Origin of the sequence: Streptomyces sparsogenes subsp. cuspidosporus (assembly GCF_039532705.1) — a bacterium.
GTDB classification, from domain to species: Bacteria; Actinomycetota; Actinomycetes; order Streptomycetales; family Streptomycetaceae; genus Streptomyces; species Streptomyces sparsogenes.
Map to the genome: position 1 here is coordinate 230,686 of NZ_BAAASD010000007.1, position 55,859 is coordinate 286,544.

A 55,859-nucleotide genomic window follows, 5' to 3' on the forward strand; every position below is an offset into this window, starting at 1 on the left:
AGAGCGTCTGGCGGTAGTGGGAGATCCGGCCGGCGGGGGTGGCGGTGGAGTACGTCTCGGCGCCGGGCCCGCCGGTCGCCACGTCCAGGGCCGTCCAGGTCGGGAGGGCTGCCGCGATCTGCCTGCCCTCGGTCGTCTTCGCGTTGTGCGCGTACAGGCCCGCGACGAAGGAGCCGTCGTAGCGGGGGGTGAACAGCGGCCAGCCGGTCTTGGCCCCGGTGGCGGCGTAGCCGGTGCCGTGGGGGGCCACGCGCTGGCCCAGGTAGCCGTTGCCGACGTAGGCGTCGAAGCCGCTGTCGGGGTCGAGCCGGGTGGCGGACAGCGCCCAGCCGTCGCCTCGCGGGCAGGGGGTGGGGTGTTCGGCGGCGTTGTGCTGGGCGGCGGACGCCGAAGGGGTCGTCGGGGGAATCGCGGCGATCAGCGCGCCCGCGAGCAGCGGGGCGACCAGCCGGACGGGGCGGAACGACCTGGCGGCGCGGAGCGGCCTGGCGGGGCGGGGCAGCCGGGGGGAGTACGTCATTGTTCTCCGTCGTGGTTCGCCGGTGAGGGTGCAGCGACCATAAAGAGATGAACGCATTGGGTCAATGAATCACCCAAATGGTTCAATTACTGAACACAGGTCCGGCCGTTTGCCCCTTCGGACTGCCATTCATCCCGGCTGCCCACCCGACGTGCTTTCAATCCCTCGCGGCTACTTCCCCGAGACGAGCCCGCCCGACGGGGTCGGTTAGGATCCCCGGGTGAACGTCTACTGGCACGCCGTAACCCCGCCGCCGTGCGCCTGATCGGGCGCACGCGCTGAAGGCCTGACCTCTCAGCACCCCGGCCGCCGCCCCCGCTGATCTCGCGGGGCCGCCGTGGGTCGCTGTCGTGCGCCCGTTCGCGAATCCAGTCCTCATTGGTTTCGACGACGGAAGTTCACGACTGTGGCTCAGCACGCCTCTTCTTCACCCGGCACATCCTCTTCCCCCGGCACGTCCACCTCGCCCGGTGCGCCCTCGACCCCCGGCGCGCCCGGCGCCTCGCCGCGCCGCCGCCGGGCCCGCCTCGCCGACGGCCCGCTGCCCATCCTCGCGGCGGCGGTGCTCTGGGGCACCACCGGAACCGCCGGCTCCATGGCCCCCTCCGGCGCCCCCGCTCCGGCCATCGGCGCCGCGAGCCTGACCCTGGGCGGCCTGCTGCTGCTCCTCACCACGCGCGGCGCCTGGCGGCTCTTCACCGCCGCCACCGGCGCCGAGCAGCGGCTCCTCGCCGTCGGCGCGCTCGCGGTGGCCGGGTATCCGCTCACCTTCTACCCGGCCGTGGCGCGTACGGGTGCGGCCGTGGCCGCCGTGATAGCGCTGGGCAGCGCGCCGGTCTTCACCGGCCTGCTGGCCTGGGCCACGGGGCAGGCCCGGCCCACCGCGCGCTGGACGGTGGCCACCCTGGCCGCGGTGACCGGCTGCGCCGTCCTGGTCCTCGGCCCCCAACTCACCGGCGGCCCGGCGCACATGGACGCCGTGGGCATCGCGCTCGCCGCGCTGGCGGGGCTGTCGTACGCCGTGTACTCGCTCCTCGGCGGGCGCCTGATCGGCCGGGGACACCCCTCCGCCGCGGTCATGGGCGCGATGTTCGGCGCGGCGGGGCTGCTGGTGCTCCCCGTCCTGCTCGCCACCGGTACGGCCTGGCTGGCCACCGCGCGCGGCGCCGCGGTGGCCCTCCACCTCGCGGTGCTCCCCACCTTCCTCGCCTACCGCCTCTTCGGCCACGGCCTGCGCCACACCCCGGCGTCGGTCGCCACCACCCTCACCCTGGCCGAGGCCGCGGTGGCGGCGCTGCTGGGCATCACGGTCCTGGGCGAGCGGCTGCCGGTGGTGTCCTGGTGCGGCCTGGCGGTCCTCTTCCTGGGTCTGGCGCTGCTGACCGTGCCGGGCCGGCCGGGGCGCCGCGGGTCCCGCTGACCGCCGGTCCCCCCGTGTGGCGGCGTGGCCGTCGGCCGCGCCGCCACACGGGGTGGGGTTAACCCCCATCCCCACGTGGTGGCCCGCCGGATGGGCGGCGACACCTGATCGCGGCGAGGGTGTGTCCATCGGGAAACGCCCCGGAAGACGACCGGGGAAACGCCCGGAAGACGACCCGTAAGACCACGTCGGATCAGATAGGGAAGACAGTGACTCGTCCCAGGAAAAACGCCCTCGCACGCCGCACCCTGCTCGCCGGCCTCGCCACGGCGGCCGCCGGCGGGATCGGATGGGGAGCCGCGGGAACGGCCGTCGCCGGCGGCCGGGGCCGGGCAGTGACAGACGGGCGGGTACCGCAAGGGGCGGTGGACGCCGAGGTGGCGCGCCTGGAGTCCCGGTTGATCGCGCTGCGCCGGGACCTCCACGCACACCCCGAGGCGCCGGGGCAGGAGCGGAGGACCGCCGACGTGGTGGCCCGCGAACTGCGGGCGGCCGGGCTGGCCGTCACCACCGGGGTGGGCGGCCACGGCGTGATCGGCGTCCTGCGGGGCTCGCGGCCCGGCCGCACCGTCGCGTACCGGGCGGACATGGACGCGGTGCCGCCCGGGGGCATCGTCGGGGGCGGCCCGGCGGCCGCCCACCTCTGCGGACACGACATCCACACCACGGTGGCCATCGGCGTCGCCCAGGTGCTGGCCCGGTTCCGGCGGCGCCTCAGCGGAACGGCGGTGTTCCTCTTCCAGCCCGCCGAGGAGGCCCTGGCCGGGGCCCGCGCGATGATCGACACGGGCGTGCTGGAGCGCACCGGCGTCGAGGAGATCCACGCGCTGCACTGCGGTCCTTTCCCGGTGGGCCGGTTCGCCGTGACCCCGGGCTACGGGCTGCCGGGTCAGGACCACGCCGAGGTGACCCTCTCGGGTCCCGACGCGCCCGACGCCGCACGGCGCCTGGCCGCCGAGATCGGCGGCCTCGCCACGGTGGCACCGCCGCAGACACCCGCGGACCTGGAGCGGATGGTCGCCGACGTCCAGACGCCCGACGGGCCGCTGGCCCGGTTCGTGGCCGTCCGGGCCAGGGCGCAGGAGGCCAAGGTGGCGGTGTCCTACCGCTGCTGGCCGCAGGAGCGGTACGCGGAGGTCCGCGAGGACATCCGCCGGCTGGCCGGGGCGTACGCCGGGGCCGCGGTGAGCTTCCCCGCCGAGCCGTTCCCCGCCCTGGTCTGCCCGGAGCCGGACGCCCGCGCGCTCGCCCGCCACCTGCGCCACAACCTCGGCGGGGACCCGGTCACCGAGCTCCACGCCGCCTTCCCCTTCAACGGCGAGGACTTCGCCCTCTACCTGGACCGCGTCCCGGGCACCTACACCTTCCTCGGCGTCCGCGCCCCCGGCGCGCCCATCACCGCCTGCTATCCGCACTACCCCGACTTCGCGCCGGACGAGCGCGCGATCGGCGTCGGCGTACGGGCGATGACCGGCTGGGTCGCGGAGCGGACCCTTGGGGGCTGAAGGGGAGCGCCGCTCATACGGGTTCGGCGTCGAGGACGCGCCCGGCGGAGCTGCGGGTGTGGGCCCACGCGGGCAGGGCGGTCAGCGCCCCGACCGCCAGCAGGATGACGAGTGCGGCGGTGAGCAGCCACGAGCCCGGGGGTGTGACCTGCGTGCCGAAGAGCCAGTACAGGCCGACTCCGGCCGGGATCCCCGCCGCCACCCCGGGCACGGCGGCCAGGAGCTGCGCGGCGCAGAGCGCCGTGACGACCTGGCCGGGGGTGGCGCCGAGGGTACGGCTGATGGTGAGGGTGCGCCGGGCCTGCACAGCGGTGCTCCAGCCGAGCAGCACGGTGTTGAGCGTGGACAGTGCCACCAGCGCGAGCGTGACGGCGAGCAGCACCTGGCCGGTCTGGTCGGTCCGCACTTCGATGGGGCCGAACCGCTTGTAGGCGGGGGCCGCGTCGAGTTCGGCGTGGAAGGTGAGCACCGCGGTGACCATGAGCGTGGTGGCAGCCGCGCCGGCGGAGGCCAGGACGGCGCGGCCGGGCCGTCGGGCGACCAGCCGGGCGCCGAGCAGCAGCGAGGTGGGCAGATACGCCGTCACCGCGTTCAGGCGCGGGTGGTGCGTGAGCAGGTGAGCGGGGTTCGCCAGGGCGTGGACGGTGCCGGCGCGGACGGTGCGCAGGGCGGGGCCGAGCGTACTGGTCAGGGTGACCACGACAGCGAGGAAGAGCGCGGCGGTGACGGTCCCGGAGGACGGCGGGCTCACCGTGTTGAGCAGCCCGGCGCTGGGGTCGGCCAGTTCGGGTGCGGTCAGAGTCCCGGCGGCCAGTCCGAGCGCGGTGGCCAGGACGGTCAGCAGCAGGTACTGCGCCAGCAGCACCGCGGCGACGGTGCCGGGGCCGGCGCCGATGGCCTTGAGCAGCCCGGCACGCCGGTTGTCACGAGTGGCGCGTACGGCGGCGAGCGCGGCGAGGGTGACCATCGCGGCGACGGCGAGCAGCCAGCCGCCGATGACCAGAGTGGGCCGGGTGAACCTGATCATGTTCGCGTCCGTGCGGAGGATGTCCTGCCAGGTGAGGTAGTTGACCCAGGCGTCGCCCGTAACGTCCGTGGTGGACACGGAGTCGGTGAACCGGCCGCTCGCGGCGGGGTCGGCCAGCTTCAGTTGGATCAGGTGGACGCCGGGCGTGTCGCCCGCCGCGGCGCGGGCGTCGGCGGTGGTGAGCCAGACCATGCCGCCGAAGTCGGACGGCCCGGGCCCCTGCGCCGGATCACCCCACGGATACACCGAGGTGGCCGCGCTGATCGCGATCCCGACGACCGGGACGCTGCGCCCGCCGATGGTGACGCGCTCGCCGACGCGCACGCCGATCGCCTGCGCGAAGCCGCGCTCGACCACCGCGCCGCCGGGACGTACCCAGGTACCGGAGGTCACCAGCGGCTGGTCCACGGCGGACGGCGCCCTGTCGCGCCCCTCGACCGCGGAGTGCGCTGTACGCCCGTGCGCCCGGATGGTGGTGTCGAACGCGAAGTACGGACCGGCGTGCGCGACCACGCCGGGCGCCTGCGTGAGGCGTTCGGCCAGGCCGGACGGGTCGGGGTCCGTCGTCGTCGCCGTGACGTCGGGGCCCGCCGTGGCCTCTCGCGTCTTCGCGTACGCGGTGTCCACGGCGCTGGTGGTCGCGAGTCCGAGAGCCAGGGCGGTGGTGGCGGCGGTGACGGCGACCACGAACATCACCACCTGGCCCGGATGGCGGCGCAAGTCGCGCAGGACCAGGCGGCAGATCAGCAGCAGACGTCCCACGGTCACCCCTCCCAGTTCAGCAGCGCGCCGAGACGTCCCCGGTCGCCACCGCTCAGGCGGGTGTCGTCGGCCAACGTCCCGTCGCGCATGGAGATGACACGGTCCGCCATGGCGGCGACACGCTCGTCATGGGTGACCATGACCAGGGTCTGGCCGGCGGCGCGCAGCTCCTCGAAGAGCCGCAGGATCTCGCGGGTCGCGGCGCTGTCGAGGTTTCCGGTGGGCTCGTCCGCGAGGACGACCAGCGGCTTGTTGACCAGGGCGCGGGCGATGGCGACCCGCTGCCGCTGCCCGCCGGAGAGCTCGGAGGGCAGGTGCCGGGCCCGGTCGGCGAGCCCGACCCGGGCGAGGAGTCGGGTGGCGCGGACGCGGGCGGCGCGTGGTGAGGCGCCGGCGAGCAGCGCGGGCAACTGGACGTTCTCCGCCGCGGTCAACTCGTCCATCAGGTGATAGGCCTGGAAGACGAAGCCGACGGCCCGGCGCCGCAGCCTGGCCAGCGCCCGCTCGCCGAGGTGGTCGATGCGCCGCCCGCCGAGCCACACCTCGCCGTCGGTGGGTCGGTCCAGACCGCCGAGAAGCTGCAGCAGCGTGGACTTGCCGCAGCCGCTGGGCCCGGTCACGGCGAGCGTCTGCCCCGCCGGAACGTCGAGGCAGACCTCCTCGACGGCCCGCACCAGGCTCTCGTCCTCTCCGTACGCCCGCGACAACCCCATGGCCCGCAGCACCGGCGCGTCGCCGGGTTCCTCCATCGGACCCGCGCCCGCACGCGCGTCCGCACCGTTCCGCCGCGACAGGTTCATGATCCGCGGCACGTCCCTCGTCATCCCTCCGCCTTCCCCTCGCGGGCGGACCAGGTCCGCTCGCATGCCTCCAACCAGCGCAGATCGGCCTGCATCCGTAGGGCGATGCCCTCCAGAAGCAGCCCGGCCTCCGAGTCCGTCCCGTGAGCGAGGGCAGCGTGCTGAGCCTCGGCGAGGCCACGGATCAGCTCCCGCCGCTGCGCGTCCACGAGCGCCCGAGGGTCGGCCAGGCCCGACACGGCGGCGGCCACCAGCTTCAGGTGGAACTCCGTCACATCGGTTCCGGGTCCCGGCGTCTCGGCCATCCACGCGGCCACCCGCTCCCGCCCGGCCGCGGTCAGTGCGTACACCTTGCGCTGCGGGCCCCGCGCCGGGGCGTCCATGCGCTCGTGGACGACCAGCCCCACCTTCTCGAGCCGGGTCAGCGTCACGTAGATCTGTCCCGCGTTCAGCGTCTCCCCCAACGGCCCGAGCGCCGCACGCAACCGCCTGCGCAGGTCGTACCCGTGCGAGGGCTCCTTGACCAGCAGCGCCAGCACCACGTCCTGCACGGACCGCCCCTCTCTGCGAACGGTCAATAGATAGCGGTTATCTATAAGAGGGTCAACTCGTCCCGCGCTCCCGGCCCCGCCCTGGGGAAGTGGTTCGCGGTGAGTTCAGGACAACGACACGCCGTGGCGACGGCGTGTCGTTGTCCCATATCCACCACAAATCCATGGCACCCGCGAGCGGGCCGCGCTGTCAGTCCTGGTAGACCTTGTTGGTCCCCGGGCCGCCCGAGAGCGTGTCCTCGCCCTGGCCGCCGTAGAGCGTGTCGTTCCCGCTGTTGCCGTAGATGGTGTCGTCGCCCTCCTCGCCGTAGAGGATGTCGTCACCCCGGCCGCCGTAGATGAAGTCGGCGTCCGACAGGCCGTGGATCACATCGTTGCCGTCCTCGCCGTACATGTGGTTGTCGGTGGGGTCGGCGCCCCCGGTCATGGAGTCGTTGCCGGGGCCCCCGTAGCAGTCCATCGCGCAGTTGGTGATGGTGTCGTCACCGGCGTCGCCGTAGGGGCCCACGCTCCAGACACCGCCGCCGCCGTCGAGGCGATCGTCGCCGTCGCCGCCGTGCAGCACGTCCCACGCGGAGCCCTTGATCACGTCGTCGCCGGGGCCGCCGTAGATCGAGGAGTACGCGTGGCTGTCGGCGTCGACCGTCGCGGTGTCGTCGCCGTCACCGAGGTTGACGTCGAAGTTGTCCGAGTCGTCGGAGCCCAGGGGGGCCATGGTCGCGCACCGGACGACCGTGTGGTCGGCCTCCGAGGGGTAGGCGCACTCGTCAGCGGTCGCCGCACTCGGGTCGATGGCGATGTCACCCCGATCGCGGAAGGTGATGATGTAGTAGTACTCGAACTCGCCCCGCTGCTCGACCGCTTCGGAGACGGTGAGGTTGTTCGTCTGCCCGGCGGCGCCCTTGTACCAGAGTTCACCGTCCTCGTGGACGACCGAGGCCACCGGGGTGGCCGCCTGGGCGGCGGGCGCCGCGAACAGAGCCCCGCCCAGGGCGAGGGCGACGGTGGAGGCGGCGATTATTCCGTGCTTACGCATACAGAAGTGACCCTTCGCGGAACGCGGTTGGACGACCGGTCGGTGTCGCCGATCACCCGCGTAGACACCGCGCCGGAGACGGGGGTTGTGCCTGCCACGCCGCTTCAGTTGCCTGGGGCGAACATGTCATCCGGGGGCTTCCTGGTGTTCTTTCCGAGGGCACCGAAAGGCAACCCGAGAGGCGCGGGCCGCGTCGGCCGGCCGTCGGCGCCGCCTGGCTCGTCACTCCTCCGTCGGCGCCGCGCAGGCGGTGGCGATGGCGGCGGTGTCCCAGTAGAAGGGGTGGACCTCGGCGATCCGCCCGTCCTTGAACGAGATGGTCTGGAGGATGGGGAAGGTGAGTTCCCGACCGGTGGCACGTGCGCGAGCACGGACCTGGGTGCGTATCACCGCGGTCTCCCCGGTGGCGAGGAACTCCTGCTCCACCATGTCGAACTCCTCCCACGTCCGGCTCATCTCCATGAAGAACCGCTCCATGCCCGCGTGCCCGCGCCAGGTGCCGCCGTAGGGCAGGGCCTCGGCCTGGTGCAGTACGACATCGGGCGCGAAGAAGGGGGCGAGCGTGTCGAACGGGGCCTCTCCCGGGCCCCCGGCCGCCAGGTACTCGGCCTCCGCGGCGTACATGCCGGTGAGGATGGCCATCGAGTCGGTCGTCAACGGTTGAGTCATGCCATCAGCATGATCGCGCCCGCCGCCGCGCGCTGGCGGCAATCGGACCTCGATGTGCCACCCCGCCCAACGGCCTCTACGACGGCCTTTACGCGGCCACCGGCGCCCGCTCGTCGAGCAGCCCCTCGCCGCGCAGGTCGGACCACACCCCGTCCGGGATCTCCACTCCGAAGGAGTCGAGATTGCTCCGCACCTCCTCGGCGGTGCGCATGCCCACCACGATGCCCGCCACGACCGGGTGCCGCAGCGGGAACGCCATCGCCACCTGCGGCAGCGTCACGCCGTGCGCCTCGCAGACGTCCGCGATGCGATGCGTACGCCGCAGCAGCTCCCGCGAGGCGGGCGCGTACTCGAAGTGCGCGCCCTCGGCGGGGCGCGGGGTGGCGAGCAGGCCCGAGTTGAAGATCGACGCCGCGAGCACGGAGACACCGCGCTCGGCGCACGCGGGCAGCAGATCGTCGAGGGCGCTGTGCTGCAGCAGGGTGTAGTAGCCGGACAGCATCACCGCGTCCACGTCGGCCTCCCGGACCAGCCTGGTGAGCATGCCGGTGTGGTACATCCCCGCCCCGATGGCCCCCACCACCCCCTCGGAGCGCAGCTCGGCGAGAGCGGGGTAGCCGGTGCGCAGGGCGTCCTCGAAGTGCTTCTCCGCGTCGTGGAGGAACAGCATGTCGATCCGGTCGACGCCCATCCGGGTGAGGGAGTCCTCGACGCTGCGCCGGACGCCGTCGCGGGAGAAGTCCCACACGCGGCGGTGCGTCGCGGGCACCTGGAACGCCTCGTCCATGCGCCCCGCCGGGTCCTGCGGGACGAGCAGCCGGCCGACCTTCGTCGACAGCGTGAACTCGTCCCGTGGCTTGGTGCGGAGGAGTTCGCCGATGCGGCGCTCGGAGTGCCCGATGCCGTAGTGCGGCGAGGTGTCGAAGTACCGCACGCCCCGCTCCCACGCGGCGGCCAGCGCCCCCGCGGCGGTCCCGTCGTCCAGCGCCGCGAACAGCCCACCCAGCGGCCCGCCCCCGAATCCCAGCTCCGTGACCTCCACAGCGCTGCGGCCGAGCCGGTTCGTCCTCATCCCGTGGGTCCTCCTCGTGTCACGGTGGCAACGGGCGGCAAGTGTGCCGTGGGCGGGGCGGGGCGCCAACTGGTTTTCGGGGCGGGGTGGTTCCGGGCTCAGGTCCCGCTGGCCGCCCGCACCGCTCTCAGGGCCCGGCCGGGGCGGGATGGACGGCCGGGGCGGCGTTCGGGGAGGAGGGCCTTGCCGGAAGGGGCCGCGCTGGAGGTGGCGGTCTCGGTGGCGGTGAGGTCTTCGATGCGGTCGGCGAACTCCGGTTCCGGCAGGGGCAGGTCCAGGTCGTCGATGAAGTCCACCGCCTGGGCGACGTACTCGATGACCGCCGTGGTGGCCGCGGGGGCGACGGTGCCCTTCTTGAGACCGCGCAGGACGCGCAGGGCGATGGCCATTTCGTGGTCGGTGGTGGCCGACTCCTTCTCCGGGTCGATCACGGGTGGCACGCCTCCGCCCGCCTGCTCGTGCCACCAGGCCAGCCACCAGTGGGCCTGGGCCTCCTCTCCGAGGGCCATGTGGTGGAGGTAGAGGCAATAGGCGGCGGCGGGGTCGCCGGCGCCGCCGGCGAACTGCCACCAGAACTGCGCGCTGTCCTCGTGGCCGGCCAGTTGCAGGACGCAGCCCAGGACGCGCGCGCCGGTCGGTTCGAGGATGCGGTGGGTGATGACCTCCTGGAGCTGCGCCAGAGCACCGTCCCGCCCGATGATCGCTTCGCACAGGGTTCGCAGGTCCCGGGCCATCCGCTCGTCCGTGTCCGGCGCGTGGTCGGCGGTCTCCTCCCGGCCGCCGGCCGGGGCCGTGCGGTCCGGGGAGCCGTCGGCGAGGCGGGTGGCGAGACGGGCCTCGGCGGCCGCGAGGTCGCAGGGAGGGGTGGGGGTGAGCAGGGCCCGCGCCAGGACGTGGTCAATGTGCGAGGTCATCGGCATTGTTTCCTTCGGTGGTCTCGAGGAGTTGCTGAAGACGGCGACGGGCGTAGCGCGCGGTGGAGCGCACTCCGGCCTCGGTGATGCCGAGGTGGGTGGCGGTCTGGGCGACGGTGTAGCCGCGGCAGTGGAGCAGGATGACCACGTCCTGCTGGCGTTCCGGAAGCTTCTTGATCGCCTGGTAGAGGTTCAGGCTCTCCTCCAGCATCGCGATGGGGTCGATCGCGTCGCGCAGGGCGGCGGTTTCGAAGGTCGCGTTGTCCACGAGGCAGGGGCCGCGCTTCCGGGCGCGCGCCACGTCGATGGCGCGGTGCTTCATCACCTTCCAGGCGTAGGCGGCGGGGTTCTCCATGGCCAGGACGCGAGTCCAGGAACGGGCGAGCTGTACGAACGCCTCGTCGACGGCTTCCTCGGCGTCGGAGCGGTTTCCGAGGTAGACCTCGGCCCGGTGGAGGTAGGCGGCGCGGTGAAGCTGGTGGAAGGCGCGGAAATCCGGCGGGAGTTCGTCGGGCAGTCCGGTCATCGAGGTCACACCCCGCGGGCGGAGGTGGTCCCGCGTCACCGTTTCCCCTCCGTGTGCCCCTGGTGCAGTTCCGAGATGCCCACGCGGACCCCGGCCGCGGCGGCGCGGCGCAGCAGGGCCAGGACGTCACTGCCGAAGACGCGCACGACGAGCGCGGCGGTGACAAGATCCCCTACGAGTTGAAGATTCACGGACTTTCGCTGTCCTTCTGTCGGTCGTACGAGGCTGCCCCGTCCCCGCCCCGCGAGTGCGCCGTATTGCGCCCTCTGTTACCTCTAGCGTTCGCGAGAGCCCGAATGTGCATCGGACAATACGAAATTCTTACGGACCGCACCGATCCGGTTACAGACAGCGGGTCGGGCGCCGGCTCCCCGGGGAAGCCGGCGCCGTCGCCGGGGCGCCCCACCCGCCTCAGGCGCCGCCGGAGGCCCGTCCCGCCGCGATCTGGCGGGCCATGATGGTCGTGAGCTCGTACGCCGTGTGGGAGGCCGCCACGGAGGTGATCTCGGCGTGGTCGTACGCCGGGGCGACCTCGACGACATCGGCGGAGACCAGGTGGCAGGAGGCGAGGCCGCGCAGGATCTCCAGGAGTTCGCGGGAGGTCAGGCCGCCCGCCTCGGGGGTGCCGGTGCCGGGGGCGTGGGCGGGGTCGAGGACGTCGATGTCGACGGAGATGTAGAGCGGGCGGTCGCCGATGCGCTCGCGGAGCTGCTGGGCGACCTCGTCCACGCCGCGCCGCATGACGTCGGCGGAGGTGACGATGCCGAAGCCCATCTTGGCGTCGTCGTCGAGGTCCTGCTTGCCGTAGAGCGGGCCGCGCGTGCCGACGTGGGAGAGGGCGGAGGTGTCGAGGATGCCCTCCTCGACGGCGCGGCGGAAGGGCGTGCCGTGGGTGTACTCGGCGCCGAAGTAGGTGTCCCAGGTGTCGAGGTGGGCGTCGAAGTGCAGCAGGGCGACGGGGCCGTGCTTGCGGGCGACGGCGCGCAGGAGGGGGAGGGCGATGGTGTGGTCGCCGCCGAGGGTCATCAGGCGGGCGCCGGTGGCGAGCAGGTCGTCGGCGGCGGCCTGGACGGTCTCGACGGCCTCGTTGATGTTGAAGGGGTTGGCGGCGATGTCACCGGCGTCGGCGACCTGGGCGAGGGCGAAGGGGGAGGCGTCCTGCGCCGGGTTGTAGGGGCGCAGCAGCCGGGACGCCTCGCGGATGGCGTTGCCGCCGAAGCGGGCGCCGGGCCGGTAGGAGACTCCGCTGTCGAAGGGCACGCCGACCACGGCGACGTCCGCCGTGCCGCCGACCTCGTCGACGCGCGGCAGCCGGGCGAAGGTGGCGGGGCCCGCGTAGCGGGGGGTGCGGGAGGAGTCGACGGGGCCGAGGGGGCGGCGGTCTGCTGTGGTCATGGCTTCGAGGGTAGGCAGCGCCACCGGTCGGGCACATGTACGTTCCCGAGGGGCACGGCCGTCGTTTTCGACACCATGTCCAGGTCAGCCCGGGCGCGGAAGGCCACCCCCGGGCCGCCCCGCACGGCAGCGCACGGCGGTCAGCCGTTCGTGGGGCTTCCCAGCGCCGCAGCGGCGGCCGCGACGGGGTCGAGGACGGCGGCCTCGGTGGGCGCGGCGGCGGGCGCCGGGGCGCAGACGAAGCCGAGGCGCTTCATGGCGCGGACCACCTCGCCCGCGGTGAAGTCGCGGCGGTCCTGGCGGGTGATCACCGCTCCGACCTGCTTGACGGGGTAGTCGCGGCGGCCGATCCGGACCGAGGGGCCGGTGATCGGTTCGGGCTTGACGCCGCTCATCGCTTCCTTCACCTCGTTCGCGGTCAGATCGAAGGCGTAGTTGGCGATGACGCAGCGCATAGGACCTCAAGGGGAGCGGAGGAATGGAGCAGGTGGTCTCAGCGTCCCACATCGGGCGCCGGTGGGGAACGTAGATTCACCCGGCGTGGATCCCCCATCCCGAGGCGATCCGTGCTAGCGTCGTAGGCAGTTGCAGTTTTGGTACCCATGGACGTTATGCGCGCCTGACAGGACATGTAGCCTCAGGCGCGTTTTGTTTTTACCGGTCATTCCGGATGGGGTCATTGCGGCGACGCGGAATCCGAGAGGTTCGGATTCCGGCTCTGCACCCGATCAAGGGAGAATGACATGGCTACTGGCACCGTGAAGTGGTTCAACGCGGAAAAGGGCTTCGGCTTCATCGAGCAGGACGGCGGCGGCGCCGACGTCTTCGCCCACTACTCGAACATCGCCACCCAGGGCTTCCGCGAGCTCCACGAGGGCCAGAAGGTCTCGTTCGACGTCACTCAGGGCCAGAAGGGCCCCCAGGCCGAGAACATCGTGCCCGCCTGACACGGTTCACAAGCCTGCCACGAGCCGGGGTCCGCGCCCGAAGGGGTGCGGGCCCCGGCTCGCGCATGACCGCTCCGGCCCCCGCGGCCGGGCTCACGGACGGTGGCATTTCCTCCGCGGCCGCCGGCCGGTCGACGCCGGCATTTCACCCGGCCTCCGACGGCCGATCGAGGCCGTGACATACAGCCCCGTCATTCACCCGCTCTCCGGCACGTTCTGCGAATTTCTCGCCCCGGGACCATCCCCGCTGAGGAGTCCTCCTCGAAACGCGCCGTCCGAGGAAGGTCCCGTATGGATCAACGTGCCCGCTCCAATCGCCCTGCCCGCTCGTCCCGCGGCGCCTCACCGCGCTCACGCGGGCGCCGCCCGTCCCCGGCGCCGGTCTCCGTGCCCGCCGGCATACCCGACGGCGGAAATGAATTCGCCCTGCCGCCGAGCACCACTCCGCTGCTGCCCGCCGTCGGCTCCTTCACCGAGCTGGACCTGCCGGACGCGCTCACCGCGGAGCTGGCGCGCCAGGGCGTGACCGTGCCGTTCCCGATCCAGGCGGCCGCGCTCCCCAACGCGCTGGCCGGGCGCGATGTCCTGGGCCGTGGACGGACCGGCTCCGGCAAGACCCTGGCCTTCGGCCTGGCGCTGCTGGCCCGCACCGCCGGGCGGCGCGCCGAGCCCCGCCACCCCCTCGCCCTGGTCCTGGTCCCCACCCGGGAGCTGGCCCAGCAGGTCACCGACGCGCTCGCCCCGTACGCCCGGCCACTGCGGCTGCGGCCGGCCACCGTGGTCGGCGGAATGTCGATCAACCGCCAGGCTGCGGCGCTGCGGGACGGCGCCGAGGTGGTCATCGCGACTCCGGGGCGGCTCCACGATCTGATCGAGCGCGGCGACTGCGTGCTGGACCAGGTGCGCGTCACGGTTCTCGACGAGGCCGACCAGATGGCCGACATGGGATTCCTCCCCCAGGTGACCCGGCTGCTGCGGCAGGTCCCGGCCGACGGCCAGCACATGCTGTTCTCGGCGACCCTCGACCACAACGTCGGCCAGTTGGTGCGCCGGTTCCTCGACGATCCCGCCGTCCATTCGGTGGACGCCTCGGCGGGCGCCGTCACCACGATGGAGCACCATCTGCTGCACATCGAGGACACCGACAAGCGGGCCGTCGTCACCCGGGTGGCCGCCCGCGACGGCCGCGTGATCATGTTCCTGGACACCAAGCGCGCGGTCGACCGGCTGACCCGGCACCTGCTGGCGAGTGGCGTGCGGGCGGCGGGGCTGCACGGCGGCAAGTCCCAGCCGCAGCGCACCCGGACCCTGGACTACTTCAAGACCGGCCACGTCAGCGTGTTGGTGGCCACGAATGTCGCCGCCCGGGGCATCCACGTCGACGACCTCGATCTCGTCGTCAACGTGGACCCGCCGGCGGACCACAAGGACTATCTGCACCGCGGCGGGCGCACCGCCCGCGCGGGCGGCTCGGGCACCGTCGTCACCCTGGTCCTGCCCGCGCAGCGCCGTGCGATGAACGGCCTGATGGCGGACGCGGGCATCAGCCCGCGCACCACCCGGGTCCGCTCCGAGGACACCGAGCTGGCCCGGATCACCGGCGCGCGGGTCCCGTCCGGGGTCGCCGTCACGATCGACGCGCCGGCCCCGGCGCAGGCGGCCACCGGCGGTGCGGCGGGGGGCCGTCGGGGCCGGGGGCGTCGGCGCGGCCGCCGGCCGGGGAGGTCGCAGCCGGGCGCGGCGTCCTGATCCCGTCAGCCCCGGGACCGGGACCGGGGCCGGGACCGGGGCCCGGGCCGTGGTCGCGTCATGATCCTGTCAGTACCGGGGCCGTAGCGGACGCCCCCATTTACCCGCCGCAGGGGCGACAATGGACCGCATGCCGATACCCAGCTCCGTGCCCAGCCGGGCCGAACTGATCGACCACCTGGTCCGTACCCGCATCGCCGGAGACGTCGCCACCCCCCGGGACAACAACCTCGCCCACTACCGCAAGCTCGCGAACGGCGACCGCCACTACTGGCTGGGCCTGGAGCTGGGCGACCGCTGGGCCGATGAGCAGGACGTGCTGGCGGTCATGGCGGAGCGCTGCGGCGTGGTGGACGATCCGGAGCACCGCGTCGGGCAGGACACGATCGACCCGGAGCTGACGGTGGGGGCGCTGGACCGGATGGCGTCGGTGCTGCGGAAGGCGGCCGAGGCCGGGGAGCGGGTGCTGTTCGCCACCGGGCACCCGGGCGGGCTGCTGGAGGTGCACCGCGCCACGGCGGCGGCGCTGCGGGCGGCGGGGTGCGACATCGTGTCGATCCCGGGCGGTCTGGAGGCGGACGAGGGGTACGTCTTCCAGTTCTGCGACGTGGCGATGCTGGAGCGCGGCGCGACGCTGTGGCACACCCACTCCCCCGCCCCCATGGCCGCGATCCTGGACGGCCTGGAGCGGGAGGGGCGGCCGCTGCCGGATCTGGTGGTCGCGGACCACGGCTGGGCGGGGTGCGCGGGGCAGCGGGGCATCGACGCGGTCGGGTACGCGGACTGCAACGACCCGGCGCTGTTCCTCGGCGAGGCGGAGGGCACGCTGCAGGTGGTGGTGCCGCTGGACGACCACGTCACCAACCCGCGCTTCTACGACCCGATGGTCGCCTACCTCCTGGACGCGGCGGGACTCGACGCCCGGTTCTGACGCATCAGGGCTGCTTTGCGGCGAGTGAGCCGAAGGGGCGCGACGCTGTCGAAAGGGAGAGCGCGCGGAGGCCCCGAGGAACGAGGGGCCGAGCACGGTCGACCGTCGACAGCGGCTGAGGCGCCCCGGAGGTGAACCGAGCCCTAAAAAGAGGGGCGCGGGACGCGCATGACGCCTTCCTGGATCACCGAGACCGCCAGTTGTCCGTCGGCCGTGAAGATACGGCCCTTGGCCAGGCCCCGGCCGCCGGACGCGGAGGGGCTCTCCTGGTCGTACAGCAGCCACTCGTCCGCGCGGAAGGGGCGGTGGAACCACATGGCGTGGTCCAGGCTGGCGCCGACGATGTCGCCGACGGCCCAGCCGCCGCGGCCGTGGGCGAGGAGGATCGAGTCCAGCAGGGTCATGTCGGAGACATAGGTGGCCAGGCAGAGGTGTGTGAGGGGGTCGTCGGCGGCGCCGTCCAGTTTGCCGTTCGTCCGGAACCAAACCTGTGACTTCGGCTCGCGGGGCCGCCCGACGCTGGCGTACGGCGGGGCGTCCACGTACCGCAGGTCGATCGCGGCGCGCGCCTCCAGCATCCGCTCGACCACGCTCGGGTCGCTGAACAGGTGGGCGTATCGGGGCAGCAGTTCCTCGCCGCTGGGCAGGGAGAGCGGGTCGGGTACGGCGGGCATGGGCTCCTGGTGCTCCAGGCCCTCCTCGTGACGCTGGAAGGACGCCGAGAGGTGGAAGATCGGCTGGCCGTGCTGGACGGCCACCACCCGGCGGGTGGTGAAGGAGAAGCCGTCGCGGATGCGGTCCACGGTGTAGACGATGGGCGCGGCGGGATCGCCGGGGCGCAGGAAGTAGGAGTGCAGGGAGTGCGCCGGGCGGTCGGCCGGGACGGTGCGGCCGGCCGCGACCAGGGCCTGGGCGGCGACCTGGCCGCCGAAGACGCGCGGCACCAGGGGTGCCGCGCTGCTGGTGCCTCGGAAGATGTCCAGGTCTATCCGTTCCAGGTCGAGCAGGTCGAGGAGACCGGGCAGGCCCTGGGGCGCGTCGTCGTGCGGTGCGCCGTGTGGTGCGCCGTGTGGTGCGTCGTTCATGGTTTAAGGAGTGTCGCAGACCCGTATTGCGGCGCTGTTGCCACGAGGGGCCGGGCGGGCCGGTCTCACAGGCCCATCGACTTCGCGACGATGGACCGCATGACCTCGCTGGTGCCGCCGTAGATGCGGGTGACGCGGGTGTCCGCGTACAGGCGGGCGATGGGGTACTCCATCATGTAGCCGTAGCCGCCGTGCAGCTGCAGGCACTTGTCGATCACGACGGCCGCGCGCTCGGTGGTGAAGAGCTTCGCGGAGGCGGCATCGGCGGCGGTGAGCTCGCCCGCGTCGTGCGCCTCCAGGGCCCGGTCGACGACCGCCTGCATCGCGTCCACCTCGGCCTTGCAGTCGGCGAGCGTGAACTTGGTGTTCTGGAAGGACGCCACCGACTTGCCGAAGATCGTCCGGTCCGTGACATAGGCCTTGGCGAACTCGACGGCCGCCGCGGCCTGCGCGTACGCGCCGACGGCGATGCCCAGGCGCTCCTGGGGAAGGTTGTGGGTGAGGTATTCGAAGGCCCGGCCCTCCTCGCCCAGCAGGTCCTCCACCGGCACCTTGACGTCGGTGAAGGACAGCTCGGCGGTGTCGGAGGTCTTCAGGCCCAGCTTCTCCAGCTTGCGGCCGACCGCGTAGCCCTCGCTCCTGGTGTCGACGACGAGGATGGATATGCCGCCGCGGCGGTCCTCGGGGGTGGCGGGGGCGGTGCGGGCGCAGACCAGGACGCGGTCGGCGAGCACGCCGCCGGTGATGAAGGTCTTGGCGCCGTTGAGCACGTAGTGGGTGCCGTCCTCGGACAGCTTGGCGGTGGTCTTCATGCCCGCCAGGTCGGAGCCGGTGCCCGGCTCGGTCATGGCGATGGCGGTCATCATGTCGCCGGAGACGAACGGGGGCAGCCAGCGCCGCTTCTGCTCCTCGGTGGCGTACTTGAGCAGATAGGGCAGGCACAGCGCGGTGTGCACGCTGCTGCCGCCGAAGCTGACGCCGGCCCGGGCGGTCTCCTCGGTGATGATCGCGTTGAACTTGAAGCTGGTCTCGCCCGCGCCGCCGTACTCCTCGGGCACCTCGATGCCGAAGATCCCCAGCTCGCCGAGTTTCTTGTAGAACTCGCGGGGGGCCTGGCCGGCCTCGCGCCACTCCTCGTAGTAGGGGACGACCTCGGCGGCGATGAAGTCGCGGATGGTCTCCCGGAACGCCTCGTGGTCCTCGTTGAACACCGTGCGACGCATCTGCGGCGGCCTCCTCGGTCGGCTGGCTAAGCGCTTGCTCAGCGAAAGCTACCGGCCAGTCGGCAGGCCTGTCCAGACCCGCACGAAGCCACCGCGCCCGACCCGGCGCGACCCACCGCCTCAGACCCCGCTCCCGCCCTCCCCGGACGCCGGCCCGCTCCCGTCAGCGGCGGCGCGGAAGGCGCCGAGCGCCAGGCGGTGCAGCAGCTCGGCGGTGGCCGCGCGGGCCGGGAGGGCGCCGGGGCGGCTGAGGTGGGGGGTGGAGTTGAGCAGCCCGAAGACGGCGTGGACGCACGCCCGCGCCTCGGCCTCGGAGAGCCGGGGGTGGACCTCGCACACCACCTGGACCCACAGCTCGACGTACTGCCGCTGGAGCGAGCGCACCAGCTTGCGGTCGGTGTCCCGGAGCCGGTCCAGCTCGCGGTCGTGGAGGACGATCAGCGGGCGGTCGTCGAGGGCGAAGTCGATGTGGCCCCGGACCAGCGAGTCCAGCACGGCGGCCGGATCCCGCTCCCCCTCCGGGACCTCGGCGGCGCGCTGCTTGCCGCCCGCCAGGAGCCGGCCGCTGATGCCGACCAGCAGCTCCGCGAGCATGGCCTCCTTGCCGGCGAAGTGGCGGTAGAGGCCCGGTCCGCTGATGCCGACCGCCGCGCCTATCTCGTCGACGCCGACGCCGTGGAAGCCGCGCTCGGCGAACAGGCGCGCCGCCTCCTTCAGAATCTGCTCGCGGCGGGTGGGGGCAGGGGCTTGCGTGCTCATGGAAGGAATTCTAGACAGCGGCGTTAGTGGTCGTTAACCTGGTGGATGGGTTAACGCTCATTAACCGCGCGGGACAACCGTACGAGACAGACCGTACGAGATGGACCGCACGTGGCAGACCGCATGTGGCAGACCGCATGTGGCAGACCGCACGAGACAGACCGCACGAGGCAAGGGGGCCCGTAGCCATGGAGCAGGCACCGGTGTTGGGCAGCGCCGCCGATCCGGCGTCCGACGCCTGGTCGGCCAACGAGGCCGCGCACCGCGAGCTGGCCGCGCGGCTGCGCGAGAAGCTGGCCGAGGCGCGGCTGGGCGGCGGCGAGAAGGCGCGGGCGCGGCACACCGCGCGCGGCAAGCTGCTGCCCCGCGACCGGGTCGACACCCTGCTGGACGCGGGCTCGCCGTTCCTGGAGCTGGCCCCGCTGGCCGCCGACGGGATGTACGGGGGGCAGGCCCCGGCGGCGGGCGTGATCGCGGGGATCGGGCGGGTGGCGGGCCGCGAGGTGGTCGTGATCGCCAATGACGCCACCGTCAAGGGCGGCACGTACTACCCGATGACGGTCAAGAAGCATCTGCGCGCCCAGGAGGTCGCGCTGGAGAACCGCCTGCCGTGCGTGTATCTGGTCGACTCCGGGGGCGCCTTCCTGCCCATGCAGGACGAGGTCTTCCCCGACCGGGACCACTTCGGGCGGATCTTCTACAACCAGGCGCGGATGTCGGGCGCCGGGATCCCGCAGATCGCGGCGGTCCTCGGGTCCTGCACGGCGGGCGGGGCGTACGTCCCGGCGATGAGCGACGAGGCGGTCATCGTGCGCGGGCAGGGCACGATCTTTCTGGGCGGGCCGCCGCTGGTGAAGGCGGCGACGGGAGAGGTCGTCACGGCCGAGGAGCTGGGCGGCGGCGAGGTCCACTCCAAGGTCTCCGGGGTCACCGACCATCTCGCGGAGGACGACGCCCACGCGCTGCGCATCGTCCGCACGATCGTCTCCACCCTCCCCCCGTCCCTGCCGGGCGGCGGGTCGCCGCCGTGGCCGGTGCGGCGCTCGGAGGAGCCCGCGGTGGACCCGGCGGGGCTCTACGGGGCGGTGCCGGTCGACTCCCGCACCCCGTACGACGTGCGGGAGGTGATCGCGCGCATCGTGGACGGCTCGCGGTTCGCCGAGTTCAAGGCCGAGTTCGGCACCACCCTGGTGACGGGGTTCGCGCACATCATGGGCCACCCGGTGGGCATCGTCGCCAACAACGGCATCCTGTTCTCCGAGTCGGCCCAGAAGGGCGCCCATTTCATCGAGCTGTGCGACCAGCGCGGCATCCCCCTGGTGTTCCTGCAGAACATCTCGGGCTTCATGGTCGGCCGCAGCTATGAGGCGGGCGGCATCGCCAAGCACGGCGCCAAGATGGTCACCGCCGTGGCCTGCGCCCGGGTGCCGAAGCTGACGGTGGTCGTCGGCGGCTCGTACGGCGCGGGCAACTACTCGATGTGCGGGCGCGCCTATTCGCCGCGCTTCCTGTGGATGTGGCCCAACGCGAAGATCTCCGTGATGGGCGGCGAGCAGGCGGCCTCCGTGCTCGCGACCGTCAAGCGCGACCAGCTGGAGGCGCGCGGCGAGGAGTGGCCGGCGGACGAGGAGGAGGCCTTCCGGGCGCCGATCCGCGAGCAGTACGAGACCCAGGGAAACGCCTACTACGCCACGGCGCGGCTGTGGGACGACGGCGTGATCGACCCCCTGGAGACCCGCTCGGTGCTGGGCCTGGCCCTCACCGCCTGTGCCAACGCGCCGCTTCCCGGCAAGCCCGGCCAGGATCCCGTGACGCCCGGCTTCGGCGTCTTCCGGATGTGAGGGACCGTGGAGCTGAAGAGTGTGAGCCCGATGTTCGAGACAGTCCTGGTGGCCAACCGCGGGGAGATCGCCGTCCGGGTGATCCGCACACTGCGGCGGCTCGGTGTGCGCTCGGTCGCCGTGTTCAGCGACGCCGACGCGGACGCGCTGCATGTGCGCGAGGCGGACACGGCGGTCCGGCTCGGCCCGGCGAGTCCCGCCGAGAGCTATCTGTCGCTCAAGCGGCTGCTGGACGCGGCCGACCGCGCGGGAGCCCAGGCCGTGCACCCCGGCTACGGCTTCCTCGCGGAGAACGCGGCGTTCGCGCGCGCCTGCGCCGGCGCCGGGCTCGTCTTCATCGGCCCGCCCGCCGGGGCCATCGAGCTGATGGGCGACAAGATCCGCGCCAAGGAGAGTGTGCGGGCGGCCGGTGTGCCGGTGGTGCCCGGTTCCGTCGGCAGCGCCCTGACCGATACCCAGCTCATCGACGCCGCCCGCGAGATCGGCATGCCCGTGCTGCTCAAGCCCTCGGCGGGCGGCGGCGGCAAGGGCATGCGGCTGGTGCGGGAGGAGGCGCGGCTCGCCGACGAGATCGCGGCCGCGCGACGCGAGGCCCGGGGCGCGTTCGGCGATGACACGCTGCTGGTCGAGCGCTGGATCGACCGCCCCCGGCACATCGAGATCCAGGTGCTGGCCGACGGCCATGGTCAGGTCCTCCACCTCGGCGAGCGCGAGTGCTCGCTCCAGCGCCGCCACCAGAAGATCATCGAGGAGGCGCCCAGCCCCCTGCTGGACCCGGCCACCAGGGCGCTGATGGGCGAGGCCGCCGTGCAGGCCGCGCGCTCCTGCGGCTATGTGGGCGCCGGCACGGTGGAGTTCATCGTCCCGGGCGACGACCCGGCGGCGTACTGCTTCATGGAGATGAACACCCGCCTCCAGGTCGAGCACCCGGTGACCGAGCTGGCCGTGTCCGTCAAGGACCGGGGCCGGCTGGACCTGGTGGAGTGGCAGCTGCGGATCGCGGCCGGTGAGCACCTGCCCTTCGGCCAGGACGACATCGCCCTCACCGGCCATGCCGTCGAGGCCCGCCTCTGCGCGGAGACCGCCCGGGTCAGCGGCGGCACCGTCGACTTCCTCCCCTCGGCGGGCACGGTGCTCGCGCTGTCCGAGCCGGACGGGGAGGGGGTGCGGGTCGACTCCGGGCTGACCGTCGGCACCGAGGTCGGCACCGTCTACGACCCGATGCTCGCCAAGGTCGTCGCCCACGGCCCCGACCGCCCCACCGCCCTGCGCCGGCTGCGCGCCGCGCTGGCCCGCACCACCGTCCTCGGCCTGGACACCAACACCGGCTTTCTGCGCCGCCTCGCCGCCCACCCGGCCGTGGTCTCCGGCGACCTGGACACCGGTCTCGTCGACCGCGAGGCCGCCGCGCTGGTGCCCGCCGCCGTCCCGGACGAGGTGTACGCGGCGGCGGCCCTGCTGCGCCAGGCCGCGCTGGAGCCGGGCGGGTCCGGCGGCCCGGGCGGCTGGGTGGATCCGTTCTCCGTGCCGACCGGCTGGCGGCTGGGCGGCGAGCCCGCCTGGACCGTCCACCATCTGCGCGTCCCCGGCCACGCCCCGGTGACCGTCCGGGTGCGCGGCCGGGCCCATGACGCGGAGGTGTGGGTGGAGGAGGCCGACGCCGGCGGCGCGGCCGCCCCGGCACCGGTCCAGGGCTCCACCGCCGCGCGGAGCACTCCGGGCGGCGCGCCGGGCGACGGGGGCGGCGAGGACGCCGAGCCCCGGATCGTCCGGGCGCGGCTGACGGTGCCGCCCGCGAGCGGGCCGGCAACCGGCCCGGCAGGCGGGCCGGGGGGCCTCCCCTCCGGGGGCGGGGGTGCGCGGGCCGTGCTGGACTGGGGCGGCGTCACCCACACCTTCGCGTACGCCGCGCACGGCGCCGGCCACTGGCTGGGCCGGGACGGCGACGCCTGGCAGGTGGCCGACCACGACCCGGTGGAGGCGGCGCTGCGCGGCGGGGCGGCCGGCACCCACGCCGGGGAGCTGACCGCGCCGATGCCCGGCACGGTCACGGTGGTGAAGGCCGCCGTCGGCGACGAGGTCACCGCCGGGCAGGGCCTGGTGGTGGTCGAGGCCATGAAGATGGAACACGTCATCTCCGCCCCGCACGACGGCACCGTCACCGAGCTCGACGTGGCCCCCGGCAGCACGGTCGCCATGGACCAGCTGCTGGCGGTCGTCACCCCGCGCGAGACCGAGGAGCGTGCGTGATGGCCCTTCCCGACACCCTTCCCATGACCTTCCAGGCCCCCGGGCTGCCCGCCCGGGTCCGCATCCATGAAGTGGGCCCCCGGGACGGCCTGCAGAACGAGAAGACGTTCGTCCCGGTGGCGGTGAAGGCCGAGTTCATCCGGCGGCTGGTCGAGGCGGGGCTGACCACCGTCGAGGCGACGAGCTTCGTCCACCCCAAGTGGGTGCCCCAGCTGGCCGACGCCGAGGAGCTGATGCCCCTGCTGGAGGGCACCCCGGCCCGGCTGCCCGTGCTGGTGCCCAACAAGCGCGGGCTGGAGCGCGCGCTGGCGCTCGGGGCTCGGGACGTCGCCGTCTTCGCCAGCGTCACCGAGTCCTTCGCCCGGGCCAATCTGAACCGCTCGGTCGACGAGGTGCTGGAGATGTTCGAGCCCGTCGTCGCCGAGGCCCGCGCGGCGGGCGCCGCGGTGCGCGGCTATCTGTCGATGTGCTTCGGCGACCCGTGGGAGGGCGCGGTCCCCGTCTCCCAGACGGTCTCGGTCGCCCGCCACCTCATGGACATGGGGTGCGCGGAGCTGAGCCTGGGCGACACCATCGGCGTGGCCACCCCCGGCCATGTGCTGGAGCTGCTGTCCGCCCTGAGCGAGGCGGGCGTCCCGGCGAACAGGCTGGCGGTCCACTTCCACGACACCTACGGCCAGGCGCTCGCCAACACCCTCACGGCGCTCCAGTACGGCGTCACCTGTGTCGACGCCTCCGCCGGCGGCCTCGGCGGCTGCCCGTACGCGAAGAGCGCCACCGGCAACCTGGCCACCGAGGACCTGGTGTGGATGCTCGACGGCCTCGGCATCGAGACCGGGGTGGATCTGCGCCGGCTCGCCGCGACCAGTGAGTGGATGGCCCGTCACCTGGGCCGGCCCAGCCCGTCCCGTACCGTCCGCGCGCTTGCCCCGAAGGAGATCTGAGCCATGTCGACCGACCACCGCCTCTCTCCCGAGCACGAGGAACTGCGCCGTACCGTCGAGGCGTTCGCGCACGACGTGGTGGCCCCGAAGATCGGGGAGTACTGGGAGCAGCACGAGTTCCCGTACGAGATCGTCCGCGAGATGGGCCGGATGGGCCTGTTCGGGCTGCCGTTCCCCGAGGAGTACGGCGGCATGGGCGGCGACTACTTCGCGCTCTGTCTGGCCATCGAGGAGCTGGCCCGGGTGGACTCCTCCGTGGCGGTCACCCTGGAGGCCGGGGTGTCGCTGGGCGCGATGCCGATCTTCCGTTACGGCACGGAGGAGCAGAAGCGCCGCTGGCTGCCCGCCCTGTGCTCGGGCGAGTCCCTGGGCGCGTTCGGCCTGACGGAGCCCGGCGGCGGCTCGGACGCGGGCGCCACCCGCACCACCGCCCGGCTGGACGAGGCCACGGGCGAGTGGGTGATCAACGGCACCAAGTGCTTCATCACCAACTCCGGCACCGACATCACCGCGCTGATCACGGTCACGGCCGTCACCGGCCGCAAGCCCGACGGCGGCCCCGAGATCTCCACGATCATCGTGCCCTCGGGCACCCCCGGGCTGACCGTCGCGGCCCCCTACTCCAAGGTGGGGTGGAACGCGTCGGACACCCGCGAGCTGTCCTTCTCCGACTGCCGGGTCCCGGCGGATCATCTGCTCGGCGAGAAGGGCCGTGGCTACGCCCAGTTCCTGCGGATCCTGGACGAGGGCAGGGTGGCGATCTCCGCGATGGCCACCGGCCTGGCCCAGGGCTGCGCGGACGAGTCGGTGGCGTACGCGAAGACCCGCGAGGCGTTCGGCCGCCCCATCGGCGCCAACCAGGCCATCCAGTTCAAGATCGCGGACATGGAGACCCGGGCGCACCTGGCCCGGGTGGCGTGGCGGGACGCGGCCTCGCGGCTGGTGCGCGGCGAGCCGTTCAAGAAGGAGGCGTCGATCGCCAAGCTCTACTCCTCCGAGGTCGCGGTGACCAACGCGCGGGAGGCCACGCAGGTCCACGGCGGATACGGCTTCATGAACGAGTACCCGGTGGCCCGGATGTGGCGGGACTCCAAGATCCTGGAGATCGGCGAGGGCACCAGCGAGGTCCAGCGGATGCTGATCGCCCGCGAGCTGGGGCTCGCCGGCTGACCCGGGGGCGCCCCTGCCTCACCCAACACCCCGCACCCAACACCCCTCCCTGCCCGGTATCGGAACCTCCCTGCCCGATATCGGGCAGGATTCTTGCGAAACGGGACGACTCCCCGCAGTATCTACGGGTGCTCGATCGCCGTATGTCCCACGATGACCTCATCGACCACCTGGTGCGCAGCACGCCGCTCAGCCGCGGCGAGGCCGCCCGGGTGGTGCTGGACGTGCTGGCGTACTTCGACGAGACGACCGAGGAATACGTCCGCCGCCGCCACCGCGAGCTGCAGTCCGGCGGGCTGACGAACCCGGACATCTTCGAGCGGATCACGGCCGAGCTGCCGCACCGCGCGGTGGCTCCGCCGGAGCTCTCGCTGCGCCAGCTGCGGCGCATCGTCTACGGCTGAGCCGGGCACCCATGAGCGACGCGTCAGGGAGGGTTTGACACCATGTGCGGAATCGTCGGATATATCGGGAAGCGCGATGTGGCGCCGCTGCTGCTGGAGGGGCTGCAGCGCCTGGAGTACCGCGGCTATGACTCGGCCGGTATCGCGATCCACGCCAAGCCCGCCAAATCGGGGCAAGCGACGCACCCGACCGGTCTGAAGACCGCCAAGGCCAAGGGCCGGGTGCGGGATCTGGAGGCCAGGCTCCCCAAGCGCTTCGCGGGCACCGTCGGCATCGCGCACACCCGCTGGGCCACCCACGGCGCGCCCAACGACACCAACGCGCATCCGCACCTGGACGCGGACGGCAAGGTCGCGATCGTCCACAACGGCATCATCGACAACGCCGCCGAGCTGCGCGCCAAGCTCGCCGCCGACGGGGTCGAGCTGGCCTCCGAGACCGACTCCGAGACCCTGGCCCACCTGATCGGCCGCTCGCAGGCCGCCACGCTGGAGGAGAAGGTCCGCCAGGCCCTCGCCCTGGTCGAGGGCACGTACGGCATCGCCGTGCTGCACGCGGACTTCCCCGACCGGATCGTCGTCGCCCGCAACGGCTCCCCCGTGGTGCTGGGCATCGGCGAGAAGGAGATGTTCGTCGCCTCGGACGTCGCCGCGCTGGTGAGCCACACCCGCCAGGTGGTCACCCTCGACGACGGCGAGATGGCCACCCTCAAGGCCGACGACTTCCGCACCTACACCACCGAGGGCTCCCGCACCTCGGCCACGCCGACCACCGTGGAGTGGGAGGCCGAGTCGTACGACATGGGCGGCCACGACACGTATATGCACAAGGAGATCCACGAGCAGGTCGACGCCGTGGACCGGGTGCTGCGCGGGCGCATCGACGACCGCTTCGCCACCGTCCGCCTCGGCGGGCTCAACCTGGACGCCCGCGAGGCGCGCGGGGTGCGCCGGGTGAAGATCCTCGGCTGCGGCTCGGCCTACCACACGGGCCTGATCGGCGCCCAGCTGATCGAGGAGCTGGCCCGGATCCCGGCGGACGCCGAGCCGGCCAGCGAGTTCCGCTACCGCAACCCGGTCGTCGACCCGGACACCCTCTACATCGCGGTCAGCCAGTCCGGGGAGACGTACGACACCCTGGCCGCCGTCCAGGAGCTCAAGCGCAAGGGCGCGCGCGTCCTGGGCGTCGTCAACGTGGTCGGCAGCGCGATCGCCCGGGAGACGGACGGCGGGGTGTACGTCCACGCGGGCCCCGAGGTCTGCGTCGTGTCCACCAAGTGCTTCACCAACACGGCCGTGGCCTTCGCCCTGCTGGCCCTCCACCTCGGCCGGATCCGGGACCTGTCGGTCGCCGACGGAAAGCGGATCATCGCCGGGCTGCGGCGGCTGCCCGAGCAGATCGCGGAGGTGCTGCGCGGCGAGGAGGAGATCAAGAGGCTCGCGGCGGAGTACGCGAACGCGAAGAGCATGATGTTCATCGGCCGGGTGCGCGGCTACCCCGTCGCCCGTGAGGCGTCCCTGAAGCTCAAGGAGGTCTCCTACGTCCACGCCGAGGCGTATCCGGCCTCGGAACTCAAGCACGGCCCGCTGGCGCTCATCGAGCCCGAGGTGCCGACCGTCGCCGTGCTCCCGGACGACGACCTGCTGGAGAAGAACCGCGCGACGCTGGAGGAGATCAAGGCCCGCAGCGGCCGGATCCTGGCCGTGGCGCACCAGGAGCAGGAGAAGGCGGACCACACGATCGTGGTCCCGCGCAACGAGCCGGAGCTGGACCCGATCCTGATGGGCGTCCCGCTGCAACTCCTCGCCTACCACACGGCGCTGGCGCTGGGCCGCGACATCGACAAGCCGCGCAACCTGGCGAAGTCCGTGACGGTGGAGTAGGGCTGAGCGGCCCTCAGGGCCGGCCTCGCCGAGCGGCCCTCAGGGCCGGCCTCGCTGAGCGGCCCTCGGGGCCGGCCGCCCCGGCGGCCGAGCGCTCGGCGGTCCCCCGCGTGTGCCACCACGCACGCGGGGGCCGCCTCCCCAGTGCCGGCGTCGCCCTCACGCCGGCAGGTGAGCCGCCGATCGGGAGCCGTCACCTCCCGATCGGCGGCACGCGACGCACGCCCGATCGTTCGGTTTTTACCCGTCACAAACGCACAATCCACCTCTACGCACGGGTAGATTCGCCCGCCGCCGGGCGATGTCAAGCCGGACTTGACGCCATCTCGACCGGTTCCCAAGGGAGTTGAGCATGTCCGATTCCCGACGCCCGTACGCGCGCCCGGGAACCGACCGCGAACCCCCGGGAACCGATCCGGGCCCCGGGGACGTCAGGGAATGACCACCACGGGCCGCTGCGCCCGGCGCGCCAGCCGCCCCGCGACCGAGCCGAAGATCCGCCCCACCAGCCCGTGCGTGGAGCCGACCACGATCGCGTCGGCCGCGTACTCGCGGCCGACCTCCTCCAGCTCGTGGCAGATGTCCCCGCCCCGCTCCACGAGGATCCAGGGCACCTCGGCGAGATGGTCGGCGCAGGCCAGCTCCAGGCCCAGCACCTCGGTGCGGTGGTCGGGCACGTCGACGAAGACCGGGGGCTCGCACCCGGCCCACACGGTCGTCGGCAGCCGGTTGGCCACATGGACGATGATCAGGCCGGAGCCGGAGCGCCGGGCCATGCCGATGGCGTACGCGAGGGCGCGCTCGCTCGATGTCGAACCGTCGAATCCCACCACGACGCCGTGCTGGAACGCCGGATCGCAGGAATGACGTGATTCTTCCGCCGCTTCGGGGTGCGCCATGTGATCGGCGACCCGCTTGCGGTCCGCGGGTTCGGGGATGTCGTGACCGGCCATCGGTGTCTCGGCGAAGGAAGTCCTCGTGAGGAGGGAACGGCGGGGGCTCGTGGTTGGAGTTGTCAGGGGACGCAAGCTCGCTGGCGCTCGGGGGAGCGTATCGAACGAACCGAATCCGTCCGGGATTCATCTTTCCAAGCCCTTACCCCTAAGGGTACGGCGCCACTCCCCTCCTGCCCAGAGAGCTCCTGGGCGGCGAACCGCCCGAGGCGTTCCACGGAGCATGCCGGAGGGCGGCCCGTAACGCAATGCCCCAAGTGGTCCCGACCGTGCCGATGTGCGGCTCCCCCGGCGGGGCCCGAGTGAGCCTCGAGCGGTCGTCCGGTGGACGCCGGGCGGAGCCGCGTCCACCGGGCGGGCGGTCGGCAGTGACCCCACGGCCCGCGGGGCGTTGTAGAAGCCGCGTGGTCCCCCGTCCGCCGCCTCCGAGGAGCAGATACGTGCCCGCGACCCTCGAGTACGACGCGTCCCGCGAAGGCCACGGCCACCCCGCCCGGACCCCGGTGGGAGAGGCGGCCGACGAGGTGACCCGCTGGGGCGCGTTCAGCAGCGCCCTGGTGCCCGTGGTGCTGCTGGTGTGCGGCTCGCCGTTCGGCGCTGCCGCCGGCTCCGCCCTGGGGCTGGCCGCGGTCACCGCCGTCAGCCGGACGCTGCTGCGCCGCTCCGAGCGCGCCGCCGCGCGGCTCTCCGGGGCGGGTGTGAGTCCACATCGTGGACGACATGGGCGCACCGGAATCGGGGCGCACAGGGGCGGCCGGCGGGGCTGAGGGCGCGCTCCGTAGCGCTCCGGGCACACACTGCTGAGGGTCCCCGAGCGGGTCGTACGCCCGGCGGAGGACCCTTCCGCACGTCTGCGCCCACTTCTTTTCGGCCAACTTCGCCTCAGAGTTCTTTCCTTGGCAAACGCCGGGCCCAACCCCCTCCGACCAGCGCGGAAAGGGGTATCGACGGCCCGGACCCCCTACGCGAAGTGGGTTCGAGCGCTAGGCGTACTTCACAGGGAGGCCCACGAGTGCAACGCTTCGTGATCGAATGCTTCCCGCCAAGTTGTCATGTCGACATAGTGGCGGGTGGTGAACTGGTCACGGCGACCACACGCGACACAGTAGATTCGATCTTGGCCATGACCGGCGGGGGAACCGTTCAGGACCGAGGGGAAACGTGCAGGACCGAGAGGACGCGACCACCGAGGGGGGCTTAGTTCGATGAGCCAGGACTCCACGACCGTACCGGAGACCTCGCGCAAGCTCTCCGGACGCCGGCGACGAGAAATCGTCGCGGTGCTGCTCTTCAGCGGCGGCCCTATCTTCGAAAGCTCCATCCCGCTCTCCGTCTTCGGCATCGACCGTCAGGACGCCGGAGTCCCGCGGTACCGACTGCTGGTGTGCGCGGGCGAAGATGTGCCACTGCGAACGACCGGCGGACTGGAACTGACCGCACCATACGGCCTGGAGGCGCTGTCCCGGGCCGGCACCGTCGTCGTACCGGCCTGGCGGTCGATAACCCAGCCGCCACCGACCGCGGCGCTCGACGCGCTGCGCCGCGCGCACGAGGAGGGCGCGCGGATCGTGGGCCTGTGCACCGGGGCCTTCGTACTCGCCGCCGCGGGGCTGCTGGACGGCCGCCCGGCGACCACCCACTGGATGTACGCGCCGACGCTCGCCAAGCGCTATCCGTCCGTCCACGTCGACCCGCGCGAGCTGTTCGTGGACGACGGGGACATCCTGACCTCGGCGGGCACCGCCGCGGGCATAGACCTGTGCCTGCACATCGTCCGCACCGACCACGGCGCGGACGCCGCGGGCGCCCTGGCCCGCCGCCTGGTCGTCCCGCCGCGCCGCAGCGGAGGACAGGAGCGCTACCTGGACAGGTCATTACCTGAGGAGATCGGCGCGGATCCGCTCGCCGAGGTCGTGGCGTGGGCGCTCGAGCACCTGCACGAGCAGTTCGACGTCGAGGCCCTGGCCGCGCGGGCCTATATGAGCCGCCGCACCTTCGACCGCCGGTTCCGCTCGCTCACTGGGAGCGCTCCACTCCAGTGGCTGATCACCCAGCGGGTGCTCCAGGCGCAGCGCCTTCTGGAGACCTCCGACTACTCCGTCGACGAGGTCGCCGGCCGCTGCGGCTTCCGCTCCCCGGTCGCGCTGCGCGGGCACTTCCGGCGGCAGCTGGGGTCCTCCCCGGCCGCCTACCGGGCCGCGTACCGCGCCCGCAGGCCCCAGGGCGGCCCCGGGGACCGTGCGGACCGCCCGGAGCGCTCCGAGCGGCTGGACCGCCTGGAGCGGGGCGAGCGGCTCGACCGGGCCGAGCTGGGCGAGCAGCGCCCGGGCGAGCACTCCATGCCGCTGCGGCGGCCCGGCGCGCCCCTGGCCCACCCGCACCACGCGCCGCACCCGCACAGCGGAGCGGACCCGGGCAAGCCCGAGTCGGACGCCTACGCCCCGCGCCTGCCCGAGCAGGCCACCGGCCGTGCGCCCGGCCGCCCGACCCTGCCCGGCCAGCGGGAGCGCCCCGTAGGGTGAGACGTATGAACGATCGCATGGTGTGGATCGACTGCGAGATGACCGGGCTCTCGCTGTCGGACGACGCGCTTATCGAGGTGGCCGCGCTGGTCACGGACTCCGAGCTGAACATCCTGGGTGACGGAGTGGACATCGTTGTCCGGCCGCCCGCCGAAGCGCTGACCACCATGCCCGAGGTGGTGCGCGAGATGCACACGGCCTCCGGACTGCTCGCGGAGCTGGACGGCGGGACCACGCTGGAGGACGCCCAGCGGCAGGTCCTGGCGTACGTCCGCGAGCACGTCCCGGAGGCCGGCAAGGCGCCCCTGTGCGGAAACTCGGTCGGCACCGACCGGGGCTTCCTCCTGCGGGACATGCCCGAGCTCGAGAGCTACCTCCACTACCGGATCGTCGACGTCTCATCGATCAAGGAGCTGGCCCGCCGCTGGTACCCGCGGGCCTACTTCAACAGCCCCAAGAAGAACGGCAACCACCGAGCCCTCGCGGACATCCACGAGAGCATCGCGGAGCTGCGCTACTACCGGGAGGCGGTCTTCGTCCCGCAGCCCGGCCCGGACTCGGACACGGCCAAGTCGATCGCGGCGAAGCACGTCCTTCCCGCCCGGCAGCCGTGACCCCTCGCTCCCGGCCCGGAAAGCCGGGAGCGAGCACCCCCGAGGACCCTGTACACTTTTTCTCGGCCGGTGCGGAAAGCGCCGGTCATGGTGGGTATAGCTCAGCTGGTAGAGCACCTGGTTGTGGTCCAGGATGTCGCGGGTTCGAGTCCCGTTACTCACCCTCTGACGATCAGCCGGTGATCTGCGGAAACGCAGCACCGGCTGATTCGTTTTCGCCGCGGCGGCGCGGTTTGCGGCGCCGCGGCGTCTGCGCGGTCTGCGGCATCCGGGCCGTCCGCGGGGTGGCCGCTAGGCGGTGCCGGCCATCTGGCGCCGGCGTTCACCGTCCGCGTGGGCCTTGCCCATCAGGGTTCCCTCTTCCTGCTCGTAGTGGGACAGGGCGACGCCGAGGCCGAAGAGCGTGGGCGCCCATTCGCCGACGAAGATGCCCCACCGGTCGGCGCGGTCGAGCCCCGAGCCCGGCTCGACGCGCAGGGACGCGGACCAGGTGACGACCGACAGACCGATGGAGATGACGGCGGCGGTGTAGGCGTGCTCGCTGCGCAGGCCCATGTCGTGCAGCTTCTTGATCACGACGGTGCTCCTTCGGGAGATTCCCCCCTCGGGTCCGCCCCCGTGTGCCCTGCCGTGGGCGAACCATGCACCCGGACCGGGAAGCGCGGGTGGTTGGTCCGCCCCGGGCGGGGCCGGTCGGCCGCTCAGCCGTCCTCGGGTCGCGGGTGGCGTACGACCTTCTTCACCGCGGCCTCGATCTGGTTGCGCGGGGTGCCGGTCTCCTGGGCGTGCGCGGTCACCGCGGCCTGGATCTCGACGGCGGCCTCGTACCAGCGCTTCCACTGGGCCTCGCGCTCCTCGCCGAGGAGCCCGGCGAGCTTGGCGTACTCGGTGTCGGCGTTCTGCTGAAGAGTGATGAGTCTGTCGGGGATGTCCACAGCTTGGATCATAAGTCGGGCGCTTCGGACGCCTGTGCGCATGCCCCGGGGTGACCCACGTGACGGGCTGAGCCCGCCGCGTCAGAGGTGGGGAGGGCCGGTGTCGGGGCCGGGCTCGGGGTTCGGGCCGCCCTTCTCCTCCGTCGTCGCCTCTTCGCCCGCCTCCTCGGCCTGCCCGTGGGCCCTGTGCCTCCAGAGTCCGTGCTCCCGGTGCTTCCGCGGGCCCCTGCCCGGCCACCACGGCGTCCAGGTGAACTTGTCGCCGCCCACCCAGCGGACCACGTCCGGGTCGTCGAGGTCGGCGTCCTCCAGGCCGACCAGACGGGCGATCTCGATCACGTCCAGGACCGAGTGCGCCTTGCCGACCAGCTCCCCGGCGACCTCGACCATGCGGAAGGGAGGGTCGTTCGGCTGCACACCGAGCACCACGATCGGTGGCCGGTGGACGCGTGGGCTCTCGCTCTCGGTCATGTGTCCACGCTGCGGCCCGCGCCGCGCCCGCGCACCTCGAACCGTCGCAGTCGGGCGACGGCGGGAGGCGGCGGGCGGCGGCGGGAGCCCGGGCCGTCGCCGGTTCGGGTGTCTCCCGGTCGCCCGCCGGCGTGCCCCCGCCCAGGATGGCCGCAGGGGGACAGGGCACGGCCGGGACGGGTGCGATGGACGACGAGGCGGGACGGCAGGGCCACCAGCCGGGCCTGGAGCGCCGGCGCTTCCTCGGGGCGGTCGGGGCCGCCGGGGCCGGGGCCGCCGGGGTGGCGGTGGCCGGGTGCGACACCTCCGGCCACGGGGAGCACGACCCGCCGGCCCACCCCTCCAGGGCCGCGCGGCGGGCCGTGGACACGGAGCGGCGCAGGCCGGGCAACGCGGACTGGCGGATCCGCTCGGTGGGGCCCCAGGACGCGGTGGAGGGCTACACCGACAAGGTGAGCGTGGTGCCCGGAGAGGAGTTCGGGCTGTACGTGTCGACCACCGCGCCCGCCTTCCGCGTCTCGGCGTACCGCGTCGGCTGGTACGGCGGGGCGCAGGCGCGGCTGGTCTGGCGCTCCGGCCGGGTGCCGGGCCGCCGCCAGAACCCTCCCCTGATGATCGACGCGACCCGGACGGTCCAGGCGGACTGGCGGCGCACCCTGCGGGTGCGCGCCGAGGGCTGGCCGGAGGGCGCGTATCTGCTGCGGCTGGACGCGGACCACGGCCAACAGCGGTACGTCCCCCTGATCGTCCGCTCGAAGGAGGCCGCGGGGCGGACGCTGCTGATGCACGCGGTGGCCACCTGGCAGGCGTACAACACCTGGGGCGGCTTCAGCCTCTACCAGGGCCAGGACGGGGCGTACGGGACGCGCTCGCTGGCCGTCGGCTTCGACCGGCCGTACGACGGCAACGGCGCGGTGAAGTTCCTGGTGTACGAGCGGGCGCTGGTGGTGCTCGCGGAACGGCTCGGCATCCCGCTGGCCTACACCACGGGGGTGGACGTGCACCGCGAGCCGGGGGTGCTGCGCGACGCGGCCGCGGTGATCTCGCTCGGCCACGACGAGTACTGGACGCCGCAGCAGCGCCGGTACGTCACCCGGGCCCGCGACGCCGGGACCAACGTGGCCTTCCTCGGCGCCAACACCTGCTTCCGCCGGATCAGGCTGGAGCGCGGCCCGGGCGGCGCGGACCGCACGGTGGTCTGCTACAAGACCGCCTACCACGACGACCCGTATCTCGCCGACCACCGCGACCTGGTCACCACCGACTTCCGGCAGCAGCCCGCCCCCGACCCGGAGTCCTCGCTGACCGGTGTCTTCTACGAGGGCTATCCGACCGACGCCCCGTACGTCGTGCACACCCCCGGCCACTGGCTCTTCGCCGGCACCGGGGTGCGGCGGGGCGACTCCTTCGCCCACCTGGTGGGGGTGGAGTACGACCGGGTGACCCCGGGCGAGCCCACCCCGGAGCCGCTGGAGATCATCGCCCACTCCCCCCTGGTCTGCAACGGCCGGCACAGCCACGCCGACTCCGCGTACTACACCGTGCCGAGCGGGGCGGGGGTGTTCGCCACCGGGACGATGCGGTGGGTGGAAGGGCTGATGGCGGGGACCCGCGAGAACGGGCGCGACCACGGCATGGACGCGCGGACCGCCGCGTTCGTCCGCCGCACCACCGGGAATCTGCTGCGCGCCTTCGCGGCGGGCCCCTGCGCCGAGCACCGGCCGAAGCCCGTGGACAACGTGGCCGCCGTGTACCCCGGGGCGTCCCGGGTGCGCGCGTGAGCCGCGCCGCGGTCTTCCCCGAAGAGGGGCGTCGGCAGGTCCCGACGTCCAGCCGATGGCAGGAGCGGGCCGTCCCCGAACGGGTGCTGTTCTCCGCGCCCTTGTCCTCCCTCGGCTGACCGCCGCAAGCAGGGGCTTTGCCGCCCGGTCCGGCGCGCACGCTGGGCCGGGCGGGTGACATCGCCCCGCCACGTCGCCGCCCGGCGGGCGCGGCACGCGAACATACTGCGCGGATGGCCGAGAAGCATGGCGTTCCGCTCCTGATCCACCAGACCTGGAAGAACACCGACGTTCCGCATGGGTGGCGCGAGTGGTCCGAGTCCTGGCGCCGCCACCACCCCGACTGGGAATACCGGCTGTGGACGGACGCCGACAACCGCGCCTTCCTCGAGGAGCACTACGCGTGGTTCCTGCCCGTCTACGACGGCTACCCCGAGCCGATCCAACGGGCCGACGCGATCCGCTACTTCCTGCTCGACCACTTCGGCGGGCTGTACGTGGACCTGGACTTCGAGTGCCTGCGCCCGGTGACCGGGCTCCTCGCCGGGAAGGAGCTCGTCCTCGCTCTCGAGCCGGAGGAGCACACCCGGCTGCCGTGGAGCCGCCGGAACGGTATGCGGCGCATCGTCGGCAACGCCTTCATGGCGTCCCGGCCCGGCCATCCGTTCTGGTCGCATGTGCACCGGCGGTTGGCGGGCGCCCACACCTCGCCCGACCCGCTGGCCGCGACGGGCCCGTTCTTCCTCACGCGCGCGGTCGACAGCGCCCCGGAGGGCTGCTCCCCCACGCTCCTGGCGGCCGACACCGTGTACCCCGAGCCGAGCCCTGCCGCGGCGGAGCTGTTCGGGTCACGGCCGGCGGACCTCGACCGGGCGCATGCCGTGCACCACTGGTCGGGAAGCTGGGAGCGGGAGGACCCCGGCCTCCCGGAGCCCCCGGCGGGCCGTGAGGTCAGGTTCTGGACGAGCCAGGACCTTCAGCCCGGCGCCCATGGCGTGATCGACCTCGACGCGCAGCGTCGGCGGTGGGCCGCCGGATCGGCCGCGCCCACCGTGTCCTGTCTGATGGTGACCAAGGACCGGCTGCCGCTGGCCGAGCGGGCCATCCGGTGCTTCCTCGCCCAGACCTACACCCGCGCGGAGCTGGTCGTGGTGGACGACGGCACCGACGGCGCGCTGGAGGACCTTGTGCGCGCCCTGGGCGACGAGCGGATCCGCCACCACCGGCTGCCGCCGGAGGGGCGGACGCTGGGCGAGCTGCGCAACATCGCGGTGGACCTGGCCACCGGGTCGTATGTGTGCCAGTGGGACGACGACGACCTGTACGACCCGGAGCGGCTCGAGGTCCAGCTCGCGGCGGTCCTCACGCTGGACGCCACGGCGTGCTTCCTGGCCCGTGAGCGGCTGTGGTGGCCGGCGCGCCGCAAGCTGGGGATCTCCGGGGTACGGGTGTGGGAGGGCTCCATGCTCTGTGCGAAGGACGCGCTCCCCCGCTACCCCGAGCTGCGGCGCGGCGAGGACTCCCCGGTCGCGGAGGCCGTGGTGCGCGGCGGGCGGACGGTGTCGCTGGACGCGCCCGAGCTGTACACCTACGTGTTCCACGGGGCCAACACCTTCGACGAGCCGCACTTCACGAGCCTCTTCGACGCCGCGACCCACCTGTGGCCCACGGGCGGCGCCTACGCGGACCAGGTGCGCGCGATGGCGGCGCGGCTGCCCCTCGACCCGGTGGATGTCCCGGAGGCGGATGCCCCTGAGGCGGATGTCCCCGAAGCGGATGCCCCTGAGGCGGGGGACACCACGGGGAAGACCGCGGAAGCCACCGCGCGGCAGGACCCCGGCCCGTCGGCGCGTGTCCCCCACACCCGGCGGCCCGCCCCCGTGGACGTACGCGCGGACGCGGACGAGCACCCGCCGCTGCTCGTCCTCACCCCCGTCAAGGACGCCACCGCCTTCCTCCCCCGCTACCTGGACAACCTGCGCGCCCTCGACCATCCCCGTGACGCGCTCTCCGTCGGCCTGCTGGAGGGCGACAGCCGGGACGGCACCTGGCAGGCCCTCCAGGACGCCCTGCCGGCCCTGGAGGCGGACTTCCGGCGGGTCACCCTCGTACGGCGCCACTTCGGCCTGCGGCTCACCGGGCCGCGCTGGGAGCAGAGCGTCCAGCGGCAGCGGCGGGCGGCGCTGGCCATGGCCCGTAACCATCTGCTGTCGCGCGCGCTCGCCGACGAGCGCTGGGTGCTGTGGCTGGACGTCGATGTGACGGACCATCCGGCCGACCTCGTCCAGCGGCTGCTCGGCGCGCGTGAGGAGATCGTCGCCGCGCACTGCGTCACCGAGCCCGGCGGGCCCAGCTTCGACCTCAACACCTTCGTCCTGCGCCCGGACGCCGGCGCCTTGGACTGGGACCGGTGGCTCAGGGACGGGATCCTTCAGCCACCCAAGGGATTCGGCCGCCACTACCTCGACGAGCTGCGCGGGCACGAGCGGGTCCGCGTCGACGGGGTCGGCGGTACGGCCCTGCTGGTCCACGCCGATCTGCACCGCGACGGGCTGGTGTTCCCGGCCGTCCCCTACCGGCGGCTCATCGAGACGGAAGGGCTGGCCGCGCTGGCCCAGGACATGGGCGTCGCCTGCTGGGCGCTGCCCGGCGTCGAGGTGGTGCACCCGGCCCGCCCGGGGGGCGGCCCGCTGAGCCAGGCAGGTGAAGCCACTCCCTCTGCCGAAGCCCGCGTCGGCGGGTCTCGTTAGCCAGATGCGTCCCCGGGTGTTCCCGTCAGGACGAGCGAGAAAAAAGGAGCATCGGATGAACATCGGCAAGACGGCCGCGCTGCTGACGGCGGCGGCCGGGGCAGTGGTCTTCGGCGGGACGGGCGCCGGAGCGACGGGTCTGGACAACTCCATCAGGCAGAGCAACGACTGCGACTCCAAGGGCGGCCTCAGCATCGGCGAGGCGCCGGCGTCGTCGTCCGAGTGCCTCAACTTCGCGCAGGTCTTCGGCGACCCGCACGGTGTGGTGCAGCGGAACGACTGTGACACCACCATCGGCACCTCGGCCAACGTGACCATCATCGCTCCCCCCGGCGGCTCGGAGGTGGGCTCGCACTGCACCAACATCGCCGTCTCCGGCAATCCGTCGAAGGTCAAGGCGGACCACCGCGGCGCCTACGGACACGGGCGCCGATGACCCCGGTGCCCCCCGGCCCGGAACGCGGCCCCCTGGAGGACGGCCTCCGGGGGGCCGCGGTGGCCTCGCCCGAGCCCGTGGTCTCGTCCGAGCCCGTGGTCTCGGTGGTCATCCCCTGCCACGACTACGGCCACTACCTGCCGCAGGCCGTACAGAGCGTGCTGGCCCAGACCTACCCGGACTGGGAGCTCGTCGTGGTCGACGACGGCAGCACCGACGACACCGCGGCGGTCGCCCGGTCACTGATCGCCGGCCACCCCGACCGGCGCATCCGGCTGCTGGAACAGGCCAACGCCGGGGTCTCGGCCGCCCGTAACGCGGGCATCGCGGCCACCACCGGCCGCTATGTGCTGCCGCTGGACGCCGACGACGTGATCGCCCCCACCATGCTGGAGCGGACGGTGGCGGTGCTGGACGACAGGCCGGACATCGCCATCGTCTCCACCGACGTCTCCGTCTTCACCGACGACGGACTGCCCGCGCAGGCGCTGAAGCTCCCGGCCTACGACAAGGACCTGCTGCTGCGGCGGCTGATCATGTTCTACTGCTCGCTCTACCGCCGCGAGGTGTGGCAGACCGTGGGCGGCTACGCCGAGGACATGCGTGCCGGGGAGGACTGGGACTTCTGGATCGCGTCCGCCGAGCACGGTTTCACGGCCCACCACCTCCACGACGCGCTGTTCGGGGCGCGCAACAAGGACGACGGACTGCATGTGGAGGCGGCCGAGAACGACCTGGCGGTCCGCGCCAGGATCGTGGCGGGCCACCCCACGATGTTCAAGCCGGTCACCCTGGCCTGGGCGCAGGCCGTGCTCGCCCAGGACGAGGGGGAGTGCCTGGCCGATGACCGGGTGCCCGACGACATCCTCACCCGGGCGGCCGACATGGACGAGTTTCTGCGGGTGGTCCTGGCGTTGCAGCGCACGGCGCGGCTGCAGCACCGTCACATCCAGCGGCTGGAGCGGGAACTGGCCGAGCGCGGCGAGCCCGTGCCCGTCTGAGGGCCGGTACGGGGCGTTCATCACGCCCACGACCGCACGGCGAGAGCGGGGCTCCTGGTGGAGCCCCGCCCCGCGTCCCGGGTGGCGCGTCCCCGGGAGCTTCGTGTGCCACTGGTGGTGCGTGTGCCGCTGTTGGCGCGTGTGCCGTTGGCGCGTGTGCTGGTGGGGCGTGTGCTGTTGGTACGTGTGCCGCTACTCGAAGAGGTCCGCGTACGAACCCATCGCGAGCGCGATGTCGGCCTGGGCCCAGAACCGGTGGTACGTGAAGGTCGGGACCGCGCCGCCCTTCAGATAGGCCTCGACCTTGGACCAGGCCGGGTCGTTCTTGTAGAAGGACCGGATCGAGGCGAAGGTCGAGCTGGAGTCGATCTTGTCACCGTTCGGCATGGTGCCGGTCCACCCGCTGGGCACGTAGACCGGGTCGTCGAAGCGGTTGTAGTCGGCGCGGGACTCGGGGACCGCGATGCCCAGCGCGTCCTGGAAGTTGTTCCACATGCCGTCCAGCAGGGCCTTCGCCGTGTCCTTGGCCTGGGTGTCGCCGGACTTCGCGGCGTAGTAGGACAGGGTCTTGGCGTACGCGGCCGCCACACCGACGTCGTTGGTGTAGTCGGCGACGGTGACGTGCAGGCCCGCGTTGGCGCCGGGGCTGGAGGCGTTCCAGGTGTCCGGCTGGCCGGACCACTGGAGGGTGGACGGGATCTGGTAGGTGCCGTCCGGGTTGACCGTGGTCTTGGACAGCGCCCACTTGACCCACTTGTCCAGGACCGTCTTCGCGGAGGCGTCACCGGTGCGGTTGTAGTACTCCGCGACGCGCTCCATGGACCACGCCTGGAAGCCGAACCACTGGTTGGACGGCGGGTCGTGGTAGACCGGCTTCTCGTCGTAGTACATGCCGTAGAACGTCGAGGTGCCGGACGGCGGCGTGGCGTAGCGGCCCTGCCAGCTGTTGGTGGCGCCGCCCGCGATGGCGCCCTCGCTGGACTGGAGCCAGCGGTAGAACTCCAGCTGCCGCTTGAGGCTGGTGGACCAGTCGGCGGCACCGGTGGCCGACTTGGGCTTCAGATCGGCGTAGTTGGCGAGCGCCCAGGCCGCCATGGGGTTCTGGTAGCCGCCGTGGGCGTGGCTGGAGCCGATGCGCCAGGACCAGCCCGCGGAGGTGTCGGTGGCGCCGCCCCAGGCGTAGTACCAGGACAGCAGGTAGTGGGAGCTGTTCTTGCCGCTGCCCGCCGCGCAGGTGGTCTCACCGACGCAGTTGCCGACCTTCTTGAAGTACTTGTCGTACATCGCGTAGCGCAGGTAGTCGCCCATCTTGGCGGCCTTGGCCACGTTGGCGGACACCTGGCCGCCCTTGCCCTGTGCCTTGGCCCACTCGGCGGCCCAGTAGGCGGCCTGGACGACGCGGGCGTCGGCGTCGGGGGCGTTGGTGAACTTCCACTGCTTGGCGTACGAGGCGTCGCCGGTGAACAGGTCCAGATAGCCGTTCTTGCCGCCGTACTTGAAGCCGTCGCAGGTCGGCTGGGTCACGGTCTCCCAGACCGACTCCTGGGGGCCGCGCTGGAAGGTGTTGACGTAGCTCGGTCCGGTGTCGCTCGGCCCCGCCTCGCACTTGCCGGGCGAGTTGCCGTAGCCGTAGACGTTGTCGACGTCCTGGATCCAGTGCATGCCGTAGATGTCATCGGTGCCGTACGCGCTCTTCAGCTCGGCGGCGATGGGGTCGTTGCCGACCGGGACATTGCCGTTGAGCTGCGAGGGGTACTGGGAGGGCAGGTCCCACTCGGGCGCGTAGGTGGCCGGCTTGGAGGCGTTGTAGAAGCTGGTGGTGGGCTGGTCGGCGTGGGTGGGGATCATGTACTTCTCCATGGTGTCCCACGCGCTGTTGAACTTGGACCAGTCGCCGGTGACCTTGCCGTACATCGCCTGCAGCCAGATCAGATAGCTGTACGCCTCGGAGGTGGTCTCGTGGCCGTGGTCGGGGGCCTCGACGATCAGGGTCTCCACCGAGTGGTACGGGATGCCCTCGGGTGAGAAGTAGCCCGCCGCCGGGGCGGTGATCTTGTTGTAGAGGTCGAGGAAGCGGGCGTCGTACACCTTGGTGGCGGCCAGCTGGGTGACGGTGACCTCGGCCTTGGTGTGGCCGGTGGCGGTGGCGGTGAAGGTCGCCGAGCCGGTGCCGCTGTTCGCGGCGGCGATGGTCACCTGCTGGGCGGTGTCCCAGTTGGTGGGCGTGAAGGTGAGGGTGGCGCCCGAGGAGACGGTCAGCCCGGTGTTCCCGGAGGTGCGGGCGACGGACACCGTGACGTTCGCGGACGGCTTGGTGGACAGCTTCACGCCGAACGTGCCCGTCTTGCCCTGCTGCACGCCGAGCTGGGCGGGGCTGGCGACGAGCGCGGGCCCGGCCGCGACCCGGATGCCGACGGGGGTGGACTCGGCGGACGCGCCCTGGCTGTCGTAGGCCTTGGCGTAGAGCGAGTAGTCGCCCGCCGGCACATTGGTGTAGTCGAAGCTGTACGGGGAGGTGGTGTCGGTGCCGAGGAGCTTGGTGTCGCTGTAGAACTCCACCTTGGTGATGGTCGCGCCGTCGGCGGCCGCGGCGGTGGCGGTCATCGGGACGGTGCCGCCGGCGGTGTACACGGCGCCGGGGACCGGGCTGCTCAGCACGGCGATGGGCGGCTGGTGGGCGCCCTTGCAGGTGACGCCGTTGACGGCGAAGGAGGTGGGCGCGGCGTTGGTGCCGCTGTAGGTGAACTGGGCGCCGGTCGTGACATTGCCGCCCGCCGCGATCTTCGCGTTGTGGGCGGCGTTCTTGACGGTGACGGTCTTGCCGGACTGGGACCAGGTGCCGTTCCAGCCGCCCGTCAGCTTCTGGTTGCCCGCGTAGTCGTACGTCAGGGTCCAGCCGTCGATGGCGTCCGTGCCGGGGTTCGAGATGGTGAGGTCGGCGGTGAAGCCGGAACCCCAGTCGTTGGTCTTGTAGTCGACGCCGCACTGGACGGCGGCGGCGTGCGCGGGGGCCGCCCCGCCGGCCGCGGTCATGGCCACCGGGAGCGAGAGCGCGGCGGCCAGGACGGCCGCCAGCCGCAGGGCCCTCGGCCTCCTCCTCCGCGGGCGTTGCTCCTTCGGCCGTCTCGCGGCCGGCCGGCCGATCCTTGGTCGTGCCCCTGATAACGGCGAGCCTCGCTGTAGACGCATGGGGAGGTCCTCCTCGCGGTCCGGGCGGGTGGGGGGCGGTGCGAACCAGTGGGAGCGCTCCCAAGATGCGGGCGCGTCTGAAGGGGTGTCAAGGCTTTGAACAAGATGCGGCTGTCGAAGGTGTTCGCGCGATAAATCTGTGAACGCCTCTGTTGACATGAGCCGCACAGGCGTTACGGTCAGGTAAACCAGTGGGAGCGATTCCAGCAGTCAGCGCCACCTCCGGGCCGCCCCGGGAGGCGCCTGGACCTCGAGGAGTCGCTCCATGCGAGCACCACCGCGCCTTTACGCCTTGGCGGCCACCGCCGCGCCGACCTTCCGGTGAGAACACCTGCTCGCACAGCGGTATCGACCGGGTCATGGCCTGACTCGACGCCGAGGGCGCCTCGTATCCGGGCTGGACCCGGAACACCTGGGACCGCTCCCCCCGCCCGTCCCCTGATCAGCGATGTCAACGGCACGCCGACCGGCTTCGGCGTGGGCCTCCGTGATCACCTGAGAGGATTGTCATGAGCCGCACAACATCACCCCCCCGCCGCACCCGGGCCACCGCCCTGGCCGGCTCCGCGCTGCTCGCCGCCACCGCCCTGACGGTCTCCGCGCTCAGCGGCACCGCCACCGCCCAGGCCGACAACGGCAGAGCGGCCGCCGCGAAGGTGGACAACCCGTACGCGGGCGCCAGGGTCTACGTCAACCCCGACTGGTCCGCCAAGGCCGCCGCCGAGCCCGGCGGCAGCAAGGTCTCCAACCAGCCGACCGGCATCTGGCTGGACCGCATCGCCGCCATCAACGGCACCTCCGGCGCCCGTGGCCTGCGTGCCCACCTGGACACCGCGCTGTCCCAGTCGGGCGGCAGCCCCATGGTCGTCCAGTTAGTGATCTACGACCTGCCGGGGCGCGACTGCTCCGCGCTGGCGTCCAACGGCGAGCTGGGCCCGAACGACATCGACAAGTACAAGACCCAGTTCATCGACCCGATCGCCTCGATCCTCTCGGAGTCGAAGTACGCCAACTCCAATCTGCGGATCGTCACCACGGTCGAGATCGACTCGCTGCCCAACCTGGTCACCAACACCGGCGGCCGTCCCACCGCGACCCCGCAGTGCGACACCATGAAGGCCAACGGCAACTACATCAAGGGCGTCGGCTACGCCCTGAACAAGCTGGGCGCGGTCCCCAACGTCTACAACTACGTGGACGCCGGCCACCACGGCTGGATCGGCTGGGACGACAACTTCAACGCCACCGCCCAGGTCATCAAGCAGGCCGCCACCGCCGAGGGCAGCACGGTCGACAAGGTGGCCGGCATCATCGTCAACACGGCCAACTACAGCGCGCTGAAGGAAAACAACTTCACCATCAACGACAACGTCAACGGCACCACCGTCCGCCAGTCGAAGTGGGTGGACTGGAACCGCTACGTCGACGAGCTGTCCTACGCCCAGGCCTTCCGGCAGGAGCTGGTCAACGTCGGCCTCCCGTCCAACATCGGCGCCCTGATCGACACCTCCCGCAACGGCTGGGGCGGCTCGGCCCGCCCGTCCGGCCCCGGCGCCAAGACCGACGTGGACACCTACGTCAACGGCGGCCGCTACGACCGCAGGATCCACATCGGCAACTGGTGCAACCAGGCCGGAGCCGGTCTCGGCGAGCGGCCCAAGGCGGCACCCGCGGCCGGGATCGACGCGTACGTGTGGATGAAGCCCCCGGGTGAGTCCGACGGTGCCAGCTCCGCCATCCCGAACGACGAGGGCAAGGGCTTCGACCAGATGTGCGACCCGTCGTACAACGGCAACCCGCGCAATGGCTACAACAAGTCGGGGGCGCTGCCGAACGCTCCGCTGTCGGGCCACTGGTTCTCGGCCCAGTTCCAGGAGCTCCTGAAGAACGCCTACCCCGCGCTGTGATCCGCGGATAGACCGCGGCAGGCACCCGCCCGCACAGCCGGATCGAAGAGGGGCCGGTGGACGCGCACGCGCGTCCACCGGCCCCGTCGGCGTATCAGGCCGTGCGCCCGCGTGCGGTGGGTTGCGCGATGGTCTGGGCGGCAGCGGTTCGCAGGGCGTCGGCCAAGGGTTGCGGGCCAAGGCACATCAAGGCTCGGATGGCGCTGACCTGGCGGCCGGAGTCCCACACACCCGCCGTTGGGGTGCGGAACGGTGTAACGGTGACGCCGCACGCACTGAACAGGCTCGTGTCCAGGTATGTCATACCCCCGGTCCCGCACAGATACGACCGCGCTCGGGTGACGGCGGCCAGGTCGGCGAGCCGCTGCGAGCGTCCGTGCCGGGCAGCCATCTGGCTGCTGAGGAGGATCCGGCCGTTCCAGCCGAGCAGGTCCAGCAGGATGCGGGTCGACGCCTCGGCCACCATTGCGGTCTTGCCAGTGCTGAACCGTTCGAGCACCAGGGCCAGGACCCGGTCGAAGACGGGCCAGTGAGGGCTGGATGCGTAGTATTGCCGGAGCATCGACTCGGTGCGCCGACGGGACCGGGCGAGATCGACGATCAGAGCGTCCTTGATGAGCGTCCGTTGGCCTCGGGGCAGGTGAGTGGGGATGGAGAGCCACTGGCGCCGGTGGTCGCCGAGGGCCGCCAGGAAGGCCCGATGCTGGTAGTCACGGCGGGTGAACTGGACATCGTCCAGGACGATGTAGTAGTCCGCCGCGAACAGCTTGGCCAACGTCGAAAGCCGTGGGAAGAGGTTGGGCTGGTGGATCGCACACAGCCCTCCCGGCGGCGGAAGGTCAAGGCTTGAGGAGACGGCTGTCGAAACCGGCTGCGAGGAGAGATCGGTACGCGGCATGCACGTCCTCCGGGACGTCCTGCTCGATGGCGAACCCGAGCTTCGGATACTCGATCACCCGTTGGAGGTCGCCGACGAGCTGGTCGGTGACGAGCTTCTCGTCACCGATGCTCTTGAGGTAGTCGTCGAACTCCAGTGGCTCCGAAGCACAGATCACCTCGGCCTCAGGCCACACCTTGCGGGCGGTGGCGAAGGAACGTCGTTCCATATACGGCATGGAGACCAGCAGAACCGTCGCTGGCGTGATCCCCGCGGCGGCCAGAACCTCGCGGGACAAGGTGATGTTCTGACCGGTGTTGCGGGCCTTGGGCTCCAGCAGGATCGCTTCCACGGGGACGCCCAGTGCGATGGCGTGCTCGCGGAAGTGGACCGCTTCGCCGCGAGGGAACCGCTCCGGCGCGGTGGGGTTCGGGCCGCCGGTAAAGACCAGGGTCTGGAAGAGCCCGGCGCGATACAACTCGGCACAGAAGGCTGGCACTCCGAGGTCGTGGCTGCCCAGCCCGATCGCGACGTCGCACGGCCGTGCCTGGTGGTGCATCTGGTGGAAGTCCCAGATCAGCTTGGCCTGCTGACGCTGGTCTTCGGTGATGACCCGCTGGTTGTCCGTCACTCGTCTGTCTCCCTTTTCACCGTCGCCGGGGGCCGGATGCCCCCTCGGTCGTCATCCGGATGCCCTCAATGCTGCGGAGCTGGTGGCTCAGGCCGAACCTGCCGGCCAGCTGCGCGGCTTCGTCGAGCACGCGCAGCCCATCATCCCGGGTGGACGGGTCGGAGAGCAGGATGTGACCGTGAGCGGTGTCCAGACGCACCCGCTGCATCGGCGAGTCGGTCACGCCGGTGCTGCGAGCGATGTCGATGCAGTGCAGGGCGGCGCCCAGATCGCCGACGCCGCGGTGAGCGAGGGCGAGTTTCTGGTGGGCGACCGACCAGTCGTCGGGCTCGGACAGGTCCTCGAACTCGCGGGTCGCGGCCAGCATGACGCGAGCGGCATAGTTGTGGTTGCCGTCCTTGCTCAACGCGGTCCCCACCCACAACCGGGCACGGGCCCGGTCTCGGCGGGAGAGCCGGTCATCGACAGCCAGGGATTCATAGAGGCGGGCGGCCATTTCCAGGTTGCCGGACATCTCCGCGACCACCGCCAGCGACAGGTCGAGCTGGGCGACGCGGCGGGGGATGTCAAGCTGGGTGAAGAGCGAGCGGGCCCCGGCATAGGAGTGCTGGGCCGAAAGCGGCCCCAGCACGGCGCCCTGGTCGTTTGCGAACCCCGACGCGCACAGGGGTGGCCGTCCGGCGCCGACCACTCGACCGGCAGACACCTTGAACCGGACCATGGACCACATGGGAGAGCCTGGACTGACCGCTTGCCCACCGCACGGCAGCCGCGGCGCAGCGAAGCGGAGCGCATCCACACATGCAGGGTGGTCCCCCTCGGAGTCGTCGAGGGGGACCATCATCGAATCGCCGCCGCCCCAGATATGGTCGGCGACGGCACCTACGACGACCCCCGCCGCACCAGCTCGGTCGGCAGCACCAGCTGCGGCCGCTTCGAGGTGCGGTCGCCCTGGGTCTCGATGCCCTGGGTCTCGATCTCCTCCAGCAGCACCCGGACCATCGCCCGCCCCATCTCCTCCGTGTTCTGCCGGACGCTGGTGAGCGGCGGGTCCATGTGGCGGGCGACCGCCGAGTTGTCGAAGCCGACGAGCGCCACGTCGTCGGGCACCCGGCGGCCCTCCTCGCGCAACACCTGGCGGGCACCCGCGGCCATCACGTCGGAGGCGGCGAAGACGGCGTCCAGGTGGGGGCGGCGGCGCAGCAGTTCGCGCATCGCCCGGCGGCCACCCTCCTCGGTGAAGTCGGCAGGTGCGATCAGGTCCGGGTCCACCTCCTGGCCCGCGGCCCGGATTGCCGCGCGGTAGCCGTCGAGGCGGCACTGCGCCACGTACATGTCCAGCGGCCCGGTGATGGTGGCGACCGTGGTGCGGCCGCGGCCGAGGAGGTGTTCGACGGCGGACTGAGCGCCGCCCGCGTTGTCCGAGTCGACGTACGGGACGGACTCGTGCGCGGAGCGGCGGCCGCTGAGCACCGCGGGCATCTCTATCCGCTCCAGCAGGTCGGGCAGCGGGTCGTCCGCGTGGACGGACACCAGCAGCACCCCGTCGACGCGGTGCGCCGAGAGGTACTCGGCGAAGCGCTGGCGCTCCTTGGGGGTGCGGATGAGGGTCAGCAGCAGCTGCAGATCGGTGTCGGCCAGCTCGGCGCCGACACCGCAGATGACGTCCGAGAAGTAGGGCTCGGCGAACAGCCGGGTCTCGGGCTCGGGGATGACGAGGGCGACCGCGTCGGCGCGGTTGGCGGCCAGCGCCCGGGCTACCCGGTTGGGTACGTAACCCAGTTCGGCGACCGCCTGCTCGACCGCGGTGCGGGTGCGGTCGCTGACCCGCGGCGAGCCGTTGATCACCCGGGACACGGTGCCGCGGCCCACCCCCGCGCGGGCCGCGACCTCTTCGAGGGTGGGCCTTCCCCGCCCCACACCGCGCCGTCGGGTTCCTGCCATGTCGCGCCTCCAGCCGTCCGGTACACCGAGCAGAACCACCCCGTGTGGGGAGCTGTTGGGCCATTCAACAGCAGGAGTGGGACCGAAAAGTTTCCGCACGCTCCCTTGACACCCCAGCGGCGAGCCGCGACCCTTCAAGACATCAACCTGGGAGCGCTCCCACACTACCTGACACATACACAACCCGCACGTTCCCCGCCCGCGCCGAGGCACCACAAACCCCCACGCAGCGCCACCATTTGGCCGGGAGCGGTACGTCAGGGCGTCAAGGAGGACGCGAATGTTAAGAAGTTCTGGTACGTACCGGCGGCGAGCGGTGACCCTCGCGGCCGTGGCGGCCCTCGGCGCCGGACTGCTCGCGGGCTGCGCCGACGACGGCGACGACTCGAAGGACTCGTCCGGCGGTGGCGGCGGTGGCGGCAAGGGCAAGACGACCATCACGATCGGCACCTTCGGCGTCTTCGGCTACAAGCAGGCCGGGCTCTACGCCGAATACATGAAGCTCCACCCCGATATCAACATCGAGGAATCCTCGATCGAGCGGAACGAGAACTACTACCCGCAGCTGCTGACCCATCTCGGCACCGGCAGCGGCCTGGCCGACATCCAGGCCATCGAAGTCGACAATATCAACGAAGTCACCACCACCCAGGCCGACAAGTTCGTCGACCTCGCCAAGGCGCCCGGGGTCAAGAAGGACAACTGGCTCTCCTGGAAGTGGGCCCAGGCCACCACCAAGGACGGCAGGACCATCGGACTGGGCACGGACATCGGCCCGATGGCCATCTGCTACCGCAAGGACCTCTTCGAGCAGGCCGGGCTGCCCACCGAGCGCGACGAGGTCGCCAAGCTGTGGGCGGGCGACTGGAACAAGTACATCGAGACCGGCAAGAAGTACATGAAGAAGGCGCCGGGCGACACCACCTTCGTGGACTCCGCCGGCGGTGTCTTCAACGCGGTGGTCTCCAGCAACGCCAAGCGCTACTACGACGAGAGCGGCAAGATCATCTACAAGGACAGCCCGGCCGTGAAGGAGGCCTGGGACCTCGCGACCACCGCGTCGAAGGACAAACTGACCGCCAAGCTCCAGCAGTTCCAGAAGTCCTGGGACCAGGCGTACTCGAACGGCAAGTTCGCCACCGTCTCCTGCCCGCCGTGGATGCTCGGCCACATCAAGGAGAAGGCCGGGGCCAAGGCCGAGGGCAAGTGGGACGTGGCCGCCGCGCCCAGGCCCGGCAACTGGGGCGGCTCCTTCATCGGTGTGCCGAAGGCGTCCAAGCACCAGGAAGAGGCGACGAAGCTCGCCGTCTGGCTGACCGCCCCCGAGCAGCAGGCCAAGCTCTTCGAGAAGCAGGCCAGCTGGCCGAGCGCCCAGGCCGCCTACAGCCTGCCGCAGGTGGGCGACGCCAAGCACCCGTACTTCGGTGACGCGCCGATCGGCAAGATCTTCGCCGAGGCGGCGAAGGGCATCCCGACCCAGGTGCTCGGTCCGAAGGACCAGATCATCAGGCAGAACATCACCGACATCGGGCTGCTCCAGGTCGACCAGCAGGGGAAGTCCCCCAAGGACGCCTGGGAGGCCGCCACCAAGACGATCGACAACGCACTGGACCAGTGAGCCCGGGATGACACCCCCTTCCGGTTTCACTGCTGGTACGGCCGCGCCCCCCACAGGGCAGGGGGGCGCGGCCCCGCGCGCCGTGGCCGTCAAGGCCCCCGACCCCGGCGAGGAGCGGCGTCGCGCCCGGCGCAGCCGCCGCTACCGCTGGGACATCAAGTACTCCCCATACGCGTTCGTCGCCCCCTTCTTCGTCTTCTTCGCGGCCTTCGGGCTCTTCCCGCTGCTGTACACGGGCTGGGCCTCGCTGCACCGGGTGGAGCTCACCGACCCCACCCATATGGAGTGGGCGGGGTGGCACAACTACTCGCGGCTGTGGGACGACGAGTTCTTCTGGAACGCGCTGCAGAACACCTTCACCATCGGGGTGATCTCGACCGTTCCGCAGCTGCTGATGGCCCTCGGCCTCGCGCATCTGCTGAACTACAAGCTGCGCGGCTCGATGTTCTTCCGGGTGGCGATCCTCACCCCGTACGCCACTTCGGTGGCCGCCGCGACCCTGGTGTTCGTGCTGCTCTTCGGGCGCGACTACGGGATGATCAACTGGGCGCTGGGGCTGGTCGGGATCGACAACATCGACTGGCAGAACGGCACCTGGACCTCCCAGCTCGCGGTGTCCACCATCGTCATCTGGCGGTGGACGGGCTACAACGCGCTGATCTACCTGGCCGCCATGCAGGCCGTGCCGAACGACCTGTACGAGTCGGCGGCGCTGGACGGCGCCTCGCGCTGGCAGCAGTTCGTCAACGTCACGATCCCCTCGCTGCGGCCGACGATCCTGTTCACGGTCGTCGTCTCGACCATCGGGGCTACCCAGCTCTTCGGTGAGCCGCTGCTGTTCAACGGGGCCGCCGGGGCCACCGGAGGACCCGACCACCAGTACCAGACGCTCGGGCTGTACCTGTACGAGCAGGGCTGGGTGAACCTGCACCTCGGCCGGTCCTCGGCGATCGCCTGGACGATGTTCCTGATCCTGCTGCTGATCGCCGCCGTGAACGCGATCGTGGCCCGTCGGCTGCGCAAGAGCCAGTGAGTTGCCCGAGGGAGAACCATGAGCGCTGTTATCTCTTCCGGTAGGGCCGCCGAGGGCGCGAAGAGCCCGGACGGCGGGGCGGGCAAGGGGGCCAAGGGCGCCGGCCGGCACCTGCACGGCGGCAAGGTGACCTACGCCGTCCTGATCCTCTTCACCATCGGCTCGCTCTTCCCGCTGGTGTGGACGGCCATCGCGGCCTCCCGCACCAACACCCGGCTCGCCGAGACACCGCCGCCCTTCTGGTTCGGCGGCAACCTGTTCAAGAACCTCGACACGGCGTGGAACGACGCCAACATGGGCTCCGCGCTGCTCAACACCACGGTGGTGGCGGGGACCATCGCGGTGGGCACCGTGCTGTTCTCGACCATCGCGGGCTTCGCCTTCGCCAAGCTGCGCTTCCGCTTCAAGAACCTGCTGATGATGCTGACCATCGGGACGATGATGGTGCCGCCCCAGCTCAGCGTGGTCCCGCTGTACATGACCATCGCCAAGCTGGAGTGGACCGACCAGCTCCAGGCCGTCATCCTGCCCACGCTGGTCAGCGCCTTCGGGGTGTTCTTCATGCGGCAGTACCTGACCCAGGCGCTGCCGACCGAGCTGATTGAGGCCGCCCGGGTGGACGGCGCCAGCAGCCTGCGGATCATCTGGCACGTGGTGTTCCCGGCCGCGCGTCCGGCCATGGCCGTGCTGGGTATGCTCACCTTCGTACAGGCGTGGAACGACTTCTTCTGGCCCATCATCGCACTCACCCAGAACGGCAGTCCGACCGTGCAGGTGGCCCTGACCGGTCTCGGCCGTGGCTATATCCCCGACCAGTCGGTGATCATGGCCGGGGCGCTGCTCGGTACCCTGCCGCTGCTGATCGCCTTCGTGCTCTTCGGCAAGCAGATCGTCGGGGGCATCATGCAGGGCGCGGTCAAGGGCTGACCGGCCAGGGCCCGGGCGACCGGGGCGCGCCGGTCACCTCGTGACCGGCGCGCCCTCGGCCCCCGCGCCATCGCCCTCCGTCCGCTCCGCCCTCCGAAACCCCCTCATCCCCGCCCTCCGAACCCCTTCACCTCCGCCCTCCGAACCCCCCTCCCTTCCGCCCCGCACCACGACTTCGAATGGGAGCGCTTCCATGAGTCTGACCTTCCCCCCCGGCTTCCTGTGGGGCACGGCCGCCGCCGCCTACCAGGTCGAAGGCGCCGCACAGGAGGACGGGCGCACCCCGTCCATCTGGGACACCTTTAGCCATACGCCCGGCAAGACGCTCGGCGGCGACACCGGTGACGTGGCCATCGACCACTACCACCGCTTCCGCGACGACGTCCGCCTGATGTCGGAGCTGGGCCTGGGCGCGTACCGCTTCTCGGTGTCCTGGTCCCGGGTCCAGCCCACCGGCCGCGGGCCGGCCGTGCAGCGCGGGCTCGACTTCTACCGCGCGCTGGTCGACGAGCTGCTGGCGGCCGGCATCCAGCCGGCGCTGACCCTCTACCACTGGGACCTGCCCCAGGAGTTGGAGAACACCGGCGGCTGGCCGGAGCGCGAGACCGCCGAGCGGTTCGCCGAGTACGCCGGGATCGTCGCCGAGGCGCTCGGCGACCGCGTCGAGTTCTGGATCACCCTCAACGAGCCGTGGTGCAGCGCGTTCCTCGGCTACGGGTCCGGGGTGCACGCCCCCGGCCGCACCGAGCGGCTCGCCCCGCTGCGCGCCGCCCATCACCTCAACCTCGCCCACGGCCTCGGCGCCCAGGCGCTGCGCGCCGCGCTGCCCGCGCGCGCCCAGGTCGCCATCAGCCTCAACCCGTCGGTGGTCAGGCCGCTCACCCAGCAGCCCCAGGACCTGGACGCCCAGCGGCGCATCGACGCGCTGGCCAACCGGGTCTTCTCCGGCCCGCTGCTGCGCGGCGCCTACCCCAGCGACCTGATCGCGGACACCGCCTCCATCACCGACTGGTCCTTCGTGCGCGACGGCGACCTGTCGATCATCAAGCACCCCCTCGACGCGCTGGGGATCAACTACTACACCCCGGCCCTGGTGTCCGCCCCCGCCGACGGCGAGCGCGGCCCCCGCCACGACGGCCACGGCGCCAGCGAGCACTCCCCCTGGCCCGGTTCGGAGCGCGTGGCCTTCCACCAGACGCCGGGCGAGCGCACCGAGATGGGCTGGACGATCGACCCGACCGGGCTGCACGAGCTGCTGATGCGCTACAGCCGCGAGGCGCCGGGCGTGCCGCTGTACATCACCGAGAACGGCGCCGCCTTCGACGACAAGCCGGACGCGGAGGGGGTGGTCCAGGACCAGGGCCGCATCGAGTACCTGCGCGCCCACCTGGCCGCCGCCCATCGCGCCATCGCGGACGGCGCCGATCTGCGCGGCTACTTCCTCTGGTCGATGATGGACAACTTCGAGTGGGCGTACGGCTACAGCAAGCGGTTCGGCGCGGTCTACGTGGACTACGCGACCATGGCCCGCGTCCCCAAGGCCAGCGCCCACTGGTACGGGCAGGTGGCCCGTACGGGTGAGGTGCCCGAGGCGTAGGACGTCACGACCCGGTCGCGGCCGGCGGCCGGGTCGAGCCCGTACCGGCATACGGGCGTGCCTTTCCTCCGAACGGCCCAGTCGAGGCCGCCGCACACGGGCGGCGACTGGAATGTGCTGGTAAATCTGGCATATCCAGACTCGTCGGCAAGGGTGAGGCATGAGAGCAGAAAAGGGCGGCAAGGGGGAGGGCCTCGCCAACTGGTTCGACGGGCGGGTCGGCCTCTTCAAGATGGGCAAGGCCCAGCTCAGGAAGGTCTTTCCGGACCACTGGTCCTATCTGATCGGCGAAATCGCCCTCTACACCTTCCTCATCATCATTCTGACCGGCGTCTACCTCACCATGTTCTTCGAGCCCAGCATGCGTGAGGTCGTCTACCACGGCACCTATCGGCCGCTGAACGGCGTCCGCATGTCGGAGGCGTACGAATCCGCGCTGAACATCAGCTTCGATGTGCGCGGCGGGCTGCTCATGCGGCAGATCCACCACTGGGCGGCGATCCTCTTCGTGGCGAGCATGCTCGTCCACATGATGCGGACCTTCTTCAACGGAGCCTTCCGCAGGCCGCGCGAGATCAACTGGCTCTCCGGCGCCGGGCTGCTGATCCTCGGCATGTTCGACGGATTCCTCGGCTATTCCCTGCCCGACGACCTGCTCTCGGGCACGGGGATGCGCTTCCTGGAGGGCGCGATCCTGTCGGTGCCGATTGTCGGCACCTACCTGGTGTTCTTCATCTTCGGCGGACAGTTCCCCGGCGAGATCATCATTCCGCGGCTGTTCACCTTCCACGTCCTGCTGCTCCCCGGGATCATGCTCGGCCTGCTCGCGGTCCACATGATCCTGCTCGTGTACCACAAGCACACCCAGCACATGGGGCCGGGAAGGAAGAACATGAACATCGTCGGGCCGCCCCTGTGGCCCGTCTACGTGGCCAAGTCCGGCGGTTTCTTCTTCCTCGTCTTCGGGGTCAACGTCGTCATGTCGGCCATCGCCCAGGTCAATCCGGTGTGGCTGTACGGCCCCTACCGCCCCGACCGCGTGTCCACCGACGCCCAGCCCGACTGGTACATGGGATTCTCCGAGGGGCTGATCCGCCTGATGCCGGGCTGGGAGATCAATCTGTGGGGCCACACCCTGGTCCTCGGGGTCTTCATCCCCCTGATGGTCTTCCCGGTGGTGCTGCTGATCATCTGGCTGTACCCGTTCCTCGAGGCCTGGATCACCGGCGACCGGCGCGAACACCACTTCAACGAGCGCCCCCGCAACTCCCCCTCCCGCACCGCGTTCGGCGCCGCCTGGATGGCCCTGTACGCCGTCCTGCTGGCCGCCGGCGGCAACGACCTCATCGCCACCCATTTCGACCTGTCGCTGAACGCCATCACCTGGACCTGCCGGATCGCCTTCTTCGTGCTGCCGGCGATCGTCTTCGTCATCACCAAGCGGTGGTGCATCGGCCTCCAGCGGCGCGACCGCGAGAAGGTCCTGCACGGCCGCGAGACCGGCATCATCAAGCGCCTCTCCCACGGCGAGTACGTCGAGATCCACGAGCCGCTGACCCAGGCCGAGCGGTACACCCTGACCGCCCACGACCAGCAGGACCCCCTGGAGCCCCCGGCAGAGATCGACGAGGCCGGCGTCCCCCGGAAGGCGTCCCGCGCGCACAAGCTGCGCGTCAGGCTGTCCCGCAGCTACTTCGGTGACCGGGGGCAGATCCCCAAGGCCACGGTGGAGGAGTACCGCCGCCACCAAGCGGAGCACGAGCCCCATGAGGAGCGCGAGCCGACCCACTGAGCAGTGTGAAGCGGAGCCGACGTCACGTCAGTCGCGGTCTTCTCCACAGCAGGGCGACCGCGACGAGGCCCGCCAGACAGGGCGTCATCCCGGCCCAGCCGAGCGCCGGCGGCAGGCCGGTCTCGCCCGAGGTGTCCTTGGTGAGCAGCCCGGTCAGTCCGACGCCGGTGCCGATCACGAACATCACGGTCGCGGCGGGTCGGGCCCACCGCTTGCCTGCCTTGACAGCCCAGGCCGTCGTCAGCCAGGCCAGGACGCCGAGCCCTCCGATGACGGACAACACGACCAGGTAGGTGGCGACGGCCGAGTCGACCCGCGCCCGGGGGTAGGTGGGATAGCCGGCGCGGATGTGGTCGGCCAGCAGGTGGGTGGTGCCGCGGTCGACGTACGGGGCGATCGCCGCGAGGACGGTGAGCGCCAGGCCCGCGTACATCGCTGCGAGCGGCCCTCGTGCGTGGGATGGGTTCGTCATCAGGGTGCCTCTCTCGTCACGGGTCGGTTCTCGTCACTGGTCGATTCGCTTGGTCGATTCGCTTCACTGGTCGATCAGGGCGATGCCGTGGTCGCCGTACCGGGCCCCCTGGGCCCCGGTGTCGGGGACGGCGGCGTCGATGGCGTCGAGGTCGGCGGCGGTCAGGCGCAGGTCGAGGGCGGCCAGGTTGTCCCGCAGATGGGCGCGGCGGGAGCTGCCGGGGATGGGGATGACGTCGCCGCCGCGGGTGAGGAGCCAGGCGAGGGCGACCTGGGCGGGGGTGGCGTCCTTGGCGGCGGCGAGGTGGGTGATGGCATCGACGATGGCCAGGTTGGCCTCGAGGTCCTCGCCGTGGTAGCGGGGAGCGGTGGCGCGGAAGTCGCCGGGTTCGTAGCGCGTGGTGGTGCGGACGGCGCCGGTGAGCAGGCCGCGGCCGAGAGGGCTGTAGGCGATCAGGGTGGCGCCGATGTCGCGGATCGTGGGCAGGATGTCGTTCTCGACATGGCGTTCCCACAGCGAGTACTCGGTCTGGACGGCGCTGATCGGGTGGATGGCGTGGGCGCGGCGGAGGGTGGCGGCCGAGACCTCGGACAGGCCGACGCGGCCCACCTTGCCCTGGGCGACCAGGTCGGCGAGGGTGCCGACGGACTCCTCGACGGGGACGGCGGGGTCGACGCGGGCGAGGTAGTAGAGGTCGATGTGATCGGTGCGCAGCCGGCGCAGCGAGGCTTCGCAGGCACGCCGCAGATCGCTGGGTGAGCCGGCGGGGACCAGGCCCTCGGCGGTGCGGCGGACGCCGGTCTTGGTGGCCAGCACGGCGCGGTCGCGGTGCGGTGCGAGGGTCCGGCCGAGGAGTTCCTCGTTCGCTCCGTCGCCGTAGAAGTCGCCGGTGTCGAACAGGGTGACGCCGGAGCCGAGTGCCTCCAACAGGGTGGCCGCGGCCTCCTGCGGGTCGGCGGGGCCGTAGCTGCCGGTCATGCTCATGCAGCCGAGGCCGAGCCGGGAGACGGCTGGGCCGTCGGGTC

49 protein-coding genes, 1 tRNA gene and 2 pseudogenes (2 of these 52 only partly in view) are annotated in these 55,859 nt (G+C 71.9%); 26 read left to right on the top strand and 26 right to left on the bottom strand.

Features of this window, described 5'->3' with window-relative positions; all coding sequences use genetic code 11:
• Window positions 1-520: the 5' end (the start) of a discoidin domain-containing protein gene (locus tag ABFY07_RS12075; protein ID WP_346174478.1), read on the bottom strand. Its footprint begins 2,234 nt before the window's first position; only the first 520 of its 2,754 coding nucleotides appear in the window; it begins with the start codon at window positions 518-520; its stop codon lies off the left edge, out of view.
• A gap of 406 nt (window positions 521-926) precedes the next feature.
• Between ABFY07_RS12075 and ABFY07_RS12080 the strand changes: the two genes are divergently transcribed.
• Both ABFY07_RS12080 and ABFY07_RS12085 read left to right on the top strand, forming a co-directional pair.
• Window positions 927-1,940: a DMT family transporter gene (locus ABFY07_RS12080; protein WP_346174479.1), complete on the top strand. Its 1,014-nt coding sequence runs from the start codon at window positions 927-929 to the stop codon at window positions 1,938-1,940.
• Window positions 1,941-2,149: 209 nt separating this feature from the next.
• Window positions 2,150-3,445: a M20 metallopeptidase family protein gene (locus ABFY07_RS12085; RefSeq protein WP_428836906.1), complete on the top strand. Its 1,296-nt coding sequence runs from the start codon at window positions 2,150-2,152 to the stop codon at window positions 3,443-3,445.
• Window positions 3,446-3,458: 13 nt separating this feature from the next.
• Here ABFY07_RS12085 and ABFY07_RS12090 read toward each other — a convergent pair whose 3' ends face one another.
• The 11 genes from ABFY07_RS12090 to ABFY07_RS12140 all read right to left on the bottom strand — a co-directional run bounded on the left by ABFY07_RS12090 (window position 3,459) and on the right by ABFY07_RS12140 (window position 12,652).
• Window positions 3,459-5,240, bottom strand: a complete 1,782-nt coding sequence (locus ABFY07_RS12090; RefSeq protein WP_346174481.1) for an ABC transporter permease — start codon at window positions 5,238-5,240, stop codon at window positions 3,459-3,461.
• Window positions 5,237-6,058: an ABC transporter ATP-binding protein gene (locus ABFY07_RS12095; protein ID WP_346174482.1), complete on the bottom strand. Its 822-nt coding sequence runs from the start codon at window positions 6,056-6,058 to the stop codon at window positions 5,237-5,239. The genes ABFY07_RS12090 and ABFY07_RS12095 overlap by 4 nt, the downstream gene beginning before the upstream one ends.
• Entirely contained in the window at window positions 6,055-6,585 is a 531-nt protein-coding gene (locus ABFY07_RS12100) for a PadR family transcriptional regulator (RefSeq protein WP_346174483.1), read from the bottom strand. The genes ABFY07_RS12095 and ABFY07_RS12100 overlap by 4 nt, the downstream gene beginning before the upstream one ends.
• Window positions 6,586-6,775: 190 nt before the next feature.
• Entirely contained in the window at window positions 6,776-7,621 is an 846-nt protein-coding gene (locus ABFY07_RS12105) for a calcium-binding protein (RefSeq protein WP_346174484.1), read from the bottom strand.
• 222 nt (window positions 7,622-7,843) lie between these two features.
• On the bottom strand, window positions 7,844-8,290 hold the full coding sequence (locus ABFY07_RS12110; protein WP_346174485.1) for a nuclear transport factor 2 family protein: 447 nt from the start codon (window positions 8,288-8,290) through the stop codon (window positions 7,844-7,846).
• An 88-nt stretch (window positions 8,291-8,378) separates the two neighbouring features.
• On the bottom strand, window positions 8,379-9,362 hold the full coding sequence (locus tag ABFY07_RS12115) for an aldo/keto reductase (RefSeq protein ID WP_346174486.1): 984 nt from the start codon (window positions 9,360-9,362) through the stop codon (window positions 8,379-8,381).
• A 98-nt stretch (window positions 9,363-9,460) separates the two neighbouring features.
• Window positions 9,461-10,276, bottom strand: coding sequence for a hypothetical protein (locus tag ABFY07_RS12120; protein ID WP_346174487.1), 816 nt, complete (start codon window positions 10,274-10,276; stop codon window positions 9,461-9,463).
• On the bottom strand, window positions 10,260-10,802 hold the full coding sequence (locus ABFY07_RS12125) for a sigma-70 family RNA polymerase sigma factor (RefSeq protein ID WP_065959591.1): 543 nt from the start codon (window positions 10,800-10,802) through the stop codon (window positions 10,260-10,262). Before ABFY07_RS12125 ends, ABFY07_RS12120 begins: the two co-directional genes overlap by 17 nt.
• A gap of 35 nt (window positions 10,803-10,837) precedes the next feature.
• Window positions 10,838-10,993, bottom strand: coding sequence for a hypothetical protein (locus ABFY07_RS12130; protein ID WP_346174488.1), 156 nt, complete (start codon window positions 10,991-10,993; stop codon window positions 10,838-10,840).
• A gap of 220 nt (window positions 10,994-11,213) precedes the next feature.
• Window positions 11,214-12,197, bottom strand: coding sequence for an agmatinase (gene speB, locus ABFY07_RS12135; protein ID WP_346174489.1), 984 nt, complete (start codon window positions 12,195-12,197; stop codon window positions 11,214-11,216).
• Between the two features lie 140 nt (window positions 12,198-12,337).
• Window positions 12,338-12,652: an SCO5918 family protein gene (locus ABFY07_RS12140; protein ID WP_346174490.1), complete on the bottom strand. Its 315-nt coding sequence runs from the start codon at window positions 12,650-12,652 to the stop codon at window positions 12,338-12,340.
• 288 nt (window positions 12,653-12,940) lie between these two features.
• On the opposite strand from ABFY07_RS12140, the gene ABFY07_RS12145 reads away from it, so the two are divergent.
• The 3 genes from ABFY07_RS12145 to ABFY07_RS12155 all read left to right on the top strand — a co-directional run bounded on the left by ABFY07_RS12145 (window position 12,941) and on the right by ABFY07_RS12155 (window position 15,824).
• Entirely contained in the window at window positions 12,941-13,144 is a 204-nt protein-coding gene (locus ABFY07_RS12145) for a cold-shock protein (RefSeq protein ID WP_311729690.1), read from the top strand.
• A gap of 291 nt (window positions 13,145-13,435) precedes the next feature.
• Complete coding sequence (locus ABFY07_RS12150; protein WP_346174491.1) at window positions 13,436-14,893, top strand: DEAD/DEAH box helicase; 1,458 nt, start codon at window positions 13,436-13,438, stop codon at window positions 14,891-14,893.
• 121 nt (window positions 14,894-15,014) lie between these two features.
• Window positions 15,015-15,824 carry a phosphatase gene (locus ABFY07_RS12155; protein ID WP_428836907.1) on the top strand — a complete coding sequence of 270 codons (810 nt, stop codon included), beginning with the start codon at window positions 15,015-15,017 and terminating at the stop codon, window positions 15,822-15,824.
• A 143-nt stretch (window positions 15,825-15,967) separates the two neighbouring features.
• Here the strand turns inward: ABFY07_RS12155 and ABFY07_RS12160 are convergent, their stop codons facing one another.
• The 3 genes from ABFY07_RS12160 to ABFY07_RS12170 form a co-directional block, all read right to left on the bottom strand.
• The gene (locus ABFY07_RS12160; protein WP_346174493.1) at window positions 15,968-16,909 is read right to left on the bottom strand and encodes an acyl-CoA thioesterase; all 942 of its coding nucleotides are present in this window, start codon (window positions 16,907-16,909) and stop codon (window positions 15,968-15,970) included.
• A 65-nt stretch (window positions 16,910-16,974) separates the two neighbouring features.
• Entirely contained in the window at window positions 16,975-18,132 is a 1,158-nt protein-coding gene (locus ABFY07_RS12165; RefSeq protein WP_346174494.1) for an acyl-CoA dehydrogenase family protein, read from the bottom strand.
• 120 nt (window positions 18,133-18,252) lie between these two features.
• Complete coding sequence (locus tag ABFY07_RS12170; RefSeq protein ID WP_346174495.1) at window positions 18,253-18,891, bottom strand: SACE_7040 family transcriptional regulator; 639 nt, start codon at window positions 18,889-18,891, stop codon at window positions 18,253-18,255.
• 188 nt (window positions 18,892-19,079) lie between these two features.
• Between ABFY07_RS12170 and ABFY07_RS12175 the strand changes: the two genes are divergently transcribed.
• The 6 genes from ABFY07_RS12175 to glmS all read left to right on the top strand — a co-directional run bounded on the left by ABFY07_RS12175 (window position 19,080) and on the right by glmS (window position 27,384).
• Entirely contained in the window at window positions 19,080-20,732 is a 1,653-nt protein-coding gene (locus ABFY07_RS12175) for a carboxyl transferase domain-containing protein (RefSeq protein ID WP_346174496.1), read from the top strand.
• 30 nt (window positions 20,733-20,762) lie between these two features.
• A complete protein-coding gene (locus ABFY07_RS12180; protein WP_346174497.1) occupies window positions 20,763-22,982 on the top strand; it encodes an acetyl/propionyl/methylcrotonyl-CoA carboxylase subunit alpha in 2,220 nt (739 codons plus the stop codon).
• Complete coding sequence (locus ABFY07_RS12185; protein WP_346174498.1) at window positions 22,982-23,926, top strand: hydroxymethylglutaryl-CoA lyase; 945 nt, start codon at window positions 22,982-22,984, stop codon at window positions 23,924-23,926. The genes ABFY07_RS12180 and ABFY07_RS12185 overlap by 1 nt, the downstream gene beginning before the upstream one ends.
• A 3-nt stretch (window positions 23,927-23,929) precedes the next feature.
• Window positions 23,930-25,096: an acyl-CoA dehydrogenase family protein gene (locus ABFY07_RS12190; RefSeq protein WP_346174499.1), complete on the top strand. Its 1,167-nt coding sequence runs from the start codon at window positions 23,930-23,932 to the stop codon at window positions 25,094-25,096.
• 128 nt (window positions 25,097-25,224) lie between these two features.
• On the top strand, window positions 25,225-25,500 hold the full coding sequence (locus tag ABFY07_RS12195) for a hypothetical protein (RefSeq protein ID WP_065959607.1): 276 nt from the start codon (window positions 25,225-25,227) through the stop codon (window positions 25,498-25,500).
• A 42-nt stretch (window positions 25,501-25,542) separates the two neighbouring features.
• Window positions 25,543-27,384, top strand: coding sequence for a glutamine--fructose-6-phosphate transaminase (isomerizing) (gene glmS, locus ABFY07_RS12200; protein ID WP_346174500.1), 1,842 nt, complete (start codon window positions 25,543-25,545; stop codon window positions 27,382-27,384).
• Between the two features lie 431 nt (window positions 27,385-27,815).
• Here glmS and ABFY07_RS12205 read toward each other — a convergent pair whose 3' ends face one another.
• Window positions 27,816-28,337 (bottom strand): universal stress protein, encoded by a 522-nt coding sequence (locus ABFY07_RS12205; protein WP_346174501.1) that lies wholly within the window; start codon window positions 28,335-28,337, stop codon window positions 27,816-27,818.
• Between the two features lie 440 nt (window positions 28,338-28,777).
• On the opposite strand from ABFY07_RS12205, the gene ABFY07_RS12210 reads away from it, so the two are divergent.
• The 4 genes from ABFY07_RS12210 (at window position 28,778) to ABFY07_RS12225 (ending at window position 31,636) form a co-directional block, all read left to right on the top strand.
• Window positions 28,778-29,104 (top strand): hypothetical protein, encoded by a 327-nt coding sequence (locus ABFY07_RS12210; protein WP_245737919.1) that lies wholly within the window; start codon window positions 28,778-28,780, stop codon window positions 29,102-29,104.
• A gap of 438 nt (window positions 29,105-29,542) precedes the next feature.
• Entirely contained in the window at window positions 29,543-30,859 is a 1,317-nt protein-coding gene (locus tag ABFY07_RS12215; RefSeq protein WP_346174502.1) for a helix-turn-helix domain-containing protein, read from the top strand.
• Between the two features lie 5 nt (window positions 30,860-30,864).
• Window positions 30,865-31,473 (top strand): oligoribonuclease, encoded by a 609-nt coding sequence (gene orn, locus ABFY07_RS12220; RefSeq protein WP_065959617.1) that lies wholly within the window; start codon window positions 30,865-30,867, stop codon window positions 31,471-31,473.
• Window positions 31,474-31,563: 90 nt separating this feature from the next.
• A tRNA-His gene (locus ABFY07_RS12225) sits at window positions 31,564-31,636 on the top strand.
• Between the two features lie 128 nt (window positions 31,637-31,764).
• On the opposite strand, the gene ABFY07_RS12230 is transcribed toward ABFY07_RS12225, so the two are convergent.
• The 3 genes and pseudogenes from ABFY07_RS12230 to ABFY07_RS12240 form a co-directional block, all read right to left on the bottom strand.
• Window positions 31,765-32,049, bottom strand: a complete 285-nt coding sequence (locus tag ABFY07_RS12230) for a hypothetical protein (RefSeq protein ID WP_346174503.1) — start codon at window positions 32,047-32,049, stop codon at window positions 31,765-31,767.
• A gap of 125 nt (window positions 32,050-32,174) precedes the next feature.
• Entirely contained in the window at window positions 32,175-32,408 is a 234-nt protein-coding gene (locus ABFY07_RS12235; RefSeq protein ID WP_346174504.1) for a hypothetical protein, read from the bottom strand.
• A gap of 240 nt (window positions 32,409-32,648) precedes the next feature.
• A pseudogene (locus tag ABFY07_RS12240) lies at window positions 32,649-32,879 on the bottom strand (hypothetical protein); the annotation flags it as partial.
• 185 nt (window positions 32,880-33,064) lie between these two features.
• On the opposite strand from ABFY07_RS12240, the gene ABFY07_RS12245 reads away from it, so the two are divergent.
• The 5 genes from ABFY07_RS12245 to ABFY07_RS12265 all read left to right on the top strand — a co-directional run bounded on the left by ABFY07_RS12245 (window position 33,065) and on the right by ABFY07_RS12265 (window position 38,847).
• A complete protein-coding gene (locus ABFY07_RS12245) occupies window positions 33,065-34,660 on the top strand; it encodes a N,N-dimethylformamidase beta subunit family domain-containing protein (RefSeq protein ID WP_346174505.1) in 1,596 nt (531 codons plus the stop codon).
• A complete protein-coding gene (locus tag ABFY07_RS12250) occupies window positions 34,657-34,779 on the top strand; it encodes a hypothetical protein (RefSeq protein ID WP_346174506.1) in 123 nt (40 codons plus the stop codon). Before ABFY07_RS12245 ends, ABFY07_RS12250 begins: the two co-directional genes overlap by 4 nt.
• Window positions 34,780-34,893: 114 nt before the next feature.
• A complete protein-coding gene (locus ABFY07_RS12255) occupies window positions 34,894-37,410 on the top strand; it encodes a glycosyltransferase (RefSeq protein ID WP_346174507.1) in 2,517 nt (838 codons plus the stop codon).
• A gap of 55 nt (window positions 37,411-37,465) precedes the next feature.
• Window positions 37,466-37,846 carry a hypothetical protein gene (locus ABFY07_RS12260; protein WP_346174508.1) on the top strand — a complete coding sequence of 127 codons (381 nt, stop codon included), beginning with the start codon at window positions 37,466-37,468 and terminating at the stop codon, window positions 37,844-37,846.
• Window positions 37,843-38,847, top strand: coding sequence for a glycosyltransferase family A protein (locus tag ABFY07_RS12265; protein WP_346174509.1), 1,005 nt, complete (start codon window positions 37,843-37,845; stop codon window positions 38,845-38,847). Before ABFY07_RS12260 ends, ABFY07_RS12265 begins: the two co-directional genes overlap by 4 nt.
• Before the next feature lie 192 nt (window positions 38,848-39,039).
• On the opposite strand, the gene ABFY07_RS12270 is transcribed toward ABFY07_RS12265, so the two are convergent.
• Window positions 39,040-41,880, bottom strand: coding sequence for a glycoside hydrolase family 48 protein (locus tag ABFY07_RS12270; protein WP_346174510.1), 2,841 nt, complete (start codon window positions 41,878-41,880; stop codon window positions 39,040-39,042).
• A 665-nt stretch (window positions 41,881-42,545) separates the two neighbouring features.
• Between ABFY07_RS12270 and ABFY07_RS12275 the strand changes: the two genes are divergently transcribed.
• A complete protein-coding gene (locus ABFY07_RS12275; protein WP_346174511.1) occupies window positions 42,546-43,943 on the top strand; it encodes a glycoside hydrolase family 6 protein in 1,398 nt (465 codons plus the stop codon).
• Window positions 43,944-44,037: 94 nt separating this feature from the next.
• Here the strand turns inward: ABFY07_RS12275 and ABFY07_RS12280 are convergent, their stop codons facing one another.
• The 4 genes and pseudogenes from ABFY07_RS12280 to ABFY07_RS12295 form a co-directional block, all read right to left on the bottom strand.
• Window positions 44,038-44,841, bottom strand: a complete 804-nt coding sequence (locus tag ABFY07_RS12280) for a WbqC family protein (protein WP_346174512.1) — start codon at window positions 44,839-44,841, stop codon at window positions 44,038-44,040.
• Window positions 44,783-45,451 (bottom strand): YdcF family protein, encoded by a 669-nt coding sequence (locus tag ABFY07_RS12285; protein WP_346174513.1) that lies wholly within the window; start codon window positions 45,449-45,451, stop codon window positions 44,783-44,785. Before ABFY07_RS12285 ends, ABFY07_RS12280 begins: the two co-directional genes overlap by 59 nt.
• A 16-nt stretch (window positions 45,452-45,467) precedes the next feature.
• Window positions 45,468-46,094 (bottom strand): annotated as a pseudogene (locus ABFY07_RS12290) (hypothetical protein); the annotation flags it as partial.
• Between the two features lie 239 nt (window positions 46,095-46,333).
• Entirely contained in the window at window positions 46,334-47,395 is a 1,062-nt protein-coding gene (locus ABFY07_RS12295) for a LacI family DNA-binding transcriptional regulator (RefSeq protein WP_346174514.1), read from the bottom strand.
• 280 nt (window positions 47,396-47,675) lie between these two features.
• Between ABFY07_RS12295 and ABFY07_RS12300 the strand changes: the two genes are divergently transcribed.
• From ABFY07_RS12300 to qcrB, 5 genes are all read left to right on the top strand, one after another.
• Window positions 47,676-49,013: an ABC transporter substrate-binding protein gene (locus tag ABFY07_RS12300; protein WP_346174515.1), complete on the top strand. Its 1,338-nt coding sequence runs from the start codon at window positions 47,676-47,678 to the stop codon at window positions 49,011-49,013.
• A gap of 7 nt (window positions 49,014-49,020) precedes the next feature.
• Entirely contained in the window at window positions 49,021-50,046 is a 1,026-nt protein-coding gene (locus ABFY07_RS12305) for a carbohydrate ABC transporter permease (protein ID WP_346174516.1), read from the top strand.
• Between the two features lie 18 nt (window positions 50,047-50,064).
• Window positions 50,065-50,973 (top strand): carbohydrate ABC transporter permease, encoded by a 909-nt coding sequence (locus ABFY07_RS12310; RefSeq protein WP_346174517.1) that lies wholly within the window; start codon window positions 50,065-50,067, stop codon window positions 50,971-50,973.
• A 193-nt stretch (window positions 50,974-51,166) separates the two neighbouring features.
• Complete coding sequence (locus tag ABFY07_RS12315) at window positions 51,167-52,570, top strand: GH1 family beta-glucosidase (protein WP_346174518.1); 1,404 nt, start codon at window positions 51,167-51,169, stop codon at window positions 52,568-52,570.
• A 160-nt stretch (window positions 52,571-52,730) separates the two neighbouring features.
• Window positions 52,731-54,362 carry a cytochrome bc1 complex cytochrome b subunit gene (gene qcrB, locus ABFY07_RS12320; RefSeq protein ID WP_346174519.1) on the top strand — a complete coding sequence of 544 codons (1,632 nt, stop codon included), beginning with the start codon at window positions 52,731-52,733 and terminating at the stop codon, window positions 54,360-54,362.
• Window positions 54,363-54,384: 22 nt separating this feature from the next.
• On the opposite strand, the gene ABFY07_RS12325 is transcribed toward qcrB, so the two are convergent.
• Together ABFY07_RS12325 and ABFY07_RS12330 are read right to left on the bottom strand one after the other, a co-directional pair.
• Window positions 54,385-54,834: a hypothetical protein gene (locus ABFY07_RS12325; protein WP_346174520.1), complete on the bottom strand. Its 450-nt coding sequence runs from the start codon at window positions 54,832-54,834 to the stop codon at window positions 54,385-54,387.
• Between the two features lie 63 nt (window positions 54,835-54,897).
• Window positions 54,898-55,859: the 3' portion of an aldo/keto reductase gene (locus tag ABFY07_RS12330; protein ID WP_346174521.1), read on the bottom strand. The gene runs 16 nt beyond the window's last position; only the last 962 of its 978 coding nucleotides appear in the window; its start codon lies beyond the right edge, outside the window; its stop codon occupies window positions 54,898-54,900.

What these genes read in the sequence shown, in the direction of transcription:
- ABFY07_RS12205 (WP_346174501.1), bottom strand. Translation starts at nt 28,337, where the DNA reads ATGGCCGGTCACGACATCCCCGAACCCGCGGACCGCAAGCGGGTCGCC.
- ABFY07_RS12295 (WP_346174514.1), bottom strand. Translation starts at nt 47,395, where the DNA reads ATGGCAGGAACCCGACGGCGCGGTGTGGGGCGGGGAAGGCCCACCCTC.
- ABFY07_RS12190 (WP_346174499.1), top strand. Translation starts at nt 23,930, where the DNA reads ATGTCGACCGACCACCGCCTCTCTCCCGAGCACGAGGAACTGCGCCGT.
- ABFY07_RS12115 (WP_346174486.1), bottom strand. Translation starts at nt 9,362, where the DNA reads ATGAGGACGAACCGGCTCGGCCGCAGCGCTGTGGAGGTCACGGAGCTG.
- speB (WP_346174489.1), bottom strand. Translation starts at nt 12,197, where the DNA reads ATGACCACAGCAGACCGCCGCCCCCTCGGCCCCGTCGACTCCTCCCGC.
- glmS (WP_346174500.1), top strand. Translation starts at nt 25,543, where the DNA reads ATGTGCGGAATCGTCGGATATATCGGGAAGCGCGATGTGGCGCCGCTG.
- ABFY07_RS12260 (WP_346174508.1), top strand. Translation starts at nt 37,466, where the DNA reads ATGAACATCGGCAAGACGGCCGCGCTGCTGACGGCGGCGGCCGGGGCA.
- ABFY07_RS12120 (WP_346174487.1), bottom strand. Translation starts at nt 10,276, where the DNA reads ATGACCTCGCACATTGACCACGTCCTGGCGCGGGCCCTGCTCACCCCC.
- ABFY07_RS12270 (WP_346174510.1), bottom strand. Translation starts at nt 41,880, where the DNA reads ATGACCGCGGCCGGCGGGGCGGCCCCCGCGCACGCCGCCGCCGTCCAG.
- ABFY07_RS12255 (WP_346174507.1), top strand. Translation starts at nt 34,894, where the DNA reads ATGGCCGAGAAGCATGGCGTTCCGCTCCTGATCCACCAGACCTGGAAG.
- ABFY07_RS12305 (WP_346174516.1), top strand. Translation starts at nt 49,021, where the DNA reads ATGACACCCCCTTCCGGTTTCACTGCTGGTACGGCCGCGCCCCCCACA.
- ABFY07_RS12280 (WP_346174512.1), bottom strand. Translation starts at nt 44,841, where the DNA reads ATGCCGCGTACCGATCTCTCCTCGCAGCCGGTTTCGACAGCCGTCTCC.
- ABFY07_RS12215 (WP_346174502.1), top strand. Translation starts at nt 29,543, where the DNA reads ATGAGCCAGGACTCCACGACCGTACCGGAGACCTCGCGCAAGCTCTCC.
- ABFY07_RS12105 (WP_346174484.1), bottom strand. Translation starts at nt 7,621, where the DNA reads ATGCGTAAGCACGGAATAATCGCCGCCTCCACCGTCGCCCTCGCCCTG.
- ABFY07_RS12315 (WP_346174518.1), top strand. Translation starts at nt 51,167, where the DNA reads ATGAGTCTGACCTTCCCCCCCGGCTTCCTGTGGGGCACGGCCGCCGCC.
- ABFY07_RS12265 (WP_346174509.1), top strand. Translation starts at nt 37,843, where the DNA reads ATGACCCCGGTGCCCCCCGGCCCGGAACGCGGCCCCCTGGAGGACGGC.
- ABFY07_RS12275 (WP_346174511.1), top strand. Translation starts at nt 42,546, where the DNA reads ATGAGCCGCACAACATCACCCCCCCGCCGCACCCGGGCCACCGCCCTG.
- ABFY07_RS12110 (WP_346174485.1), bottom strand. Translation starts at nt 8,290, where the DNA reads ATGACTCAACCGTTGACGACCGACTCGATGGCCATCCTCACCGGCATG.
- orn (WP_065959617.1), top strand. Translation starts at nt 30,865, where the DNA reads ATGAACGATCGCATGGTGTGGATCGACTGCGAGATGACCGGGCTCTCG.
- ABFY07_RS12180 (WP_346174497.1), top strand. Translation starts at nt 20,763, where the DNA reads ATGTTCGAGACAGTCCTGGTGGCCAACCGCGGGGAGATCGCCGTCCGG.
- ABFY07_RS12175 (WP_346174496.1), top strand. Translation starts at nt 19,080, where the DNA reads ATGGAGCAGGCACCGGTGTTGGGCAGCGCCGCCGATCCGGCGTCCGAC.
- ABFY07_RS12095 (WP_346174482.1), bottom strand. Translation starts at nt 6,058, where the DNA reads ATGACGAGGGACGTGCCGCGGATCATGAACCTGTCGCGGCGGAACGGT.
- qcrB (WP_346174519.1), top strand. Translation starts at nt 52,731, where the DNA reads ATGAGAGCAGAAAAGGGCGGCAAGGGGGAGGGCCTCGCCAACTGGTTC.
- ABFY07_RS12125 (WP_065959591.1), bottom strand. Translation starts at nt 10,802, where the DNA reads ATGACCGGACTGCCCGACGAACTCCCGCCGGATTTCCGCGCCTTCCAC.
- ABFY07_RS12140 (WP_346174490.1), bottom strand. Translation starts at nt 12,652, where the DNA reads ATGCGCTGCGTCATCGCCAACTACGCCTTCGATCTGACCGCGAACGAG.
- ABFY07_RS12155 (WP_428836907.1), top strand. Translation starts at nt 15,015, where the DNA reads ATGGACCGCATGCCGATACCCAGCTCCGTGCCCAGCCGGGCCGAACTG.
- ABFY07_RS12145 (WP_311729690.1), top strand. Translation starts at nt 12,941, where the DNA reads ATGGCTACTGGCACCGTGAAGTGGTTCAACGCGGAAAAGGGCTTCGGC.
- ABFY07_RS12300 (WP_346174515.1), top strand. Translation starts at nt 47,676, where the DNA reads ATGTTAAGAAGTTCTGGTACGTACCGGCGGCGAGCGGTGACCCTCGCG.
- ABFY07_RS12325 (WP_346174520.1), bottom strand. Translation starts at nt 54,834, where the DNA reads ATGACGAACCCATCCCACGCACGAGGGCCGCTCGCAGCGATGTACGCG.
- ABFY07_RS12245 (WP_346174505.1), top strand. Translation starts at nt 33,065, where the DNA reads ATGGACGACGAGGCGGGACGGCAGGGCCACCAGCCGGGCCTGGAGCGC.
- ABFY07_RS12160 (WP_346174493.1), bottom strand. Translation starts at nt 16,909, where the DNA reads ATGAACGACGCACCACACGGCGCACCACACGGCGCACCGCACGACGAC.
- ABFY07_RS12170 (WP_346174495.1), bottom strand. Translation starts at nt 18,891, where the DNA reads ATGAGCACGCAAGCCCCTGCCCCCACCCGCCGCGAGCAGATTCTGAAG.
- ABFY07_RS12185 (WP_346174498.1), top strand. Translation starts at nt 22,982, where the DNA reads ATGGCCCTTCCCGACACCCTTCCCATGACCTTCCAGGCCCCCGGGCTG.
- ABFY07_RS12150 (WP_346174491.1), top strand. Translation starts at nt 13,436, where the DNA reads ATGGATCAACGTGCCCGCTCCAATCGCCCTGCCCGCTCGTCCCGCGGC.
- ABFY07_RS12165 (WP_346174494.1), bottom strand. Translation starts at nt 18,132, where the DNA reads ATGCGTCGCACGGTGTTCAACGAGGACCACGAGGCGTTCCGGGAGACC.
- ABFY07_RS12310 (WP_346174517.1), top strand. Translation starts at nt 50,065, where the DNA reads ATGAGCGCTGTTATCTCTTCCGGTAGGGCCGCCGAGGGCGCGAAGAGC.